Below are 57,671 nucleotides of genomic sequence, written 5' to 3' on the forward strand. Positions count from 1 at the left end.
TCGGCATGGGGATCACCTTTGGGCCGCTGCCGACCGCCCTGCTCGCCCTGCCTTTTGGGATTGGTGCGACGATCCTTTTGCTGCTGGGCACCGATTGGGCGGTCTACAAGTTCTATCGCGAACAAAAGGCCTCGCCCGTGATCCTTGTGATCGTGTCGATGGGCGTGATGTTCGTGATGAACGGCATCGTGCGCTTTATCATCGGCGTGCGGGATATCCGCTTTGCCGATGGTGAACGGTTCATCATCACCGCCCGAGACTTCAAGGAAATGACGGGACTGAACGAGGGGCTCGCGATCAAGACGACACAAGCGATCACTGTCGTTGTCGCCTTTATTGTGATGGCGCTGCTGTTCTGGTTCCTGAACAAGACGCGCACCGGCAAGTCGATGCGTGCGTTTTCAGACAACGAAGATCTGGCGCTCTTGTCAGGGATCAACCCGGATTGGGTGGTCAAGGTCACGTGGATGATCGTCGCGGCCCTGGCGACAACCGCCGGTGTCCTTTACGGTCTGGACAAGTCCTTTAAAGCCTTTACCTACTTCCAGTTGTTGTTGCCGATCTTTGCAGCCGCCATTGTTGGCGGTCTGGGCAACCCAATTGGTGCAATCGCGGGCGGTTTTGTCATTGCCTTCAGCGAAGTCACGATCACCTACGCATGGAAAAAAGTACTTGTCTATCTCATGCCGGACAACCTAGAGCCTGATGGCCTCGTCCAGCTTCTGTCAACCGACTACAAATTCGCTGTCAGCTTTGCGATTCTGATCATCGTATTGCTGTTTAAGCCGACAGGTCTGTTCAAGGGGCAATCCGTATGACCAATAACGTCAAAGATACCGCCCTCTTCGGGCTTGTTGCGGTCCTGCTGATTGGCACTGGCATGATCCAGGGCTGGAATTCGGCGTTGCTGATCCTCAACATGGGCCTGATCTCGGCCATTATGGCCTTGGGGGTCAATTTGCAGTGGGGCTTTGCAGGGCTGTTCAATATCGGCGTCATGGGTTTTGTGGCTCTGGGTGGTCTGGCGGCCGTGTTGGTATCCACCGATCCCGTTCCCGAAGCATGGCAAGCCGGTGGGCTGCGCATCATGGCAGGCTTGGTTCTGGGCGCCCTGACCGTCGTCGCCGCTGTTCAGGCACAAAAGCGGCTGGAAGGACGCACCAAGACAATCGCGACACTCGTGATCCTTGTCGGTGGTTTCTTCCTCTACCGCGCGGTATTTGATCCCGGCAAAGTCGCGGTCGAAGCAGTGAACCCTGCTTCCACGGGCAACCTTGGGGGGCTTAGTCTGCCCATCCTGCTCAGTTGGCCTGTCGGTGGCCTACTGGCCGCCGGTGCCGCTTGGGTGATCGGCAAGACGGCCCTTGGGTTGCGCTCGGATTATCTGGCTATTGCGACGCTCGGTATTGCAGAAATCATTATCGCGGTCCTCAAGAACGAAGACTGGCTGGCACGCGGTGTCAAAAACGTCATCGGCCTCGACCGGCCGGTGCCATATGAAATTGACCTTCAGCAAGACCCCGGTTTTGTTGAACGCGCAGCAAGCCTTGGGCTGGATCCGGTCACAGCCTCGACGCTTTACACAAAACTCGGCTATGCGGTGCTTTTCACAATTGTTCTTCTGATCATCCTCTGGCTGGCACAGAAGGCACTCAACAGTCCGTGGGGCCGCATGATGCGCGCGATCCGTGACAATGAGGTCGCAGCCGAGGCGATGGGCAAGGACGTCAAAGGGCGTCATTTGCAAATCTTTATTCTTGGCTCCGCCGTCTGCGGTGTCGCGGGCGCGATGATGACAACGCTGGACGGGCAATTGACCCCCGGCACCTATCAGCCGTTGCGCTTTACCTTCCTTGTCTGGGTCATGGTCATCGTCGGCGGGTCCGGCAATAACTTTGGCGCCGTTCTGGGCGGCATGCTGATCTGGTGGCTTTGGGTGCAGGTGGAACCGCTGGGGCTTGGTCTGATGAATATTCTGAGCATGGGGCTTGAGGACGGCAGCGCTCTGAAAGATCGCATGATCGAGTCAGCGGCACATATGCGCCTGCTGACGATGGGCATGGTTCTATTGTTGGTGCTGCGGTTCAGCCCACGTGGACTGATCCCCGAACGATAAGGCGTGTTGCGCTCGGGCCAAGGCACTGGCACGAGATCCATTTGCCTCGAACTGAGCAGTTTTGGACCGAAACCCACGCCAAAGCGCACGCGTCAACAGAGCCGCGCTTGTCCTTGCCGTCTGCCCTGCTAAAACGGGGCAGATCCAAAACCCTGAGGACCCTATGGCGCTGATCTTTCGCTGGCTTATTCGGCTTGCCTCTGGCTTGATCGTCTTCTGCGTGGCCGCAATTGCGCTTGCCTACTACTTTGCCTCACGATCGCTGCCTGACTACAATGCCAACAGCGCGGTCGCGGGCATCAGTGCCCCTGTCGAGATCGTGCGGGACAATGCCAACGTGCCGCATATCTTTGGGAAAACCAACGACGACGTGTATTTTGCCCTAGGCTATGCCCATGCCCAGGACCGCCTTTGGCAGATGACAATGTTGCGGCGCACAGCGCAAGGGCGGCTCTCAGAACTCTTTGGCGAACGCACGGTGGGCATCGACGAATTAATGCGGCGATTGGACATCTACACCCTGTCCGTGGCATCGGTAAACGCGCAAACAGACGAGACCAAGAGATACCTCAATGCCTATGCACGCGGCGTCAACGCGTGGCTGGCACAAGTGAACACAGGTGCGCTGGGACGGGGTGCCCCCGAGATGTGGCTCTTCAATCATGCCATGGCCCCTTGGCAACCTGCGGACTCTATCGCAATCCTCAAACTGATGGCGCTTGATCTGACAAGCAACCTTGAGAACGAAGTCTTACGCGCGCGCGCATCTCTGTTGCTGGACAATGAGCGTTTGATGGACATCCTGCCCGATGATCCCGGCAGCGGGGTCGCGGCCCTGCCCGAATATGCGAGTCTTGTGCCGGGCGTGCCCGATTACACCGCCAACATGCGCCTCGCTTACGATCCATTGTCACCGGTGAAACCGGCCCCACTGGCCGGTGCATCAAACGCGTGGGCCGCAAGTGCGACACGCTCTGCAACGGGATCCACCCTTCTGGCCAACGATCCGCACCTGGGGCTGACCGCCCCCTCCATCTGGTATCTGGCGCGTCTGGAGCTGGACCACGGTGGCATCATCGGCGGTACCATTCCGGGGATGCCCGTCGTGCTGACCGGGCGCAGTGACACTGTTGGCTGGGGGCTAACCAGCGCCTATGTCGATGATCAGGACGTGATGATCGAAGAGATCAATGCCAACAACACAGAAGAATACCGCAGCCCAAACGGCTGGGTCCGGTTCCGCACACGTGACAGCATTATTAACGTCAAAGATGCTGCAGCAGTGACATTGCGATTGCGTTGGACTGCGAACGGGCCCGTATTGCCGCGCGGACAATATGACCTTGGTACGATTACACCAACCGGACATGTCACAGCACTTGCATGGACCGCTCTTTCTGATCGCGATACATCAATGTCCGCCGCAATCGACATCACCCATAGCAACAGCGTCGAAGAAGCGATCACCGCCGGTGAAGACTTCATCGCGCCCGCGCTGAACCTGACGTTGGCTGACCGTAACCGTATCGCCATGAAGACGATCGGTGCGCTGCCGGCACGTGACCCCGATCATCAAAGTCAGGGACGCTTGCCTGCCTTCGGCTACCTTCCGGAAAACCGCTGGCAGGGCCGTTTCCCCTACGCCGACAACCCAGAGTTCCTAGATCCGCCCGGTGGCATTATCGGCAACACCAACAACAAGACGGTGGACCGCCCCTTCCCCCGGCACGTCACATATAATTGGGGGGATACACAGCGCATCAATCGGTGGCGGCGGCTGATGCAAGCGCGCGAAGTGCATACGCGCGACAGCTTTATCGAAGCCCAGCAGGATACCGTCAGCTTTGCAGCCCGAACCCTATCAACCCTGATGGGGGCGGATTTGTGGTTCACTGGCGATGCTGCACCGGATGGCACCCCCGAACGTCGCCGTCAGATTGCTCTGGACTTGCTGTCAGCATGGAACGGCGAGATGAACGAACATTTGCCAGAGCCGCTGATCTATTCGGCTTGGGTGCGAGCGTTTCAACAACGGCTGATCCGGGATGAGTTGGGTCCATTGGCCAGTGAATTTACGCATGTCGATCCGATATTCATCGAGCGTGTCTTCCGAGACATCGACGGCGCTGGTGTTTGGTGTGACGTCATACAATCCGCCCCAACTGAAACTTGCACAATTATCGCGCGGCAGGCTCTTGACGATGCGCTGGTCTGGATTTCTGAAAACTACGGCGAAGCCATCGAAGCCGTACGATGGGGTGATGCGCATATCGCGACACATGATCACCCGGTTCTGGGCAAGACCCCGCTGCTGGAATGGGTGGTCAACATCCGGCAGTCCACCAGCGGCGGAGACCATACACTACAACGGGCCAAAACCTCCGGTATCGACCCCGACCCGTTCCACAATGTACATGCAGCCGGTTTTCGCGGCGTTTATGACTTTGCGGATCCTGACAGCTCGGTGTTCATCACGTCCACCGGGCAGTCGGGCCATCCACTGTCCAGACACTATGATAATCTCGGCGAGCTTTGGCGTCGTGGTGAGTATATTCCAATGTCGCTGGATCCTGACCTCGCACGGGCCGCAGCGGTCGGCCAAACCGTTCTGACGCCATCTGCTGACTGACACGGGCAAGTCGGATCACGGCGCAGTTTACCGCTGACAGACCGATGTGACCAACAAAAGCGTCGACAGCAAATCACAGCACACGCTATGCTTGTTTTACCATTGAAACAGCTAAATTTTCTGGCGATCAGTGATATCCTAATCAACGAACGGACGAGTGACGTGCTTCATTTCCTACGCGGTACCGATTTGTTCCTCTACCCGGATCTCGCGTGTTCAATGTTCAAAGACCGCAAAACGCAGTTTGTGGACAGACTGCGCTGGCAACTTGACGTCGACACGCAGGGACTGGAACGCGATCAGTATGATGCACAAAATCCTCTGTATGTTGTCATTGCAGACCAAGACGGGCTGCACGCGGCATCACTCCGTCTGATACCAACAACGCAAGCAACGATGATCAACGACTTCTTTTCGTCGGCACTTGATGACGGTCCAATAAGGAAGCCCGATACGTGGGAATGCACAAGGTTTTGCATTTCTCCAAAGGCATCCAATTCACTCTCCATCGACCTGTTGGCTGCAACGTCCCGCCTCATGATGGCACTTCATATCCAACATCTGATCGCCGTCTTTGACAGATACATGCGCGTGCAGTACCGCCGTGACGGCGTGTCACCGGAAATTCTGGGGCAAATGCAATCACGCGAAGGCAGGATTTTTGCCGGACGGTGGACGTTCAACGACGCAAAGTCGCAATGCTTAATGCAAGCGGCACAGCTGACCGAAGGTGCCGTACAAGAGGCGCTGATCAAGGCTCCGCTTTTCCAGCCAAGGGCGAAACTCCGCGCCTAAACTCTGCAATTGGAATCAACCTTTAGCAGCCTGCCTTTGTCTGGCCTCAAATTGTGCCCAGACATGCATGCGTCCCTTTTGACGCGCATCCGCAAGCCACATCTTTTTGCGCGCGTCAGGGACTTCAAGGGCGCGGTAAACCCCACCAGAGTACTTTGCCCAGTCAATCGCCAGCCCCTGTTTGACCATCTCGGCAGATAGATCACGCCCGTCAGGCAAGAAGCATTTTGCGACGGTGCGTCCATGAATGTACTGTTCGACAATCTCCGCACGGACTTTTTGACCCTTACACAGTGCGACCAACGCCCACTTGGCCTTCTTGCCGTAAGGGTGGTTGAACTCCGGTGCATCAACGCCGAACAGTCGAATTTCCAGCTTCTTGATCACGATAGAGTCGCCATCGATGACGCATGCAGGGCCTTGGATGACGCTCCGTGAAGGGGGCACCGATGGTGCCAACTGACCTACCGTGCGGCGTTCGACATTGATGGGTCTAAGCGGCTGATCTTCCGATGGCCCCGGTGGGTCTTCGTCTTTGCCTCTGAGAAGGTATGCAACAAAAAGAACTGCTGCCAAAAAGAATAAGAAAGAAATGGCTTCCATGAAATTCGCCCTATCCGTGCGCTATTTTCACGAATACAATTTAAAAGCGAAATGGCGAATTTTTGTCATAAATCGGCTTTTATAACCGCGCGAACCGCTCTTTCTGCAATGTTGTCCAAAACACTGTCAGGTCGTACCCAGTGTCGGTCTGCTGTTCATCAGTGACGATACCCGCATCAAAGAGCCATGCGCGTTTGCGTCCATCCGCGAAATCGAGTGTTAGTCGTTCTTCGGTCCTTGGGTCTTTCAGCTTATCAGGGACCGCGGCCAAAAGCGGCTCCATCCCCTCGCCTGTGATTGCCGAGACTGCAAACAAATCGTCCATACGCGCGGCTTGGGTCAGTATGGCATCGCGCTCGTCATCCGTCAGCAGATCGGTCTTGTTCCAGACCTCAATGATCGGGGCCTCTTCGGCTACGCCAAGGCTTTGCAGGATCGCATGCACATCCGCCGCCTGTTCCTCGGTCTGTGGGTGGCTGATGTCGCGGACGTGCACGATCAGGTCGGCGTCTAAAACCTCCTCCAAGGTCGCACGGAAGGCAGCGACTAATTCGGTCGGCAGATCGCTGATGAAACCCACCGTGTCGGACATGATCACTTCATCCCCTGTGGGCAGAACGATTTTGCGCATCGTCGGATCAAGCGTGGCAAACAGCATATCTTTGGCAATGACCTCTGCCCCGGTCAGGCGATTGAACAGCGTGGATTTACCTGCGTTTGTGTACCCCACCAAAGCGACAATCGGAAACGGCACCTTGGCGCGGGACGCGCGGTGCAATTCGCGGGTTTTGACGACCTTGGCAAGTTGCTTGCGCAACCTGTTCAACTGCTCATCAATCGCGCGTCGGTCCGCCTCAATCTGCGTCTCACCCGGACCACCGACAAAGCCAAGACCGCCGCGCTGGCGTTCAAGGTGGGTCCATGCGCGCACCAATCGGGTGCGTTGATACGACAGTGCCGCCATCTCAACCTGCAACACACCTTCCGAGGTCCGCGCGCGGTCACTGAAAATTTCCAAAATCAGCCCAGTGCGGTCCAGAAGCTTTACGCCCCATTCTTTCTCAAGGTTGCGCTGTTGCACCGGGGTTACGGGACCATCGATCAAGACCAGCTCAACTTCGGCATCGTGAAAGACATGTTTGAGTTCTTCAATCTTGCCCTTGCCGAACAGCTTTCCGGGATGGATCCGCGGCAGGCGCACGACATCTGCGCCAACAACCTCAAGGTCCGGCAAAGCGGCGGCCAAAGACACGCCTTCTTCCAACGCAGGCTCAGCCGCGCGACGGCTTTGGTCACTTTTCAGATCAGGGTGCAGCACCCAAGCCCGCGTGATGGGGCGATCGTGTTCAAGCAATACTACTCTTCGCCTTCATAAAGGCTGATGGGTTGCGCAGGCATGATTGTTGAAATCGCGCTTTTGTACACAAGCTGCGATTGGCCATCACGGCGCAAAAGCACGCAAAAGCTGTCAAACCAGGTGATCACACCTTGGAGTTTTACACCATTTACAAGGAAAATCGTCACCGGAACTTTTGTCTTACGGACATGATTGAGAAATGCATCTTGCAAATTTGCTTTATCGGCGGCCATTGCGACACCCTTTTTCTTGTTCTTACGGCCGCAGTCCGGCCCCCCAGAGTTATTGGGAAACAGTATGTCGTGGGTGCACAGGACTTTCCACCCCAAAAACACAATTCAAATGAGGCGCTTAGCGCTGCCAGATTTCAGGATTGAAAAGCGCAATAATTGCCAGCGTTTCAAGCCGTCCGAGCACCATCGCGAAAGCCAAAATCACCTTTGCAGCATCCGGAAGACCCGAGAAGGCGATCGGGACCTCCGCAGCAACGGCCGCAAGTGGTCCTGTTGTCGACAAGGCGGAGACCGTGAGCACCATAGATGTTTCGAACTGAACACCCGTGAGTGACAACATAAGCATGACTGCAGCAATGCTGAGCGCAAACAACATAAAGAAGACCCAAGAGATATAGGCGCCCTGTTTGCGGATACGCCGTGCGTCTTTACCCCCACCGCCAATAGATGACGGGTGCAGCAGCCTCTCTTGTTCGCGTTCACCATGGCGATAAAGCGCATAGATCCGTAGAAGCTTTACGCCACCGGCAGTTGTTGCAACGCCACCCCCAATCAATGCCATTCCAATCAGGAACAGGCCCGGCGTGGTCAGCCCCGACCATTCCGCTGCACCATCCCAAAAATGCGACTCAAAACCGGTGGTCGTCAGAAATGATGTTACCGTAAATAGCGCGCCCCAAAGGGCGGCGGCACTTTCTTGTAGATTCGCTGGCTCTGCGCCATCCGCGGCCCCGATGAAATGTCGCAAGAACAGGGTCATCGTAACAGTCCCGATCAAGACCAGTGCCGTGATAAATTCAGGATCTCGGCGCAGCCCTTGGTCGCGCTCTCCGATCAAGCCACGGCTGAATGTCAGTCGCGATAGTGCTAATATAAAGAAGCACAGGATCAGCACCTCGCCCCAAAACCGTGATGCAGCAAAATACAAACCGCCAATCGGCGAAATACCCGACGTCGACAATGTCGACATTGCATGTATCAGCGCGATGTAGGGAAACTCGCCCGCGATCACCAAACCGACCCAGAGCAAGACGGTCAAACTCACGTAGATAGGTGTCAAGGTCAGCGTGTAGCGGACCAGTCTTTCCGACGGATCAGCAATATGCGCAATTTGTGAAAAGCGGCCAGAGGCCCCTCTTCCTGCCGCACCGGTGGCGCGCACCTCAAATCCCCCCAAATTCATCGGGGCAAAGATTGAAACCGCCGTGACCCAGACCAAGAGACCGCCCATCCATCCAACCAACCCACGCCACAAATGTTGCGACGGGGTCAGGCGGCCGGCTGTGTCATAGACTGTCGCGCCTGTTGTCGTGAAACTGGATACCATTTCAAACCATGCATCAAGGAAGGTCGTGTTCCCCACCGCTTCATAGAACGGAATGGCAAACATAAGAGGCAGAGCGCTGAACGCGGCCAGCAAACCAACCAACTGGCTGCGCGCGACACTACGCGGTTCATAGCCTGCCGTTGCCAATGCAATCATCAAAGTCAGAATGGAAAAAAGGATCGCGCCGTAGAAAAAGACGCGCATAGTGTTAAAATCTTCCATGATGGCTGCGTGCATCGCAGGCACGGTCATGGAAATCGCGCCCAGACCCATCAGGATCACAAAGAATGGCAGGCGGACGATCCAACCCATCAGAAGAAGTCTATCGAAACCTGCAACAAGCGTTCGACTTCGGGCACGTCGTCTGTCATCGCAAAGATTGCGATCACGTTGCCTTCCTCGATGCGGGTCTCGCCAGTCGGTCGAACCACCTTGTTCTGCTTCATCACTGCACCGATCAATGTGCCCTCGGGAAAGTCGATATCCTTGACCTTTTGTCCTGCGATGGGTGAGGTTCCCAAGACCTGTGCCTCGATCACCTCCGCCTCCGCATCTCCGATCGAATAGACGCCGCGCACACGGCCGTGCCGGATATGGCGCAGGATCGAACTCACCGTTGTCGCGCGCGGGTTGATATATGCATCAATATCAAGCGGGCCCATCAAGGGGATCAAAGTAGGGTCATTGACCAGTGAAATCGCCATCGGGCAGCCCATTTCCTTGGCGCGCACAGCCGCAAGCAGATTTGTCTTATCATCGTCTGTCACAGCCAGAACCGCGTCAGCGGTGGCGATGTTTGCCTCTTCCAACAGGGCGCTATCAAGGCCGTCACCATGCAGCACAATCGTCCGGTCCAACGCATCAGCAGCCCGTTCCGCGCACTCGCGGTTATTCTCGATCATTTTGACGCGGACACGTTCAGTCCGGGCTTCCAAAGCCAACGCAACGCCCAGACCCACATTACCGCCGCCGATGATCACAATGCGTTCTTGTTTTGACTGCGTTTTTCCGAAGATTTCCAAAGTCCGGGTCATATCTTCGTTGTCGGTGAAAATATAACACTCATCGTGGGGGAAAATCTGATCACCGGCCGAAGGCACAAAGAGCGCGCCCTCGCGCCGGATGCCAACAACAACCGCGCGCAAGGTTGAAAAAAGATCAGTCAACTGGCGCAGCGGCGTATTAATGACAGGGCAGTCTTCGTCAATCGTGATACCCAGAAGTTGCGCGCGCCCTTCCAAAAAGCTCTCTGTGTCGAAAGCAGCCGGTGCAGCAAGACGTTGGAGCGCCGCCTCCGCAACCTCGCGTTCAGGCGAGATTACCACATCAATCGGCAAGTGATTGCGCCTATAAAGATCGGCATAAGCCGGGTCCAGATAGTTTTGTGCCCGCAAACGTGCGATCTTGCGCTGCACTGAAAACACGGAATGTGCCACCTGACAGGTCACCATATTCACTTCATCTGAATGGGTCGCCGCGATCACCATATCTGCATCTGTGGCACCGGCCCGGTCCAACACATCCGGGTAGCTCGCAAACCCCGCGATGCCCTGAACATCCAGTGTATCTGTCGCGCGGCGCACCAGTTCGGGATTATTGTCAACAACCGTCACGTCGTTGTTTTCGCCGGACAAATGGCGTGCGATTTGCCAGCCGACCTGCCCCGCGCCGCAGATAATAACCTTCATTCGGCGTCATCCTCAACATAGGCGACACGTCCACCTGCCTTATTGGTTGTCACCACCCCCAAGGACTTTAGCTTGCGGTGCAGCGCAGACCGTTCCATGCCAACAAAAGATGCCGTCCTGCTGATATTGCCACCAAAACGGTTGATCTGCGTGAGCAAATATTCGCGTTCAAACAGCTCGCGCGCTTCACGCAGTGGCAAGGTGGCAAGCCCGCCAGCCAGCACAATGCGGCCTTCTTCGCCGCCCCCGTCTTCACCGGTTGGCAGCTCTTTGGCAGTAATGTCACCGCTACTTTCGCCAAGAATAAGAACACGTTCCATGACGTTCTTCAACTGTCGCACATTCCCTGGCCACAGCATGGTCTGAAGGAGCGCGCGCGCATCTTCAGCAAGCTTTCGCAGAGGCAAGCCCTGAACCTTGTTGCAAGCCTCAATAAAGCTTTCCGCCAAAAGCGGGATATCTTCGCGACGTTCTTCCAACGATGGCACGGCAATCGGAACCACGTTCAGTCGATGAAAAAGCTCCTCGCGGAACGTACCTGCATCAATGGCTGCGGGCAGATCCCGGTTCGTGCTGGAAATAACCCGTAGATCAACTTGGATCTTGTCGCCACCGCCAACGCGCTGAAAACGCTGTTCGACCAAAACCCGCAGTATTTTGGATTGGGTACCAAGCGGCATGTCGGCGATCTCATCAAAGTAGACCACGCCGCCGTTCGCCTCCTCCAACAGGCCGGGCTCAACGCCGCGCCCGCTGTCTTCACGCCCAAACAGCACCTCTTCCATGCGCTCGGGTTCAATGGATGCCGAATTGACGGTAACAAACGGCGCAGAGGCCCGATTGGAGTTGGCATGGATGTACCGCGCTGCAATCTCTTTGCCAGCACCTGCCGGGCCGGTCAGCATCACCCGGCCGTTCGATTTCGTCACCTTGTCCAGCTGCGACTTCAGGGTGCGGAACGCGGCGCTATCGCCCAGCATGTCGGCGCTGTGCGTCTCGCCGCGCTTTAACTCAACATTTTCGCGGCGCAATCGCGATGTTTCCATCGCCCGCCGAATGACCACCAGCAATTGGTCAATGTTGAAGGGCTTTTCGATAAAGTCGTAGGCACCCTGTTTGATCGCGGCAACGGCGATCTCGATATTGCCGTGCCCCGAAATGATGACGATGGGGACGTCCGGATGATCACGCTTGACCGACTTCAGGATATCGATCCCGTCCATATTGCTGTCTTTCAGCCAGATATCGAGGATCATCAGCGCAGGCTGCTCTGCTGCAATCTGCGCCATACACTCGTCCGACGTGCCGGCAAGACGCGTTGTGAACCCCTCGTCTATCAGGATTTCCGAGATCAGCTCACGAATATCGCGTTCATCATCTGTGATCAGAATATCGCCCATAACCTACCTCATGCTGGAATTTTGGGTGCCCGCGCGGCTTGTGTCGCTGCGGGCAGTTGAATGATTGCGCAGGCCCCGGCGTGGTCGTGGCCTGCAAATGGGGCGGCATCGGTCAGGATAAGCGTGCCGCCATGTTCTTCGATGATTTTCTTAACGATGGGCAGGCCAAGGCCCGTCCCTTCGCCACGTGTCGTCACATAAGGCTCAAAGAGCCTTGCACGGTCTTCTGGCAAACCGATACCATTGTCCGAGATTTTGATCGTTACATTGTCCTTGTCGTAGGACATCCGCAGTTGAATTTCAGGGCGATAGCCCTCTGGTGCATTGCGTTTGATGTAGGTCTCAGTCGCTTCCCCAGCGTTTTTCAACAGATTGGTCAACGCCTGCCCTATCATGGTGTCGTCCATATCAACAAGCACAGCCTCTTCCGGGATGCTTGCCGCAAAGTGCACTTCTGGCTGACCCACGATTTGCAACGACAAAGCATCATGCACAAGCTGGGTCAGGTCATTCAGGTGCAGTTCCGGCTCTGGCATGCGCGCGAACTTTGAAAACTCATCAACAATACGCCGCAAGTCATTGGTTTGACGGACAATAACGTCTGTCATCTGTTCAAGCTTATCAGAGTCATGCCCCACTTGGCTGTGAAACTTTCGCTTGATCCGCTCTGCCGACAGCTGGATCGGGGTCAGCGGGTTCTTGATCTCATGTGCAATCCGGCGGGCCACGTCACCCCATGCGGCCATGCGTTGGGCACTGACCAGATCGGTCACGTCATCAAAGGCCACAACGTAACCTTCAAGTGTGCCATCAACGTTGCGACGCTGCGCCATGCGAACCAGCAAACTTTCTTGCTGTCCCTTTCGGATCAGGTTGATTTGCTCTTGCACGCTTTCATTGTCAGACTCGCACACCTGATCAAACAGATCGGCAAATTCAGGGATCGCAACCGACAATGCCGTTTCCTCGGGGCTGGAGCCCACGGACAGTAGCCGCCTTGCGGACGGGTTCACAAAGGTCACGCGCCCGCCGGCATCAAGCCCAACCACGCCCGACGTGACCGATGTCAGCACAGAGTCAAACAAGCGCCCCCGCCGTTCGGTTGTCTTGTTGGTTTCAATCAACTGATCCCGCTGGCCCTTCAACCGGCTGGTCATCTGGTTGAAATAATGACCCAGTTGCGAAATCTCATCGTCACCATCGTCCTCAATCACGCGGACATCCAGGTCACCAGAACCAACCCGTTGCGACGCCGACACCAGCCGACCAACAGGGCGCGACAAGCGTTCGGCGAACCACAGACCGCCCCAGATCGCGCCAAGGATCAAAATGATCGCAAAACCCAGATAAAGCAGGCCGAACTGAAACAGCAGCTGTCCACGCTCGTTTTGCAATTCTTCATATTGAGCGACCGTTTCGGTCGTATCATCCAGCAGTGACAAAACATTGCCGTCGACCGGGCGCGTGACATAAAGAAAGCGATCCCGGAAGGCAGGCAGCGGGATCAATGCCCGAAATTCGTTGTTTGCAAAATCCTGAATGATCGCAAGGCCTGTTTCTTCTGCACGCAAAAAGTCAGTGGGCGAAGGGCGTTCGTATCCAAACTCGTAAGACCGGGATCCCCGCGCTGTGATGTTGCCCAATCCATCAATGACAAATGCCTCTGTCAGACCACGTTCAATCCGGGACTGTGCGCTGCCCAAGGCCCGTCGCACCTCTCCGTCATCCATGAACAGGTTTGCTTGCCGTTCTCTGTTCAAAAATGCTGCAAGCCCACGCCCGTCACGGGTCAGTTCCTGGCGGTGCTCTTCCTCATAGGCTTGGGCGGTCGTCAGCGACGTCCGCAAGACGTTGCCAACAGGCTCTGAAAACAGGCCATCAAGGGCGATTGAGATCAGCGTTACCGAAAAGATGGCAACCAAAACAATCGGCACCAGTGCCGAGAGCGCGAAAACCCCAGTAAGACGCATACTCAGCAGTGAACCCGCCGATTTCGCCTGTCGGGCCGACACCATGCGCGCCACTTGCCGCATCACCAGTGCGGCAACAACCAGCACATAGATCAAGTCCAGCAGCAGCACCAAACGCAACAGCGTCGAGGACGCGCCACGATCCATCGGGCCAACAACGATATAGGTCAGAACGGCCAAAACCGGGGCCGCGACAACCAGACCTGAGGTTAGCGCATTCTGAACATGCCGCTGGCGAAACCAGCGGTTCAGTCGTGTCATATTCAGGCCCATGAGGGTACGCCGCACGCGCAATGCCCTGTGATTGAGGTGGGGTCGCCCCCACGATACCGCTATTTGCTGTGGTCTTTCTGCTACGCTGACGTAGGCATGCCACGGTTATGTTGCGGTTTTACATCAACTTACGGCGCCGTGTCACGCGGATATCGAGGTCCGTGATCTTCTTGCGCAGGGTATTGCGGTTTATTCCAAGTAAATCAGCGCATTTCGCCTGATTTCCGCCGGTCGCATCAAGCGCTATTTCGATCAGAGGACCCTCTACTTCCTTCAAGATTCGGTTATAAAGCCCGGGCGGCGGCAGTACGCCACCATGCAGATCAAAGTAACGACGCAGATGTTTACCCACGCTGGCGCTTAGTTTTTCGCCCTCGCCACCCGACCGCAATGGTTCAATGGCGGGCTGATTGCCCAACACCATTTCCACCTCTGGCCGCGTGATTTCTTCTTCCGCGGCCGTGAACACCAGACGGCGCACCGCGTTTTCCAACTGCCGCACATTGCCTGGCCAGCTATAGGCCCGCACGAGGTCAAGCGCCGCATCGCCAAACCGGCGCAATGGCGCGCCATCCCGTTCCGCCCGCGCAAGGAAATGCGCGGCCAGCAATGGGATATCATCGACGCGCTCTCTCAACGAGGGGACGTCAACGGTCACCCCGCCCAAACGATAGAACAAATCTTCGCGGAAGTGCCCATCTTCCATGCGCGCCATCAGATCAGACTGCGAGGTCGCCATGATCCGCGGGGCATTGTCGCCCAAGGTATCAAGCATCCGCACAATGCGCGCCTGCGCGTCCTGCGACAAGTCGCTGACCTCATCAAACAGGATCGACCCACCCTTGGCCCGGCTCAGCACAGAGGACGGTCCATCCATCCCCTCCAGATCGGTCGCGGACACCACTACAAAAGGCAAACTGCGCCGATCAGAAAAATCATGTACGGCACGCGCGATCAACGACTTACCCGTGCCACTTTCCCCAGTAATCAGAACCGGCAATTGGGTATTCATCACCCGCGCAACCAGCCGATACAACGACTGCATGACCGGGGTACGCCCGACAAGAGGCAGGTCACCGCCCTGCTCTGTCGCGTTAATATCAGGCACGCGGTTCACCGGTGCACGGCGCTTGACCTCCAACGCGCGGGCGGCACGTTTCATCAAGTCGGGCAGATCAAAGGGCTTGGGCAAATAGTCATAGGCGTCGGCCTCAGCCGCTTGGATCGCGGTCATGATCGTGTTTTGCGCGGAAATCACAATGACTGGCAAGCCGGGACGCGCTGCTGAAATTGTCGGAAGTTGCTCCAATCCGTTACCGTCGGGCATCACAACGTCCGAGATCACGAGATCACCTTTGCCCTCATCAACCCACCGCATCAGCGTGACAAGAGAAGAGGTCGCATGCACTTTGCACCCGGCACGCGTCAGCGCCTGGGTTAAAACCGTCCGGATTGTGCGATCATCATCGGCAACAAGTACTGTTCCGTCCATCAGTCTTCTCCTGTTTCATAGTCTTTGGGCACCACAGGCAGCGATATCCGAAAAACAGTGCGTCCCGGCACACTGTCCACCGATATCCAACCACCGGCATCGCCAATCAGTTTCGACACCAGCGCCAAGCCCAGCCCAGTCCCGTTTTCCTTGCCGGATACGAATGGCTCAAAGATGTCATCAGCAATTTCGGTCGGCAGACCGGGCCCATCATCGATCACCTCAACCTGCAATGGCAGGCGCGCCTGAGATCCATCGGACCGGTGCACCCGCAATGAGGTATCATAGAATGTATGCAGCCTGATCGTACCCGCTTCGCCGCAGGCCTCTGACGCATTCTTGAGAAGGTTCAGGAACACCTGCAATAGCTGATCACCATCGGCCAGTGTTTGCGGCAGCGAAGGATCGTAGTCCTCCACGAACAGCATATGCGCACCAAAGCCAACGGCAGCAGATTGTCGTGCACGGTCAAGCACATCGTGAATGTTCACCGGCTTCAGTTGCGGTGGCCGCAGATTCCCAAACTGCTCAACCTGCTCAAGCAGCTTCACGATGCGGCGACTTTCCTCGACGATCAGATCGGTCATTTCCTGATCCTCCGGCGAAAGCCCCATCGACAGAAGCTGCGCAGCACCGGTGATGCCTGCGAGCGGGTTCTTGATCTCGTGCGCCAACATCTCAGCCATGCCAATCGCAGACTTTGCGGCCTTACCAGAGGAATGGTTTTGATTGATGCGGCTTGCAATCTCTCGCGGGCTGATCATCACGATCATTGTACCCTCGGACCCCTGCAAGGGTGCAAACTGTATGTTGCACATCATGGGCGCGCGTTCGCCGCTGCCAACATCAACGTCATTGACAAAAAGCGATGATCCGTTCTGTCGCGCGCGCGCGAACGGCGCTTCGAGCGGCGCATCGATCATCACTTTTTCCCAAAGCTTCTCGCCAGTGAGCGCCTTGGCTGAGGTATTCAGAAAGCTTTCCGCGGCCGGGTTGCTGTACATCACAACATCATTGGCATCGACCATGATGGCCGGCACAGGCAGCGAAAGCCACAGCGCGGTGTCCCAGATCATGCGGCCACCTGCAGCGTCAAAGCATCTGGCAAGTCGCGCAGAACATCTGCGGGGTTGGCATGCGTCAGGATCGCCTTGCGCAATGCAGCCCCAGTGCCCGCATCGTCCATATACCAGCCCAAATGTTTGCGCGCCACCTTCCGGCCAAGCTCTGCCCCATAAAACGACAGCATCGCTTCATAGTGTTTGCAGGCCATATCGACCAGATCATCGCCATATGGAACACTCGGTTCCGCTGTCCCGTGCAACGTCGCTGACACCTGCGCCAGCAGCCACGGACGGCCCTGCGCACCGCGTCCAATCATAACACCATCGGCACCGGACAGGCGTAGCGCCTCTTTGGCCGTCGCGGCATCAACAATGTCGCCGTTTGCGATAACCGGAATAGTTACCTCATCCTTGATCGCCCGGATCGCTGCCCAGTCAGCAGAGCCTTTGTAAAACTGACACCTTGTGCGGCCATGGATCGTGACAAGCTTGATCCCCGCCTCTTCCGCCCGTTTTGCGACATCAGTAGCATTCAGACTGTCATCATCCCAGCCGAGGCGCGTCTTGAGCGTGACGGGCACATCGACTGCTTCCACAACCGCCTCGATCAAGCTGAGCGCGTGATCGGGCGTGCGCAACAAGGCCGAGCCAGAATAGCCGTTAGTCACCTTTTTGGCCGGGCAGCCCATATTAATGTCGATGATCGCGGCACCGTTCGCCTCGGCCATCCGGGCGGCTTCGGCCATCCAATAGGCTTCGCGACCGGCAATCTGGACCGCAGTGCCGGCCTGATCATATCCCAACTCCGCCCGTTCGCGCACACCCGGCTTGGCCTGCACCATTTCCTGACTGGCCACCATTTCGCTCACGACCCATCCCGCACCAAAGGATGCAACCAGCTGACGGAACGGCAAATCAGTAATGCCAGCCAATGGCGCAAGCGCCACCGGTGGCGTCAGAGCCACATCGTCAAGAATTAAGGAATCGGGGTGTGTCAAAGGGGCAATTCGTTCGTTGAAGGTTTACGTCTTGAGCAAGTTCTAGGGTGCTCATGCCTGTGCCTCAACGAAACTTGCCGGATTTTCTCCCGATTAATTGGCAACTGCCCAAAAATTAGGCGAAAAGATCGAAAAACTGGTGAATTGCGTCGCGGCCGCCTGCACCCTAAACGTAAGGCAAGCAAGAACGGGTCCAAGATGACGATAGCAGCAATCATCGTGGCCGCCGGGCGCGGCACACGCGCTGGTGGTCCTTTGCCAAAGCAATGGCAAACGCTAGGCGATCGCAGCGTCGCAGCACATGCTATGGAGCAGTTCGCCAAACACCCACGCGTCTCAGAGCTGGTACTGGTCGTGCATGAAGGCGACATCAAAGGCGATCTATGGCCACGAGAGCCAACAGCAACCGTTGTCGTGGGCGGTGCGACACGCGCCGCATCTGTACGTGCCGGACTAGAGGCTGTTGATGCGCGCACAGACAAGGTTCTAATCCATGACGCTGCCCGGCCTTTGGTCAGCAACGCCATGATTGATCGGGTCATTGCGGCGCTGGACACCCATAGTGGCGCCGCCCCTGCTCTGGCCGTGACCGACACGCTGTGGTACGGCAGCAATGAAGCGGTCACCGGAGTGCAGGACAGAGCTGGGCTCTTTCGTGCACAGACACCGCAAGGGTTCCTTTTGGCACCTCTCCTTGCCGCGCATGCAGCCAGCACGGGGCAAGAGACCGATGACGTCGCCATTGCAAGAGCCGCAGGGCTGGACGTGGCGATCGTACCGGGCGATGAAGATAATATCAAAATCACCACGCCCGCAGACTTTGAACGGGTCGAAAAGCACATGAGGCAAGCAATGGATATTCGGGTCGGGAATGGCTATGACGTGCATCGCTTTGGACCAGGCGATCACGTCTGGCTGTGTGGCGTTCAAATCCCGCATACCCGCAGCCTTCAAGGCCATTCTGATGCCGATGTGGGCATGCATGCGGTCACAGACGCGATCTACGGGGCGCTGGGCAAAGGTGATATTGGCGTGCACTTCCCGCCGAGCGATCCACAATGGAAAGGGGCCGCGAGCCATATTTTCCTGGAACATGCTGTGGCGCTGGCCGCATCGGAAGGCTACAAGATCGGTAATGTCGATTGCACCTTGGTGTGTGAACACCCAAAGATTGGCCCGCATCAAGACGCGATGAAAGCCGTGCTGTCGGCCTATATGGGGCTGGAGAGCGACCGGGTCAGCGTCAAGGCAACCACATCGGAAAAGCTCGGCTTCACCGGGCGTGAGGAAGGGATCGCCGCCCTTGCCACAGCGACCCTGATCAAATCATGACCCACCTGATCGCAACATTCTTCTACGTAGGTCATATCCGCCCAGCCCCCGGCACATGGGGATCACTGGCCGCGCTGCCCACGGGCTGGGCCATCTACACGCTCTTCGGCCCACTTGGCCTTATTGCAGGGATCATCCTATCTTATGCGCTCGGCCTCTGGGCCACAGCCGTGGAGACACGGGGCAAAGACAACCATGATCCTTCCGAGATTGTGATTGATGAGGTCTGCGGCCAATGGATCGCCCTGCTGCCCCTGGCATTCGGCGCGGCGCGGCAGGACGTTGATATCCTTGCCCTTTGGCCGGGCTGGATCGCGGCTTTCGCGCTATTTCGATTGTTCGACATCACCAAATGGGGGCCCGTTGGGTGGGCCGACCGTATGCACGGCCCAACCGGTGTGATGCTGGACGATGTCATCGCCGGCATCTTCGCGGCGCTTGGTGTTGGCCTCCTTGCGGCACTCTATCATATCGTACTGGTATGAACGCCGCTCCTCTTTTGATGGCCGCGTCTGAAAAAGGCGTGATGCTGGCAACAGCAGAGAGCTGCACAGGCGGGCTGGTCAGTGCTGCGATCACCGAAGTGCCCGGCAGCTCAGCAATATTCGATCGTGGCTTTGTCACCTACACCAACGCCGCCAAAATCGACATGCTCGACGTGCAAAAGGCAACGCTGGCGGCGCATGGTGCCGTATCAGAGCAGGTCGCCGCCGAAATGGCGCTGGGCGCTTGCACCCGCTCAAACGCCGATATCGCCGTATCGGTTACCGGTATCGCGGGGCCCGGAGGATCGGAACATAAGCCCGAGGGACGGGTCTGCTTTGGTATCGCGACGGCGGGACAAGCAGAAACACAAACGATTGAGTTTGGCGCTTTAGGGCGGGACAATGTGCGCAGCGCAGCACGCGATCACGCGTTAGGCCTGCTGCGACAAGCTGTCGACTCATTGCCGCGCAAACACTAGGCGTGGCCCCAATTTGATGCCCAATTATTAATCACTCCGCATATTGCATCTTATTTCATCGGCAAAAAAGCGCACTGCACATTTATCCAGCAATGCGAATCCGCCCTAAGGCCCCGGACAAAGACCTATTAGGAGGGGACAATGAACGGAGCGGATACAGCGTGGATTATCGTGGCCACGGCGCTTGTACTATTTATGACACTGCCAGGACTGGCGCTGTTTTACGGCGGGCTGGTGCGGGCACGAAATGTGCTCAGCGTGTTCATGCATTGCTATGCCATCGCCTGTCTGATGAGCATTCTTTGGTTTGCCTTTGGCTATTCCATCGCCTTCGGGTCTGGCACCAGCGGGTTCTGGGGCGGATTGGACAAGATGTTCTTGTCCGGCATCACTGCTGACACATTGTCCGGCACGCTGCCCGAGGTTCTGTTCTTTGCGTTTCAAATGACTTTTGCGATCATCACCCCTGCCCTGATCGTCGGCGCATACGTCGAACGGATCGGCTTTGGCTTTGTCGTGCTGTTTTCATCGCTGTGGATGCTGTTGTGCTACGCACCTGTTGTTCACTGGGTTTGGGGCGGCGGGATGTTGGCCGATGGCGGCATCTTTGGCGACACCGGCGTACGTGACTTTGCTGGCGGTATTGTGGTGCACGAAACAGCCGGTATCGCAGCGTTGCTGCTTGCGATCTTCCTTGGATCACGGCGCGATGCATCAAAACCACCGCATAATCCCGGCATGGTCATGATCGGCGCGGCGATGCTCTGGGTCGGTTGGTTTGGCTTCAACGGCGGCTCACAACTGGCAGCTGATGGCGGTGCTGCGATGGCGATTACGGTCACGCATATCTCTGCGGCGGCCGCATCGCTGACTTGGGCGCTGTGGGAACGGATCAAGTTCGGCAAGGCGTCGCTGGTGGGCATGGTAACCGGTACGATTGCCGGTCTCGCGTCGATCACGCCAGCCTCGGGCTTTGTGGGTCCGGTTGAAGCGTTGATCATTGGTTCAGTGGCAGGCGTTTTATGTCAGGAAGCCGTCAACCTTATCCGTAACACTTTCAAGATCGACGACACGCTGGATGTTTTCGCCGTACACGGCATCGGCGGTATCTTCGGCACGATCATGATCGCGGTCTTCGGGGCTGGCGCGTGGGCGGCGCAGCTTGGCGGTCTGGTGATTGTGGGGGGATACACGATTGTTGTCACTGTCGTATTGATCTTTGTCTGCAAGGCCATAACCCCGCTACGCGTTGATGACGAAGCCGAGACCACGGGGCTTGATCTGGCCGTTCACGGTGAACGGGCTTACGAGTTCAACAGCTAAGCGAAATCATGAAACCCAAAAGGCCTGCTCTGAAAGAGCGGGCCTTTTTTAGCTATAAAGTTCGTTCGCACGCCGTTCGAATGAACGGACCACACGCTGCATTGCTTCGTTAAAGAACATGCCCGCCGCGCCTTGTAACAACCGGCTGCGGAACTCGAAATCGACGGCGAAGGACACTTCGCAGCCGCCCTCGACATCCTTAAAATTCCATTGGCTTTCCAAATGGCGGATCGGACCATCAAGGTATTCGGTGTCGATCTTCATTTCGTCCTGCCACAGCAACACGCGGCTGCCAAATTTTTCGCGGAACACTTTGAAAGAAATTACCAAATCAGCAAGCATTTCCAGATGGTCGCCCCTCTCTGTGACGCTGCGCACGCGCGCGGCAGCGGTCCAGGGCAGAAATTTGGGATAGTTGGCCACATCAGCGACAAGATCATACATTTGCTGTGCCGTGTAAGGCAGGAACTTCGTTTCTGAATGACTTGGCATGCGGGCTCTTTCGCGGGTGACTTTGGCACTGGATGTCGTATTCTCTGCGTTGAAAATCAACCCATTTCCCCACACTGAGGCCCCTATGCCGCACCAAAACTACGTGATTGACGAGATGATCAGCGCCAAAGCGATTGCCGCGCGGATCGAAGATCTGGCGCGCGACATCCGAACAGAGTTTGCTGACACAGACAAGCTCGTCGTTGTGGGGCTCTTGCGGGGATCTTTTGTTTTTATCGCCGACCTTGTGCGCGAATTGGACTTACCTGTTGAGGTCGACTTCTTAGAGGCATCATCCTATGGGGACGGCATGGAAAGTACGCGCGAAGTCCGCATTCTCAAAGACTTGCGCGGCCAAATTGAAGGGCGTGACGTCCTGATCGTCGAAGATATCGTTGATACCGGTCATACGCTATCGCATGTCACAACGTTTCTGGCGTCCCGCAAACCCGCGCGCATGAAGACCATCGCCTTGCTGGACAAACCTGCCCGGCGCGAAGTTGATCTCAAGGCGGATTGGACCGGTTTTGAAATTCCTGACGAATTTGTCGTCGGCTACGGCATCGACTTTGCGCAAAGAAACCGGAACCTGCCTTTCATCGGCAAGGTACGGTTCACAAAAGAAGCATGAATCCCCGTTGGCTTTTACGTGCGAAACGTTGGGCTCAACATCCACCATCGCCTGCAAAGATAAAATTCTTCGCGATTGTCATCCTGATATGTCTTCTACTTTTCGCGATCGAACGCACCTGGGGCTGGCCTGCGTGGCTGACCCCTCATGACATGCGCCGCATGCGCTGATCCAAAATTATTCACAAGACAAACACCTGCGTACTTGTTTACGCTAGGGCAAGATCCCTGAAACCAAATGGAGGTCCCTATGCCCGTAACCCTACGACACGGCATCACCGCCGCACTTGCAGTCAGTATCGCAAGTGCCGCTTTTGCTGCCGGACATCTGACCCAGGAACAGCAACGCGCCATTGATGCACGCCAAGCCCACATGGGTCTGCTTGCGTTCAATATCGGCCCTTTGGGCGGCATGGCCCAAGGCGATATCCCCTATGATGCCGAAGTGGCAGCCGCTGCGGCTGCAAGTCTTGCCGCTCTCGCGACCATTGATCAGACGCGCTATTGGGTGGAAGGCACAGACGCCAGCGTCGAAGGCAACCGCGCCAAAGCCGAGATCTGGACCGATGCTGCCGGTTATGCGGCTGAGCAGGAAAAATTTGTGACCACGACGGCGGCTTTGGCCGCAGTTGCAGGTGATGGGTTAGACGCGATGCGGGCCGCCTTTGGCCCCATGGGTGGGTCCTGCGGTTCCTGTCACGAGGCATACCGCACGCCCCGCAACTGATCGCGCCCGTGTTTTGGCGCTCAATCGGGCTTGTGGCCCTTGCGGCACTTGGTATTGGGTGGTTTTTGACGCGCCCAATGCCGTTGCCAGCGGACGCATTGGATGGGCTGACCGGCGATCCTGATCGTGGACAGATTGCATTCGCCGCGGCTGGCTGTGCCTCGTGCCACATCAGCGAAGACGGGCCAGCGGATGTGCTGAGCGGCGGTCAGGTCTTTGTCAGTGACTTTGGCAGCTTTGTTGCGCCCAATATCTCATCCGATCCGGTGCATGGCGTCGGGGACTGGACTGATCTGGAACTGGCCAGCGCGATCATGCGCGGTGTGGGTCGGGATGGTACCCACCTTTATCCTGCCTTTCCCTACACCAGCTATAACAAGGCTGACACACAGGACATCGTCGATTTGATCGCCTATATGCGCACCCTGCCCGCGTCAGATCGGCCCAACGCGCCGCATGATCTGGGCTTTCCTTTCAATCAACGCGCAGCACTTGGCCCGTGGAAGGCCCTGTTTGTGGATGATCAATGGGTGTTGGCAGATGCGGCGACACCCGCATTAGAACGCGGGCGCTATCTGGTCGAGGCGCTTGGCCACTGCGCCGAATGTCATACCCCGCGCGGCGTGCTTGGTGGATTGGACAACGCCCTTTGGATGGCAGGTGCGCCGCATCCGTCAGGCGAAGGGCGCATACCGAATATCACCCCGGCAGAGCTGGGCTGGTCAGAGGGCGAAATCGCTGCATACCTGCAAAGCGGCTTCACGCCAGAATTCGACAGCGCTGGTGGCGAGATGGCGGCCGTGATCAGAAACACCAGTCAATTGACCGATGCAGACCGCGCCGCAATCGCCGCCTATCTAAAAGCGATCCCGCCCGTGGCAAACTAATCAGGCAAGGCCTAGTTTGGCCTGCCGCGCAGCACCCAACCGGGCAAAATCATCACCTGCATGATAGGATGACCGCGTCAGCGGTGTCGCCGACACCATCAGGAAGCCTTTGTTGTAGGCCGCTTTTTCATAGGTGGCGAATTCGTCTGGTGTCACGAAACGGTCCACCTTGTGGTGCTTTGGCGTGGGTTGCAGATACTGGCCGATCGTCAGGAAATCGATGTCAGCGGCGCGCATGTCTTCCATGACCTGCGTGACCGCTTGTTTGTCTTCGCCCAAGCCGACCATGATACCCGATTTGGTGAACATCGTTGGGTCCAGCTCTTTCACCCGCTGCAACAGACGCAAGGAATGAAAATAACGGGCACCGGGGCGGACTTGCGGGTACAGCCCCGGTACGGTTTCTAGATTGTGGTTAAAGACGTCGGGGCGTGCTTCAACAACAACCTCTAACACTTTGGGATCACACCGAATAAAGTCTGGTGTCAGAATTTCAATCGTGGTGCCGGGCGATTGCCGTCGCACAGCACGGATGGTTTGCGCGAAATGCTCCGCCCCGCCGTCCTCGACATCATCGCGATCGACCGACGTGATGACCACATGGTTCAATCCCAGTTTCTTGACGGCATCGGCCACACGGCCCGGCTCAAACACGTCCAAAGCCTCTGGCGGCTTACCTGTGGCGATGTTGCAGAATGTACAGGCCCGCGTGCAAACCTCGCCCATGATCATCATGGTGGCGTGACCTTGCGACCAGCATTCGCCGACATTGGGACATCCCGCCTCTTCACAGACCGTAACCAGCTTGTTGTCGCGCATGATGTCGCGGGTCTTCTTGTATCCTTCGGACACAGGTGCTTTCACACGGATCCAATCAGGCTTTTTCGGCTGCGGCGCATCCGGGCGACGCTGCTTTTCAGGGTGGCGCTGCGCAGGGATTTTCAGATCGCGTGTGGGCATTTCAGGCTCCGAACTTGTTAGAGGTTACCTAACGTCGCGACTGAAAAATGTCCAATGTTCACAGTGCCGCGCATGACGGCACTGCATAACTTGCATGGCAGCAGGTTTCACCCGATCATCGGACCATAGCGTCCTTGTGTTTCTTCATAGTGGCGTTTGAGACGCTGCAAGGCGATGCGCAATACGATCTTACCGGATCGCGCAGACCAGCCCATTTTCTTTTCTGTTTGTTCCAACCCTTCGAGAAAACAACAGCAGCGCAACACTACGTCACCCAGACCGGGACCCAATTCGGCCAGTGCATCCTTGATACGACCATGCGCAGCCACGGCACCCTTGGGCCCTTGTGCAACCTCAGCTGGCGCCTCACCGGTCATAAAGCCGTCCCAGCTTTCGTTTCCGCCCATACCAACCTCAACCAGCTCATAATCCTCGCGCAAACGCTCTCCGACAGCGACTAGATCGCGCGGGAGGAATGGTTTTCCGTCACGGTCCTTGCGTCGCGCCAACCCCACAAGCGGGCTTTCGGTTGGATATGCGCGACTTTGTGGTCTGGCATCACCTTCGATTGCAGCGATGTCCCATCCGGCATCGCCGTCCGGATCAGTTGCACGTTCTGTAAATCCACTGGCGCGATTTTCATCTTCCGCAGTTAATCGGCGCAAGGCAGCACGGCCAAGGTTGGTAACGAAGTATCGTGCAATGCGCCCGTCCGGCTCTGGACAGGTAATCCAGTCTTTCAGGGCCATCGCCTGCGCAATCTCACGCTCTACAATAGCGGTCCGCACTTGTTCGCCCTCGCGGGTGACGCGGACCACGACAGCCGTTTCCATCTCGCGGGCGACGGCCAGCACCGCACCCTGTTCGCACAACCGACGCAATATGCGTTTTGCCTCTTGATCTATCCGGCTCTGCGTCAGGCCGATTGGTTGGTGAATATCACTCTTTACGCACTGCATATTCATGGTCTTCATCTTCCCCTTTTTCAAAATTTCACGCGCAGAAACCTGCGCCGATAACGCGCGCAATGCCGCATCAATCAGCGGATCGTCGCGTCGTCCTTCAAAGCGGCGTACCTGCCGCAAAACCGTTGACGGGTGACAGTCGCTGGCGCGCGCAAGTGCGCGGATCGAGAGGCCAGTTTCTGTGTGAACAAGGTAATGGCGGGCCGCATCCGGAACCCAACGTGGGAGATCAGGCGAAGCAGTCCGCCCTTGTGGTGCTGTCATAATCACTCATCCTTTTGTCGAAATAACCGACGCAACAGACAGAACTCACATCCCCCACGACATGACAAAATACCACCTGTGCGTGCATGGTTACTTATTTGTTAACGGCGCAATTTGCCCGTCAACCCTTCTTTCCAAAAGATAAACAAGTCTAACCGGAGCGTTCTTATCTCATGGCTATTCCGCAACACCCGTGTAGGTTGTGTCATGTTGTGCGGACTCTCACCTCTGTAATGGAAGATTGACACATGCTTGACTTACACACGCGAATTTCCACCTTGAAGCGTCCGCCGCTGCTGGCACGTGCCGCACGTTTTGGTGTCGACGACTATCGGCGCCATATACACCTACGTCGTATCCTTCAGACCGACAAACTGCCGCAACATGGTCAGGCAATCATGCAGTTGCTTGATATTGATGGAGAAATGAACGCGCTGCGACTAACCCATTCAGCGCATTATCGTCCGGCCCGCCATGTCGAGGTGTTGATCGCGCTTCTGGGCGAGGCACATTTGTTACGCGCGACCGCCCCAAAACTCGTCTAGGTGAACGCGTCCGGCATGCTCGCCTTCTTTTGTGCAACATAGGCCCGCAGCTTTGCTTCGACCTCTGGGTCAAGCTTTGGCTGCTGGTACGTGTCCAAAAGCTTGGTCACGCGCGCCGTCGCCAATGTTTGCGTATCACGCGCGCCCTCTTCGTCCCATGTCTCGAAGGGTTTGTAGTCAAACAGATCTGACCGCCAGAACGCCGTTTTGAAGTTGGCCTGCGTATGTTCGCAACCCAGATAGTGACCGCCCGGACCAACCTCTTCGATAGCGCCCATCGCTTGTCCATTCTCGGACATATCCACGCCTTGGGCAAAGTGGTGCAGGGTGCCCAGCATATCGGCATCCATCACGAACTTCTCAAAGGACGCAACCAGACCGCCCTCAAGCCAACCGCAACTATGCAACATGAAATTGACACCGGACAGCAAGCCCATATTCAGAGAATTGGCCGTCTCATAAGCCGCCTGCGCGTCCGGCAATTTCGATCCGCAGAATGACCCCGCAGAGCGGTAGGGCAAACCAAGACGGCGCGCCAGCTGCCCTGCCCCATATGTGATATGCGAGGCTTCGGGCGTGCCAAATGTTGGTGCGCCAGAGTTCATGTCGATGGACGTCACAAAGGTTCCCATGACGACCGGCGACCCGGGACGGATAATCTGGCTGTAAGCTACGCCCGCCAAAACTTCTGCCAAAACCTGAGTCAGTGTTCCAGCGACGGAAACAGGTGCCATCGCCCCACCCACGATAAACGGACTGATGATCGACGCCTGATTATTTTTCGCAAAGACCTCGAGGGCCCCCATCATGATGCTGTCAAACGTCAAAGGTGAATTGATATTGATCAAGGAGGTCATCACCGTATGATCCTGAACGAACTCTTTACCGAACAGAATTTCGCACATCTCAATGCTGTCCTGGGCGCGACTGGGTTCAGTCACGGAGCCCATGAAGGGCTTGTCACTATAGACCATATGGGCCAGCAACATATCAAGGTGGCGCTTGTTCACCGCCACATCTGTGGGTTCGCAGACCGTGCCGCCGGAATGATGCAGCCACTTGGACATATAGCCCAGCTTCACAAATTTTTTGAAGTCATCCATCGTCGCATAACGACGGCCACCTTCGGCGTCGCGTACGAAGGGCGGGCCATAGACCGGTGCCAGCACAAGGTTCTTGCCGCCGACAACAACATTGCGATCCGGGTTGCGGGCATGCTGCGTATATTCAGAGGGCGCAGTCGCACACAGCTTGCGGGCCAGTCCACGCGGTATGCGCACGCGTTCGCCGTCAACCTCGGCACCGGCGGCCTTCCAACGCTCCAACGCGTCGGGGTTATCAACAAAATTCACACCAATTTCGGCCAGCACGGTTTCGGCATTCGCCTCGATTACGCTCAGCGCCTCTTCGGTCAGCACCTCATAATTCGGGATGTTCCGCTCAATATATTTGGCGGTTTCGACGCTCACTGCGGTCCGCTCTGCCCGACGGGCCGCACCACCACCGCCACGGGCTCTGCGTCCTGATCTTACTGGTGCATCTGACATTGTGAATCCCTTACCGTGGCTGAGGTCTTGGCCTTTTCATACAACTCCACCCCCTGCCACCTTGCCAAATTTGCGGCCCCTCAGACGCGAAAGCGACATGCCCCCTCAGAACACCCGAAAGCTGGCGACAAATGGCAGATGATCTGACACTTCATCCTTGAACCGCTCGCGCCCCATATCCATCGTCCAATGCATCGGAAACAGGCGCAATGACCCGCGCACATAATCGGTGGCATAGGTCCGTGATACAGCAAATCCATCGAGCAGATTGGCCCGGCCTTTTTCAAGGATATGACTGAACCGATCCTGCAAGTCCCATGAGGACACAAAATCCATCAGATCATCACCACCCAAATAGTGGAAATTGCTGACGTCCTGCCCTGGGATCATGTTGAAATCGCCCATCAGTAGCATGGTCTTGCGCATCGTGCCGGGGGTTTGACGCAAATCGGTCAGATACTTGCCGATCACCTTGCATTGCGTATCGCGCAACTTTTGCTGCGGCGGATTACGGCCGGACTTCAGATGGACACCCACAACATGGGCCGAGAACTTGCCCATCCTCACATCTATTGTGATCGCGCGACGGCCCGTATCATAGTCACCTTCGGACCCCTCAATCAGCCTTGCGTTGCGAACCTCGACGCCTTTCTTATGCAAGAACCCGATGTGGAGCTCGCCGGGCTGCGCAATGATGGTGGTGTCATAGTGGACCCCGTAGCTGCCAATCTCAGCCGCCAGCCTGTCGATATAGCTTACCGGGTTGACTTCAACCAAGGTCACAAGCTCCGCGTCCAACAATGCAAGCCCTTCTGCTTGTCGTTTCATGCGGTCGGCACTGATGCCACCAAAACCCGCGAGGTTCCAAACGGCCACACGCGCGAGCGTATGCTCAAATATCTGCATCGTCATCTCCGGTTTCTGTGGCGTCTGCTTAGCACAGGTCATTGTAAATTTGCGCGTCTGAATATCGCTGGACCCTCTTGCGCAAATGTGGTCCTGCCATTACCCACACGGCATGGAAAACAGCACCCACGAACGCCTTCTGATCATTGATTTTGGCAGCCAGGTCACACAGTTGATCGCCCGCCGCCTGCGCGAACTCAGCGTCTATTGCGAAATTCACCCCTATCAAAACGTCACCGACGATTTTCTGACCGAATTTGCACCCAAGGCGGTCATTCTTTCCGGCGGGCCGGACAGTGTCACGCGACCGGGATCGCCCCGCGCACCCCAGTCTGTCTTTGATCTTGGCGTGCCGGTGCTGGGCATCTGCTACGGCCAACAAACGATGATGGAACAGCTTGGCGGCAAAGTGGTCACCGGCGAAGGAACGGCAGAGTTTGGGCGCGCCTATGTCACGCCCGAAGGCAAGCTGGCGTTACTCGACGGATGGTTTGCCGCCAACAGGGAACAGGTCTGGATGAGCCATGGCGACCATGTCTCTGAAATTGCTCCGGGTTTTGCCGTTTACGGAACGTCGCCCAATGCCCCGTTCGCGATTACCGCGGATGTTGCGCGCAACTTCTATGCAGTGCAATTTCACCCCGAGGTGCACCACACCCCCAACGGCGCCAAGCTCTATGAAAACTTCGTGCGCCTCGCAGGTTTTTCTGGTGATTGGACAATGGGCGCCTATCGCGAACAGGCCATTGCTGCCATCAAGGAACAGGTCGGTGACGCGCATGTGATTTGCGCGCTGTCGGGCGGCGTGGATTCATCCGTTGCCGCAGCCCTTTTGCACGAGGCGATCGGCGATCAGTTGACATGCGTGTTCGTAGACCACGGCCTGTTGCGCTTGAACGAAGCCGCCGAAGTCGTTGGCATGTTCCGCGATCACATGAACCTCAAAGTGATCCACGCAGACGAAAGTGAACTGTTCTTGGGCGAGTTAGAGGGCCAGTCGGACCCAGAAACCAAACGCAAAATTATCGGCAAGCTGTTCATCGACGTGTTCCAGAAATACGCCAATGAGATTGAGGGTGCAGCCTTCCTTGCCCAAGGTACACTCTATCCTGATGTCATTGAAAGTGTGAGCTTTTCTGGCGGCCCCTCTGTCACCATCAAATCACACCATAACGTCGGCGGCCTGCCTGAAAAGATGGGCTTGAAGCTGGTAGAACCACTACGCGAACTGTTTAAGGACGAGGTCCGCGCGTTGGGTGTGGAACTTGGCCTGCCCAAATCCTTTATCGGGCGGCACCCGTTCCCCGGTCCTGGCCTCGCCATTCGTTGCCCCGGAGAGATCACGCGTGAGAAGCTGGAAATTCTGCGCAAGGCCGACGCGGTCTACATCGACCAAATCCGCAAACACGGGCTCTATGATGATATCTGGCAGGCGTTCTGCGCTATCCTGCCGGTCCGGACCGTGGGGGTCATGGGCGACGGGCGCACTTATGATTTTGCCTGCGCATTGCGGGCCGTGACGTCCGTTGATGGGATGACAGCGGACTACTACCCGTTTACCCATGAATTTCTCGGCGAAACAGCCACCCGGATCATTAATGAAGTCCAAGGCATCAATCGCGTGACATATGACATTACCAGCAAGCCCCCCGGCACAATCGAATGGGAATGAATGCGCGAGCAATTCTTAAGATAACGCATGGTAAAGTTAACCATTTGTAAATGAATTCTCCCCTAGGTTGCACGAATGTAATCTTTGCGAGTTGAGTGTCATGCAGCCTTCCCTCTCCCGTATCCAAACACCCCGCCTGCGCGCGGGCCTTGCGTCCAGCAAACCATTGCGCGCCCTGGCGCTGCCTTTGTTACGGCTGTGCGACTGGTCGATCAGAATCAAGAACCCCTATGCGGGGGTCAGCTTCCACCTCCTCAGCTTTACCCACAAAGGATATTGGTTCTACGGTCGGTCGCGCGAGGCGGCGACGATGCAACGGTTCAGGCAGCTTGTGCAACCCGGCGACACCGTGTTCGAAGTCGGCGGCCATATCGGATTCATCGCGCAATTCTTCGCAAAGCTGACCGGTCGCACCGGTGCGGTTCATGTGTTTGAACCGGGCACCCAAAACAAACCGTTCCTGCGCCAGAACATCACGCCATTCGACCATTGCGTGCATATTGATGCGGCCGTCAGCGACCATGACGGCAAGGCCCAATTTTATGAAGAAAACCTCGGCGGCTTTATGAATTCACTTGACCAAGGTTTTGCCAAGGGCAGTGATCTTGCCATGTCTCAACGTGCCGCAATGCATATTGAGGCCCGTCAAGTACGTACTGTTACACTTGATCGCTACGCCATATGCCACGGATGCTCCCCCGATTTCATCAAGATTGATGTCGAGGGCGCAGAATTGGCGGTGCTGCGCGGTGCCATCAAGACGCTTGCCCATGTGAGGGCCGTCATGGTTGAGGTCGCGCGCGACAAGGAAGACGTTTTTGCGCTGCTGACAGATGCGGGCTTTCACCTCAGCGACGAAAACGGCACCCCGCTGACGACACCGGATGCGTTGCAGGGGAATGTCTTCGCCCTAAGGGATAAGCGCCTCTAGCAACAGATCGGTGGTGAACTCACCGGGGCCGCAAGCGGCCAGATCACCAGCCACCCCAATCGCGAACCATTCTGCGCGCGCGGTCAACTGCACGCTGATCTGCGGGCCAAGTCGCAGCGGATCACGACCCCAGTGAATGTCCGCCAACGGATCTTGGGCAAACAGTGCTGTCAACGCGCCGGGATCAAGACCCGCGCGCGCGACCAAAAATCCTGCAATGCAATCAACCTGCCGTTCCACCAGCCCGCGCAACATTGCCTCTTCTGATCTGCGGCTACGGATCTGGGACAGGGCGAAATCTGCAACACCATGTTGCACCTGCGCAGCATGGCCATAGGCATGTGCGACCAGATATGCGGCCTGCGGCGTGTCCCAGACATCGCTAGCCACAAAAACCCGATTGCGTGTCGTGCAAAAGGTCACGAAGGGGTTCACATTCGCATCGGCACCGCACTGCGCCGCTATTTCGTCAACCCGCTGAACATCAGGCATGCGCGCAAAAGCAGACATCGCGGCCTGCGAAACATCTGTCACAGGGTCCGCAGCTGCTGTTGATACATTCAGAACCAAGATTGCAAACCACCGCATCGCGCATCTCCCCAATGTTGCACGCCCACCATACCCCGATAAGGGTTGCAAAGGACAGCATTGCAGTGACAACTGCCCACATGAACACTACCCTGCAAGCTGCACTCTGGATGATTGGCGCGATCACGTCATTTACGTTGATGGCCGTTGCCGGTCGGACGGTTAGTGTTGAGCTTGATACATTTGAAATCATGCTTTTCCGCAGTCTGACGGGGATTGCCATCGTCGTGTGTGTTGCGGGTTATGCGGGCACACTCAAAAGCATCGGTCGCAGCAAACTTGGCCTGCACGCGACGCGCAACATTTGCCATTTCGCGGGGCAGAACCTTTGGTTTTTTGCAATCACCATGATCCCCTTGGCACAAGTCTTTGCGCTGGAGTTTACGACACCGATTTGGGTCATCCTGCTGTCACCGCTTTTGTTGCAAGAGCGGCTGACGGCGATCGGGCTCTTTTGCGCAGCATTGGGTTTTGTGGGGATCTTGATGGTCGCCCGCCCTGACCTATCCAACATCAACATCGGCCTGATCGCCGGGGCAAGCTGCGCAATCTTCTTCGCGCTGACCGCAATCTTCACCCGAAAGCTGACCCAGACAGAATCGATCACCACAATACTCTTCTACCTGACCGTCATACAGGCGGTTTTTGGTCTGATTTGCGCAGGTGTCGACGGCGATATCGCACTGCCATCATCAACAACTTTGCCGTGGGTCATCCTGATCGGATGTGCAGGTCTGCTCGCGCATTTTTGCCTGACCAAAGCGCTCAGCATCGCGCCGGCCAATATTGTGATGCCGATCGACTTTATCCGCCTGCCAACAATCGCAGTTGTCGGGGCGGTGATTTACAATGAGCCGGTGGAAATCTGGATCTTTGTTGGTGCCATCCTGATCTTTACCGCAAATTATGTTAACATGGTTTATGCGACCCGTGGCTAAGGAACGCCTGTGCTGCGACAGATCAAGAAATGGTGGCAGGTATTATTGTAATTTTGTGACGCAGCGGCGCAGGATTTGAAATGACGCGGCGTCATTAATTGACGTAAACCTTGGGCAGTCCATAGGGTGGTCCGCACATATTTTATTCATGACAGGGATGAGGACATGAAAAACGTAATCACAACAGGGGCAGCCCTGCTGCTGACGACCAGCCTTGCACACGCGGTTGGTCTTGATCGGTCTGGTCAACCCGTAGGCATTATCTTCGAAGAAGGCAGCTACGCAGAGCTGAGCTTTGGCTACGTCATGCCTGAGTTGAGCGGAGACTCAATCACAACGGCTACAACCCCAATTGACAATGTTGCGGAAAGCTATGGCCAGCTTGGTCTGGGATACAAGCGCGACATCGACAACCAATGGTCTTTCGCCCTGATCCTTGATGAGCCCTACGGCGCAGACATTGACTATCCGTCAGATACAGCCGCCCCACTGCAGCCAACAGCTGCAGAATTGAACTCAATCGCGCTGACAGCTCTCGCCCGCTACAAGTTTGACGACAACTTCAGCGCACATGGCGGTCTGCGTGCTCAGCGTATCAACGCTGATATCACCCTGCCCGGTGCCGGAACTACTGTCGAATTGGAAGACAGCGTCGCTTACGGTTACGCCATTGGTGGTGCTTACGAACGGCCTGAGATCGCACTGCGCATTGCGCTGACATATTTCTCGGAAATCGAGCATGAGTTTGACGCCATCGTTGGCGGAGCAGTCGAAAGCGAAACCGAAGTAACGACCCCACAGGCTGTCAATCTGGACTTCCAAACGGGCATTGCCGCCGATACACTTTTGTTCGGTTCCGTTCGTTGGGCCGAGTACTCAACAGTCATCGTGCAGCCAACACCGCTGCCAGCTTCAATCACCGAGATTGAAGACGGCTATACATACACCTTGGGCGTTGGTCGGCGATTCAGCGACGTGTTCTCAGCTTCGGTAAGTGCGACGCTTGATACCGAAGGCGAAGACGATCTTGTTTCTCCCTTGTCTCCGTCGAACGGCAGCTACTCGATTGGCCTAGGCGGTCAATACAAAGTTGATGACAACATCACCGTATCTGGCGGCATTCGTTATGTTGTGATTGGCGACGCCCGTCCTGAATTGGACGTTCCTGCAGTCGATACACCCTATGCGAAATTTGAAGACAACACCGCTGTCGCGATTGGCTTCAAAGTGGGCTACAGCTTCTGAAGCTGGTCCACACCTTTGAATAACAAAGCCCCGCCCGACCCGGCGGGGCTTTTTCTTTGCCCAAGGGCATGATCCGGGTTGCGTGATCCTTCACAAAACGATCATCTCGCCTCATGACACCGGTCCAGAAAACAATATCGCCCCGCGCATGGGCCGAACTCCTGATCCTCTCGCTGATCTGGGGCGCATCCTTCCTGTCGATCCGCATCGCTCTGGATGAAATCGGCCCTCTGACGGCAGTGGCGCATCGCACCGGATGGGCGATGCTCATTTTGTGGGCCTATGTTCTGATCCGCCGACTGGAGCAACCGCAAGGCTTGCGGATCTGGGCTGCATTCCTTGTCATGGGCCTGCTGAACAACGTTATCCCCTTCAGCCTGATGGCATGGGGACAGTTGCATATTGAAACTGGCCTGACCTCGATCCTCAATGCCTCGACGGCTATTTTTGGCGTCGTTGCAGCGGCGGTTTTTCTTGCAGACGAACGACTGACGGCGCGCAAAGCCATCGGCGTCACCATCGGCTTTCTCGGTGTTTCAACCGCAATTGGTCTGGCTGCGTTCAAGGATTTTGATATTCGCTCACTCGGCCAACTGGCGGTGATTGGCGGCACGATGAGCTACGCGCTGGCCGGTGTTTGGGCACGCAAAACACTGGGACACCTCACACCACAAGTTGCGGCGGCAGGCATGTTGACCGGGTCCAGCATGATCTCCATTCCTGCCGCGTGGTTGATCGAGGGGCCCATCACCTTGTCTCTCCAGCCGCAAACATGGGTCGCCATCGGATATTACGCCATCTTCGCCACAGCGATCGCCTATATGCTCTACTACCGGGTTCTGGCGATGGCAGGCAGCGGCAACCTGATGCTGTGCACACTGCTTGTGGCCCCGGTGGCCATCGTCTTGGGTGCTATGGTGCTGGGCGAAGCTTTGCCACTGCGCGCATATGCCGGATTTGCCATTCTGGCACTTGGGCTATTGATCCTTGACGGACGGCTGGTGCAGGCGATCAAGAACCGCACGGGCGGCACGTAGACCGGGCGGCTCTCCACCCTGCCCCAATCGTTCCATGGTGAGTGCCATTGCAGCATGCTGCTCACCCGGAGCGTGAAGTACCCCAAGCACCGCATCTGCGATCGGTCCGGGCTGACACGCCTCTCCGATGAATTCAGGCACAACGCGCGTTTTGCTGACAAGGTTCACCAAAGTCACCGTATCCACCATCAACATCCGGCTGATAATCAAGCGGCTAAGCCACGCCATGTCGTACGCGATCACCATTGGCGTCCCGCTTGCCGCCAGTTCCAGCGACACGGTGCCAGAGGCCGCAAGTGCGACATCGGCCCGTTTGAACCAGGCCGCCTTATCCGGCGATCCGGGCGACAAGACCGTGACCGATATATTCCAATCCGCAACACGGGCCTTTACAAGTTCGTGCACGCCGCGCGTCGTCGGGATCACAAATCGCGCATCTGGAACGGCGTTGGCGATCTTTTCAACCGCCGCACCAAACCGGTCCGCCAGCCGCGATACCTCACCCTTGCGGCTGCCCGGCAGCACCAGCACAACCGTGCCCCGCCCCAGCGCCGCGGCCTCTGCGTCGGTTGCAACAGGTTCTGCCACCACCGGATGGCCAACGAAGTCGCAGGCCATGCCAGTCGCCTGCATCAAAGGTGGCTCAAACGGAAAAAGCGCCAGCACATGATCAATGTGGCGCGCCATCTTTTCGGCCCGCTTGGGGCGCCAGGCCCAGACGGTTGGGGCCACGTAGTGGACTGTGCGAATGGCGCTACCTGCCTTGACCAACCGCGCCACGCGCAGGCAAAAATCAGGGCTATCAATCGTGATAAGGACGTCGGGGGCCGTTTCCAGCACCGCATCGGCCATTTCGCGAATACGCGCCTTCAGTGCCCGGTATTTCGGCAGGATCTCGGCCAGCCCCATGACGCTCAGCTCTTCCATAGGAAAGCGGCTATGCAACCCTTCGGCTAGCATCAGCGGGCCACCAACACCATCAAACGTCACATCGGGGCGCAGCGCCTTGAGCCCGGCCATCATTGCCGCCCCCAGTTTGTCGCCAGAGGCCTCTCCCGCAATAACAAAAACCCTCATGCGCCCCCCTTTGGGCGCACCCACAGAAACAATCCGGCCTGATCCGCGGCCGCGATGACTGCGGGCAGATCAAGAACCATGACGCCTTGCGCCTCGATCACGATCCCCGCAATGCCCGCAGCGGCAGCGGCATGTACCGTTTGCAAGCCAATGACAGGCAGATCGGCGCGGCGGTCCTGATCAGGTTTTGGTCCCTTGAAAAGAATGGCACCCTTCGCATCGACCGGATCCCCATCCGCGCCGCTTAACCACTCTGCCGCATCCCCAAGAAGCGCGCCAAGACCGTCAACCGCAGCCCACAGCGGATCATCGGCCGACGCAAATCGCGCCATCATCGCATCCGTGCCGGCGATCCCTTCACGGGCCAGCACTCTGCCACCCCGGACCAGACAGGCCTGACCGGTGTCAGCACGCCCCATGTCCGCCAACGCAAGTTCGCCAGTGACCGCGTCCTGTTTGTGGTCAATCGTCACGGGCCTAGCACCATAGACACCGGCCTCAGGCAGCAAATCAGGTGCGATGTCATGGGCCGCCCGTACTTCGAAACCGGCTTCTTCGAATATCGCAATCACCGCACGCAAGGCGCCATCGTCCCCTTGGGCAATCGCCGACATAATGCGCGGGACAAGCCGCTGCGTCGGCTTATCAACCGCAGCGGGATCAATCGCGGGGCGCTTAACCGCACCTGCCATGCAAAGCGTCGTCACACCCCGGGCTTTGAGGTCGTCCAGAAAAGTCCCAAGATGCTCGATCCGAAAAGTGATGTCCGGTGTGATCGCGGGGCGAAACCCGGTCATTGCGCACACAATGGGCCTTTCCGGCAAACGCGCCAGTAACGCAGGTGGCAGATCACCAGTGCCAGCAATCAAGGCCAGCATCAGCCTGGCGTCAGAAAATTGCGGTCCGTATCGCCAAGGATAAACGCAACCATCTGCTGAACATAAGGGCTGTCGCTTTCATCTGCCAGACGATGCGCACGATCTTGGAACGTCCCCTCACCATCCTTCAGCATTTGAAACGCCGCCCGCATCGCGGTGATGTCCGCACGATCCACGCCCTTACGCTTCAGCCCGACGAGGTTAAGCCCATCAAGCGCGCCACGCGGCCCCTGGACCAACCCATGTGGCACCACGTCCTTTGTCACCATGGTTACAGCACCAATAATGGCGCCTTGGCCAATGCGCACAAACTGATGGACGCCGCAAAGGCCACCGATGATCACATCATCCTCTATGATACAATGTCCCGCAACGGCAGAAGAATTGACCACAATCACCCGATCACCGATTTGCGCGTCATGCGCAATGTGGCAGCCGGCCATGAATAGCCCATCATCACCGATGCGCGTCTCACCCCCACCATTCGCCGTGCCGGTATTCATGGTGACATGTTCGCGGATGCGATTGCGCACGCCAATCCGTAAGCGTGACTTTTCGCCATCAAACTTGAGGTCTTGCGGGATTTCGCCAATTACCGCAAATGGAAAAATCACCGTGTCTTCACCAATATGCGTATCGCCATCGACAACAACATGACTCTTTAACTCTACCCGGTCACCCAAGACCACGTTCGCACCGATCACACAGAATGGCCCGATGATGCAATCCGCACCAATCTGCGCACCATCGGCGATCACGGCAGAGGGATGGATCGACATCAGCCCTGCATATCCATCATTGCGGTAAACTCGGCCTCAGCGGCCATCTCACCGTCGACAGTCGCGACACCTTTGAAGCGCCAGACCTTACCGCCGGGTTTGCCACGGGTCGTTTCGACATGCATCTCCAGCACATCGCCGGGCACTACCTTTCGGCGGAATTTGCAGCCATCAATGGCCATGAAATAGACCAGCAGATTGCCTTCAGTCAGCCCAAGTGACGCCCCAACCATCACCGCTGTGGTCTGCGCCATGGCTTCAACGATCGTGACACCGGGCATGATCGGATTGCCCGGAAAGTGCCCTTGGAAATGGGGCTCATTCATCGTGACGTTTTTGATGCCGACGGCTGACGTTGTACCGTTGATGCTATGGACCTTATCGACCAGCAAAAAGGGGTAACGATGCGGCAGGATCTTCTGGATCAGTTGGATATCTGCTGTGGTAACGGCGTCGGTCATTCCGGGTGGCTCCTTCTTCAAACTGGTGGCGCCACTTGGCCGCCTGACTTTATCACTAACAAGGCGGTCGCAGACCGGCAAGCATCAGCTATTCAGCACCCTTGCCCAATTCAGCGTCTATTCGCACGATTGCATCATCTGTGATTTCGGCGGCGCGCACCGACAATACGATATTGCGCTCTTCCATCACCATGACGGCACCCCGTTCCAACATCATACTGGCAATGATCCCCTGCACGCGCTGTTCAAACCGGGAACGTGCCGCGGCCGCCGCAACCTGAAGATCGACATTCTTGGCATCGCGCACACGGCGGACCTCTTGCACTTTCGTGTCGAACGCGTCGGCCTCGGCCCTGAATTCTTCGGGCGTCATTTCCGGACGGCGGATGGTCAGGCTGCGCTCTTCGTTGGTCAGCGATTCGACAATCCGGTCATTCTCGGCCTGTAGTTCCGCTGCCTGCGCCGCCAGTTCCTCTGACAGCCTGCGTCCATAGAGCGTTTCAACAAACAGCCGTTCCAGATCAACAATCAGGATCGGGGGCCCGGATTGCTGGGCTGACACGGGAAGCGCCAGAACCAGCCAAATCAGAAAGGCCCTCAAAACCGCCATTTAGAAACTCGTTGAGATGGTCACATCAAAGTTGCGTGTTTCGTCACGATCCTGAACGTCCAGAGGTTCCGTGAAGTTAAAGCGCAAAGGGCCAATCGGCGTTGTCCAAAAGATCGACAGACCCGCAACGGAACGACCGATGGCATCGTCTGAAACAACGTCTTGCCCAAAGGTCTCTCCCACATCCCAGACCGAACCGTAGTCGATAAAGGCACCGCCGGTGATGCCATACTCACTCGGCAAACCCAGCGGGAACTCTGACTCAAGTCGTAGCACCGCAAAAGAATTGCCCCCCAATGCGTCGTCAGTCAGATCATCACGTGGGCCAATGCCACCCGGCTCAAACCCGCGCATCAGACGGCTGCCAAGGAAAAAGCGGTCGGTCACGCGGCTGCTCCCGTTTTGGTAACTCAGATTGCCGGCCTCGAAAGTGGCGCGCAATGTCACTTCTTCGTTCAATACACGGGTTTCTGCACCAGCAAGTGCTGTGGTTTTGATAAATTGCGTGTCGCCAAACCCAAACTCCTGACCAAAGCGTAAAACGACACCTGCATTCGGGTTCAAGCCTGTGCGCCGGTTATCAAATGTATAGGAATACCCAAGCGCATTCGTCCAAACAGCGCCTTCTTCGGCTTCGTTCTGGATGATGACACTGGCGTTGCTGGACACGTCTGAAATCTCGGTGAACTCCAGCGCATAAAATAGTGCAAGGCGCCCGGTTTCGCTCACAGGAAATGCCAGTGTTGGGCTGACCCGCAAGGTCTCGGTGTCATAAAGCGCGTTTTCGTTGTTGGTTGTTCTATAAGAAAGATCGACAGAACCACGCAGTTCGCGGCCCAGCAACTGCGGCTCAGTAAAGCCGAAGCTGAATCGGCGGTTTGACTCGGCGGTGGAAATATCAAAGTCAAGGCGCTGGCCACGCCCCTGGAAATTGCTTTGACGATACGACGCGAGCAATGACGCACCGGTATCCGTGTTGAAGTTTGCACCAAACGTCAGCGTTCCGGTTGGCCCTTCGGTGACATCAACATCAACAATGGCCTGGCTTGGTGAAGACCCCTCGCGCGTGTCAACCGACACACCTTGGAAAAAACCAAGGCCGCGGATACGGCGTGCGCTTTCCTGGATTTCGCGGGGATTCAGCGGGTCGCCCTCAACGGTACGGAACTGATTGCGAATAACGCGGTCAAGGGTCGTGCCATTCCCTTCGATATCGATACGCTCGATAAACACGCGTTCGCCCGATACCAGCGCATAGTTCACATCTACCGTCAGATCACGTGCGTTGCGGGTGATCCGTGGCTCCACTTCAACAAAACTCAGGCCGCGTTGGACGGCTAGCCGTTCCATCCGGTTGACGTCGGAATCAATTGGAACAGGCGAATAGGTGGCACCGGCACGTACACGCGCGCTGTCTTGAAAATCCGCCGCATTCACGCCGTTGATTTCACTCGACACCGTCACGTTACCGAAGGCAAAGCGTTGCCCCTCGCGGATATTATATGTGACCAGATAGGCATCACGTTCGCGGGTCAAAGAGACGTCGACGTTCTGGATAACAAAATCGAGATATCCGCGCGACCGATAGAAATCGGTCAGCGCTTCACGATCCTGAAGGACACGTTCAGGCGAATAGGTGTCACGGCCAACAATCAATCGGAAAATACCCGCTTGTTTGGTTTCAAGAACGCGGCGCAGACGGCCTTCGGAATAGGTCCGATTACCAACAAATGAGATACGTTCGATCTCTGTGACGGCGGATTCGACAACCTCAAACACCAGATCAACACGGTTGTCTGACTGTGGGATAATGCGCGGCGTTACCGTCGCATTGATGCGGCCTTGTTGGGCATAGGCCTGCGTAATCGCTGCCGTGTCCGCCTCTGCCTGTGCGGGCGTAAAGACACGACGGGGTTGCGATTGTACAAGCTGCAACAGCTGCGCGTCGCGCAAACGGCTGTTCCCTTCGATATTGATACGGTTAATGGTCGGATATTCGACAACGCGGATCAGCAAGCGGCTACCCTGCGGCACCAGATCAACGCTTTCAAACAATCCAGATGCGCGAATATTCTGCCCCGCCGTGTTCAATTCAGCAGTCGATAGCCCTGCGCCGGCTTGAAAGCCACCAAACGTCAGGATCGTGCCATCAGCGACACGCTGGTTTCCCTCGACCTCAAAAGTGCTGAACGCAAAGTTTTGCGCGTTTGCGGCACCTGCCGCCAACACCAAGACAAAAAGCGCCACCCAGACTGATCGCACCGCTGCACCACATTGCGCCAAGACGCGCCCCACACTTGTCATCATTTCGACCGCCCGTGCCAAGTTCCCTGTTGCTTTGGAAGTACCGACAATGATCGGGGATGTCAAAACGACAAGCATGTCATTTTGGCATTTGCCGTGATCGGGTTCTTAGGGGCAAAGAATGGTATCGTTCAGGATAGTGAAGGACATCAACGACAAGACCAGCGCCAGCCCCACAAACATAAAGACTTGAACGGCCCGGTCGCTTGGTTTGCGACGTGAAACAGCTTCGTAAGCATAGAAGACCAGATGCCCACCATCCAACACCGGGATGGGGAAAAGGTTGATCAGGCCAACCGCCGCAGACAGCGCACCGATAAACCAGATAAAACTCTGCGCGCCCTGCTCTGCCATCGACCCGCTGGTTTCAGCGATACCAACCGGACCAGACAAATTACAGGTTGATATCTTGCCAAACAAAATATGCTCCATCGCGGACAGTGACGTCGTCACGGTGTTCCACAACCCGTCAGCACCAAGGCTCACCGCCTCGAACAGCCCCACACTTTCGGTCTTTTCATCGAAAAATATCGTCCCGGTAATCCCGATCAGCCAGCGTGTTTCAAAACCACCTTCCGGGGTCGGCAGATCAACGCGGCGCGGCGCAATCGTTTTCTCAAGCGTGTCGCCGTCACGCCAGATCGTGAAATTAAGATCCACCCCGTCCGCCGCAAAAACAATGTCCTGCACCTGCGAAAAAGCAAAGACCGGCGTGCCGTTGATTGCGGTGATGACATCATTCACCTTGATGTCGGCGTCATCGGCGGCGGACCGCGGGCTCACGCTTAGTACAGCCGCCGGAAAATAATGCGGTCCTTCCACAGTGATCTCATCACCGTCGCGCAACACTGTATAGGTCAACCGCTCCTCAACCGGCACAAGGTCGGCAATTGATCCTGTTCGGTCCGGGTCATCAAAGCGGACGTCTTCAACGGCAACCATAACATCACCTTCGCGCAGTTCCGTCGCGAAACTTGGCGGTAAGGGACGCAATTCACCAAAGGTCAGCGGATCCGCCGTGCGGCCTTGATACATGATCGACCCGGCAAAGATCGCAATGGCAAGGACGAAGTTAAAGACGGGGCCTGCGGCAACGGTTCGCCGTCCTGGCCCACAAAGGGGCACCCAGCATCGTGCGCCGCATATCAACTTCGGCCACTTCGCCATCGCTGCCGACACTGGCGGCATTCGCATCGCCCATGAACTTCACATATCCACCAAGAGGCAATGCTGCGACTTGCCATTTGGTGCCGCGCTTATCTTCGCGACTGTAGATAACGGGTCCGAACCCAAGCGAAAATACGTCAGCATGAATGCCACACCAACGCCCAACGATGTAGTGGCCATATTCGTGGATCGCCACGATCACAGACAGGGCCACAACGAAGGCCACAATCATAAAGGCGAAATTGCCAAACATCGGCACAAATTGCATCAGATCCAAAGCGTCATCCCAATTGGTTAAAGGTCTCGGCGGCATAGATACGCGCCAACCTGTCTGTCTCTAACACAGTATCTAGAGTGATTGATCCATTTTGCAGCCCACCTTGTGAGGACATTTTGTCCAGCGTCATCGAAACGACCCGCGACATATCCAAAAATCCAATGTCACCGGCAATAAACCCATCAAGTGCGCGCTCTTTCGCGGCATTAAAGACAGCACCTGACAATCCACCCTCTTCCATCACGCGCTTCGCAATCCCCAGCGCCGGATAGCGATCAGCATCAGGGGCCTCAAACGTCAGACGACCGATCTTTGCCAGATCCAGCCGCTCAACAGGCAGTGTCTTACGCTCTGGCCAATGCAACGCATACCCTATGGCGTGGCGCATATCGGGTGGACCCACATGCGCCATTAGCGCGCCGTCATTGAACCCGACCATTGCATGGATCAGGCTTTCGCGATGCACCAGCACCTCAATCATGTCAGTCGGGACGTTAAAAAATTCTTTGGTTTCAATCAGCTCCATCGCCTTGTTGAACATAGAGGCACTGTCAATCGTGATCCGCTGCCCCATATCCCAATTTGGATGGTTTGACGCCTCGGCCAATGTGGCGGTCGCCAGCTTTTCAATCGGCCAATCGCGAAAGGCACCGCCGGACGCTGTGATAATGACCCGCTCCACAGCTGCCATATGTTCGCCGACCAGCGCCTGAAACACTGCGGAATGCTCACTATCGACCGGCAGAACGGTGGCACCATGCGCCTTGGCCCGGCCCAACAAAAGCGGCCCTGCTGTGACCAGCGACTCTTTGTTGGCCAGGGCCAAGGTGGTGCCATGCGACAAAGCCTCCAACCCCGGCACCAGCCCTGCCGCACCAACAATCGCGGATAGTGCCCAGTCGATCGGGCGTGCAGCAGCTTCGGCAATGGCGTCGGGACCAGCGGCGACGGCAACATCAGTGCCAGCCAACAAGTCTTTCAATGCGTCATAGCATTCGGGATAGCAGGTCACCGCCACATCAGCGTTCAACGCTTTGGCATCGGCTGCAAGCCTGGCAACATTGCGACCGCCCGTCAGTGCCACAACGTCATAGGCGTCCGCATTACGCGCGACCAGATCAAGCGCACTTTGCCCAACGGACCCCGTCGCCCCAAACACCGTGATCCGTCTCACCAGACGACCCCGGGCACATCCGCAATATCTGCAACAAAAATCAAGAAAAGAGCAGCACCCAAAAGCGCATCAAAGCGATCGAACAATCCGCCATGTCCAGGGATCAGTGTTGAGCTGTCTTTCACACCCATCCGCCGTTTCAGAGCGCTTTCCGCGATATCACCCATCTGACCTGCAAAGCTCAAGACCATCGAAATCACGACAACCCAAAGCCCCGCATTCGTAAAGAGCGTGAAAATAAACCCGACAATAGCGGCACCAATCCAGCCCGCGATTGTGCCGCTCCAAGTCTTCTTGGGGCTGATTTTGGGCCAAAACTTAGGACCACCCAGGGATTTTCCGGCAAAATAGCCAAAGATATCGGTGACAATCACAACCGACATCAACCACAACAACCATGTAAACCCATAGTCGATACGGAAATGCACAAGACCCCAACCAGCAAGCTGAATGCCCAATGCAAAGATAAAGAAGGTTTTGATTTCCTTTTTCAGCTGAGTAACACCGATCAGAGGCACGATCAGAAACAACAACATACCCCAGGGCGCGTTATCAACCAGCTGCCCGGACATAATGGATGCGACCAAAGCCGCAAGCAGCATGCCCTTTGTTGGTTCATCGGGGCGGATCATCATCCACAGTTCCCAGACCATCACAGCAGTGACAAACACCACGAGCATCTGGAACCAAACCCCACCAAGGATCACACCGATCGCGCCGACAAAAACCATTGCCGCGCTCGAGATCAGACGCACTGTCAGATCATCCCATTTGGCGGCAGGTGGTGGCGTGGGGGTATGCATTGTCAGGCTCTGACTGCTCCGAAACGGCGTTCGCGTTTGCCGTAACCCTGCAAGACCTTTGCAAATTCCGCTGAACTGAAATCAGGCCACAGGGTATCAACGAATTCATACTCCGCATAGGCCGACTGCCACAGTAGAAAGTTCGATATCCGGGCTTCACCACTTGTGCGGATGACCAGATCCGGGTCGGGAAGCACATGTGTATCAAGGAACCGTGCCAATGTTTCTGCATCAACATCGTCGTGGGTCAATCGTCCCTGCTCTACCTCGAACGCCAGGCGTTTGGCCGCCCGGGTGACTTCGTCGCGGCCACCGTAGTTCAGTGCGACCGTCAGATGCACACGATCATTGTCTGCCGTGCGCAGCTCAAGCTCGTCCATCAGTGACACCAGCTTGTCATCAAGCCGCACACGATCACCGATAAAACGGACGCACACGCCACTTTCAAAAAGCTCATTGGCTTCGCGCAAAAGATACTTACGAAACAGTGACATCAGACCGGCAACTTCGGTTTGCGTGCGTTTCCAATTCTCGGTCGAGAAGGCAAATATCGTCAGATATTTGACGCCCAGTTCCGGGCAAGCCGACACGATTTCGCGTACCCGGCGCGCGCCTGCATGGTGGCCAAACAAACGCGGGCGACCACGTTTCTGGGCCCAACGGCCATTTCCGTCCATGATAATCGCAACATGGGCGGGGGCGGTCTTGGCGTCTGCATCCTTGGGCATTACGGCCCCCTTTTGGTTCGCAAGTTCTGAATTAAACTTGCATGATCTCGGCTTGTTTGGTCTCAACCGTGTCGTCAACTATTTTGATGTGCGCGTCTGTGATCTCTTGCACAGCGGCCTCCCAGAACTTCTGATCGTCCTCGGACATACCGTCGTTTTTGGCCTTCTTAATCTGATCCATGCCATCGCGGCGCAAATTCCTGATCGAGACGCGGGCACTTTCTGCATACTGACCGGCAACTTTGCCCAACTCGCGGCGGCGCTCCTCATTCAGTTCCGGGATCGGCAGCATGATGATCGTACCATTAAGTTGAGGGTTGATCCCTAACCCACTCTCACGAATGGCTTTTTCGACCTTGCCGACCAACCCCTTATCCCACACGTTGATTGTCACCATCCGCGGTTCCGGCACGTTGACAGTGCCGACCTGGTTGATCGGTGTCATGGACCCATATGCATCGACCATCACAGGCTCCAGCATAGAGCCCGACGCGCGCCCCGTTCGAAGCGACGCGAGTTCGGTGCGCAGGTTGGCGATGGCACCTTCCATGCGGCGGGTCAGATCATTGGTATCAAGTTCAAAATCGTCAGACATATCGTGCGGTGCTCTTCCTCGTCGGGCTTTGCCCGGGTTTTCATCGTTTTATGCCAAAGGGATGCCATTGTATAGTCAGGCAAATCCGACCTTTTTGTGCAGTTTATGCGCATTGGACGTGGCTGTCATCAATGGGTGCCGTCACGCGGGGCTCAGTCCTTGACGATGGTATACGTACCTTCACCGGCCAAAATACCTTGAAAGCCCCCCGGCTCATCAAGGGAAAATACGATGATGGGCAGGTCATTGTCGCGTGCCAGAGCAATGGCGCTGGCGTCCATCACACCAAGGTGTTTTTGCAGAACCTCATCATACGAAACATTCTGATAGCGGACTGCATCGTCATGTTTCGCAGGATCCTTGTCGTAGACGCCGTCAACCTTGGTACCCTTAAAGATCGCCTCGCAATTCATTTCGCTGGCCCGCAATGTTGCCGCAGTATCTGTTGTGAAATACGGGTTGCCAGTGCCCGCCGCAAAAATGCAAACCCGCTTTTTTTCTAAGTGCCGGACGGCGCGCCTGCGAATATAGGGCTCTGCCACTTCGTTCATCGTAATGGCGGAAATGACACGGGTATGAATGCCAAGTTCTTCCAACGCAGACTGCATCGCCAAGGCGTTCATAACGGTCGCAAGCATGCCCATATAATCGGCTGTGGTCCGCTCCATGCCTTGCGCTGATCCCTGCAGACCACGGAAAATGTTACCGCCCCCAATGACCATGCAGATTTCAACGCCAAGATCGTGTACCGACTTCACCTCTTTGGCGACCCGCTGAACCGTCGGCGGGTGCAGACCGAATGAGGTGTCGCCCATCAGCGCCTCTCCCGAGATTTTAAGCATCACACGTCTATATGCCGTCTTCTCAGTATCGCTCATGGCGTCCCCCTGTCGCTTTATGATTGCGGCGCAAAATGTCGCAAAACGAACGGGTATTCAATGGCACTTGCGCGACAAAACGCCCAAGTGCATGTTGACCGCGCATGAAGAGGCCCCATAAGCTACCCCTTATCTCGAGTATCCCAACTTTTCTTGCGTCTTATCAAAACCTTGCCTCACTTCGTTCTGTGACGGCAATGATGACAAAAAGGACAATAAAATGACACGAGCAATTACGAGAATGGTGGCTGGCTTTGCGGTGATTGGTCTTGCGGCCTGCGACGGTCCGTCTGACCCGTTTGAGTTCACCAATAGTTTCGAAACCTTTGCAGAGATTGATGCAGCCTTTTCGGCTCAGACCTCGGCATTGGTTGATAATGACGGCACCCTCGTTGACGCGGGCAATATTTCTACCGCGGCAGACTTTGGCGATACAGCCACAGGAACCGTCGCCTACAACGGAGCGATTATTGCCGGGCAAACCGGCACGACCGATCGGCTGATTGGTCAACTGCAGTTGGATGTAGATTTCGATACCAATACGCTGAAGGGTACCGCCGGCAATTTTATCCACAGTACGGACGGTGCATATCTAGGTTCGCTCAACGGCAACGGTGTGATTGATCGCAATGCCACGGGTCAGGACAACCACTTTGACATGTTGATGTCAGGTGCTTTGTCGAACGGCGGCAATTCGTTTGCGGCTGATGTGGCGCTTGAGGGCAATTTTCTGAATGGAACTGATCCAATCAATTCTGTCGCTGGCGACGCAGACATCAGTCTTGGTGATGGCGCACCAGAGTATGACGAAGGCGGGTTTGCGGCACTACGTTAGTTAGCCGCAGCGTCACACTCAAATGACCCATAGCGTCCCAATTGTTGTCACACCCCAAACACCTGTTCTGATTGCAGGACCAACGGCGTCTGGCAAATCAGCCTTGGCGTTGAAGATCGCGCAAGAGCAAGGCGGCGTGATCATCAACGCTGATGCGCTGCAGGTCTTTGATGGGTGGCGCATCTTGACGGCCTGCCCTGATGATGCGGATCTGCGGGCGGCACCACATCGGCTTTATGGTCACGTTCCCTTTGATGCGGCCTATTCTGTTGGCCATTGGCTGCGCGACGTGCGGCCGTTTCTGAACGACGCGATGCGGCCAATCATTGTCGGTGGTACGGGGCTGAACTTTCATGCGCTGACCCACGGGCTTGCCGAAATCCCGGCAACCCCCGACAATGTGCGTGCCGCAGGAAATGCGCTTTCCCGGCAAGAAATGCTGGATACGCTGGATGGCGAAACAGCAGGTCGGATTGATCCCCAAAACCGTATGCGCGTTCAGCGAGCTTGGGAAGTTCTCCAAGCGACGGGCCAAGGGCTTGCAAAATGGCAAGATGCAACACCGCCGGCACTTTTGCCCGCAAACATGGCCGTAAGCATCACGCTGGATGCACCCACAGAGTGGCTGAACAACCGGATTACCCGGCGCTTTGAGATGATGTTGGAACAGGGTGCGCTTGCCGAAGCCGAAGCAATGCTGCCGCAATGGAACCCGGATCATCAATCGGCAAAAGCCATCGGAGCTCCAGAATTAATCGCGTATCTTAAAGGGCAGACAACGCTGGATCAGGCGCGCGATGCCGCGATTATTTCGTCCCGTCAATATGCCAAGCGCCAGCGCACATGGTTCCGGTCGCGCCACAAGAACTGGCATCATATCGCTGCTGATCGTCCCGACTTATCTGCAACACTACGTTTTGCAGATACGCCAGTGGATTGATCACAAACGAATTTCTGCTCAGACTTGTCAAAAATCAACATTGAGGCAAAGTTGATGAGCATGATGTCACCCGTACCGCCAGCCCTTTCGCTGGCCACTATAAGCCATGGCGGCACCGCTGGACGTTGGCGAACAGAAGCCATGCGCAGCCATGCGACGCCGCGCCTGATCCACATCACAAAGGGTCAAGGGCGCATCACTGTTGCCGGACTGACCAACGGCTACGGCCCGAACAACCTGATCTTCATCCCGTCCCATACCATGTATGGCATGGAGGTTGGTCCGACGGTCTTTGGACAGATGCTGACTGTGCCGGTTGCTGAAGGATGGCCTGACGCGCCGTTTCATTTGCGGCTGTTGGACGTGGACCCGCAAAAGGAACTTGTGACGCTGATCGAATCTATTGAACGCGAGCTTCAGCCCTCGGGTGATTTGCGCGCGGCGAATTGTCACTTGGGTCTCTTGGCCATCTTTGTCGAAAGGCAATTGAAGTTGCGTGACCCTGCTTCCGTAGATGCGCGCCGCAATACCGCGGCTGCAAAGCTGATCGCGCGCTACACTCGCATGATCGCAAAGGACTTCTATGCGGACCGCACTGTGGCAAGCTATGCTGAAGATCTTGGCGTGACGCCGACCCATCTCACGCGGAGTTGCCGCAAGACCTGCGGACGATCGGCCCTGTCTTTGCTGAACGATCGCATCCACTATGAGGCCTGCCAGCTTCTCAGAGACACGCAGACGCCCATTCAGGAAATTGCCCGATCTCTCGGCTTCCAGTCACCCGCTTACTTTACCCGGAGCTTTCAAGAAAAATCAGGCCAAACACCGTCTGAATTTCGACGTTCTGGCGGGTCAACCTCACGAATTTAATGTTACATGAACGCCGCATTGCAGCATCAAAGCGCTTTGAGCGCCACCGCCCAAATGTCGCATTCGGACGGTGAAGATGTCGCAAATGTCATTCGATTTATGAAAGGTCCGGTTGACCTGTGCCCAAAAATTGTGCCGAATGGCGCCCGGGCGGGACACTGACAAATTTCTGTAGGACGAACATGCGTTGGTTCAGTTTCCCGGCAAGAACAAAAAATGTGTCACAGGGAGAAACGAATGACGCACTCTAACAAATCTATCCACCCGGCAGCGTTGATGTATGCTGAGGAAGCCAAGGCAGGCAAAATTGACCGCCGCGAATTCCTTGCACGCTCAACCGCACTTGGTGTGACTGCGGCGACAGCCTATGGGCTGATCGGTGCGGCACAGCCTGCACATGCTGGTGGTCATGCACAGCAGGGCGGCACGATCCGCATGCAAATGGAGGTGCGCGCACTCAAAGATCCACGCACATATGACTGGACGCAGATCGCGTTCTTCTCGCACGGCTGGTTGGAATATCTTGTTGAATACAACAACGATGGTTCCTTTGCGCCCATGCTGCTGTCTAGCTGGGAAGTGAATGATGATGCGACAATCTATACGCTGAACGTCCGTCCGGGCGTGAAATGGAACAATGGTGACGACTTCACCGCCGCAGACGTGGCACGCAATATCGAAGGCTGGTGCGACAAGAACGTCGAAGGCAACTCGATGGCTGGCCGTTTCGCGATCCTCATCGACGAAGCAACGGGCACGGCCGTTGAAGGCGGCATCGAAGTTGTTGACGACCTGACCGTGCGCCTGAACCTGCCGGGTTCCGACATCTCGCTGATTGCGGGCATGGCGGACTATCCTGCAGCGATTGTACCTGCTGACTTTGATCCCGAAAACATGACCGGCAATCCTGTCGGTACCGGCCCATACCTGCCAGAGAGCCTCGAAGTCGGTGTCAAAGGCGTCTTGGTCCGCAACGAAGGTTTTGAGTGGTGGGGCTACGCCGAAGGCAAAGGCGCATTCCTCGATCGAGATCGAATATATCGACTACGGCACCGACCCATCTGCGTGGGTCGCTGCTGCGGCGGCGGACGAAGTTGACATGTTCTACGAAACAGTCGGCGACTTTGTCGAAGTTGTCGAAGGCATCGGCTGGGAACGGTCCGAGATTGCATCGGCTGCAACGATCGTCATTCGTCCAAACCAATTGGCCGAAGTTGATGGGGTACAGCCCTACGCGGACAAGCGGGTGCGTCAGGCCATTGCGATGGCCGTCGATAACGCGGTTTGTCTTGAGCTTGGCTACTCAAACCTTGGTATCGCCGCGCGCAACCAGCACGTCGGTCCCATGCACCCGGCTTGGGCAGATGTCCCCGGCATAGCCTATGATCCAGAGGGCGCGCTTGCCCTGCTGACAGAGGCGGGCATGCAGGACTTTGAGATGGAAATCGTGTCCATCGACGATGATTGGCGCAAGAACACAACTGACGCGGTCGCCGCCCAGTTGCGTGATGCTGGCTTCAACGTGAAGCGGACAATCATTCCCGGCTCGACCTTCTGGAACGACTGGACGAAGTATCCGTTCTCTTCCACGAACTGGAACCACCGCCCGCTGGACACGCAGATCCTGGGTCTGGCCTACCGTTCTGGCGAAGCATGGAACGAAAGCGGCTTTGCGAATGCAGAGTTTGATGCGCTACTGGCCGAAGCCAACTCTTTGGCCAACGCAGACGAGCGTCGCGAAGTGATGGCTAAACTTCAGACGATCATGACGGATGAAGGTGTGACGATCCAGCCATACTGGCGCTCACTCTATCGCCACGCCAAGCCGGGCATCGTAGGTTGGGACATGCATATCGCATACCTGCCGCAGATGTATAAGGTCGCTTTGGCAGCCTAAGGTATCAGGGCCGCCCCGTCACTGGGGCGGCCCTTTTCCCATCAGATGCGGACCACCGGCAAACCGGGGCCGCAATTTTACGTATAGTCAGGCAATGATCTGACGCTGCTCACCAACAGGGGCCTTTATGGGACTGTTTATTCTGCGCCGCCTTGGGGTCATGCTCCTCACGGCGATTTGCCTGACATTTATCGTGTTCTGGCTGACGAACCTTACGCCAAACCTCGAAAAACTTGCCAAAACCCAAGGTAACGCCCGCATGTCGGACGAAGCCGTGGTCAGCTGGCTTGATAACCGCGGTTATAGTCAGGCACTGCCTGTAAAATACGGCCAATGGCTGGGGGTTTTGCCGGGCTATGTCATCGAAGGCACAGACGGAGAGGTCCGCGCCCGCTGCGCAGAACCGGGTGAGCCGATAGAAGATGCCGCGCGCTTTTGTGGTATCCTGCAAGGTGATTGGGGCTTTTCGACAGTCTTCAAAGATGATGTTGGAAGCATTGTGGCAACCCGCCTTGGACTGACAGGCAAACTGATGTTCTGGGTCATGATGGTTATGGTGCCTGGCGCTTTGATCATCGGCGTGCTGGCAGGCATGCGCGAAGGCTCACGGACTGACCGCAGCCTTTCCACAGTCTCTATCGTTTCAACCGCGACGCCGGAATACGTCTCCGGTGTTGTCTTCATCTCGGTCTTCGCGACCGCAACCTTTGGGATGCAATGGTTTAAAGGCACCGCGACCGGGGCAATGGAAGACGCGACGTTCGAAAACTTCTTCCTCCCCGTCATCACCATCGCGCTTTATGGCATGGGCTATATCGCCCGGATGACCCGCGCCTCGATGACCGAGGTCATGACTGCGCAATATATCCGCACCGCCCGCCTGAAAGGTGTCAGCTTTCCCAAGATCGTCCTCAAACACGCGTTGCGCAATGCATTGATCGCGCCTTTCACGGTGATCATGCTGCAATTCCCGTGGCTGCTGAACGGCGTCGTCATCGTCGAGACCCTGTTCAACTACAAGGGCTTTGGCTGGGTGCTGGTGCGGGCCGCCGGCAATAACGACATCGAGCTGTTGCTGGGTGTGTCCATCGTTTCCGTCTTCGTGGTCCTTGTGACACAGCTGATATCCGACATCGGCTATGTGTTCCTGAACCCACGCATTCGCATTTCTTAAAAGGAGGCTGAACCTATGGAAGCTCTCACATGGACAGGCAGCCTCGGCACTATCCTCAACCCCATTTTGCTGGTCTTGATTGGCCTTTTGGTCCTTGCCTTGATCGCGCAGCTGGTGCTTGGCTTTTTCGCCCCACCCCAGACCTTACAAGCCAACCCTGACGGGACAATTGCCGCAGCAACAGGCCCGTTGGCCTTGGTCGAAACAGGCGTAAAATATACATTTCTTGGCGTTCTGTTGGTCGTGATTGCCTATATCGTCGTGCCACAGGTGATGCCGTACGGGTCCGCCGGGATCGTTGGTGAAATATCCAAGCGGTTCCTGCCGGTCTGGGTATCGCTGATCGCGCTCTATACGCTGTCAATTGTCTACAAACGCAAGCTGGGCCTCTACGGCAAGCTCTTTGACAGCACCGTGGGTATGATCGGTTTCGGCCTCGTCATGTTCTGGGTCTTTACGTCCCTTTTTGTCGGTCTCTTCGACATCATTGCGACCCATGACTATCTCTCACAGGTCTCTGGTCTGAAAAACAAAGGCCCCGGGGTTCCAGTGCCCGAAGGCACAGACGGGCTGATCCCACACTACCTGTTGGGCGGCGATAACCTCGCGCGCGATATCTTCAGCCGCGTCGTTCAAGGCTCCGTCTTCGTCATCGCAATTGCGCCTCTGGCGACAATCTTTGCCTTCATGGTGGGGATCACGCTGGGCCTGCCTGCGGGCTTCTACGGCGGCAAGCTGGACACGTTCCTGTCATTCGTCGCGAACCTCATCCTCGCTTTCCCGGTGATCCTGCTGTTTTATTTGTTGGTGACACCTGAGATCGTGCTGACAGGTATCCCATCCTATATGGCCGCGTTCCTTTTCGTCTTCCCGTTGATTTTCTTTGGCGTGCTGCTGAACTCGCGCTACTACACGCAACCGGCCAAACGCACAGCGATCCTTGTGCCGGTCCTTGGCATCCTGGGGTGGCTCTACCTGTCAATCATCAACCAAAAGGGCACCGTCATCGACTTCCTGCCCGCTTGGTTCGACCTGTTTGACATCGACATTCTGGTGGTTTTCGTCTCGGTCGTCTTCGTCAACGCACCCACGGTATTCCGTATCGTGCGCGGCCTGACGCTGGACCTGCGCACGCGCGACTATGTTGCTGCCGCCCAGACACGTGGTGAAGGGGCGTGGTACATCATGCTGTGGGAAATCCTGCCTAACGCACGCGGTCCGCTGATCGTCGATTTCTGCCTGCGGATTGGCTACACCACCATCCTTTTGGGCACCTTGGGGTTCTTTGGTTTGGGTCTTTCGTCAGAAAGCCCTGACTGGGGATCGACCATCAACGAGGGCCGCAAGCTGTTGTTGATCTTCGCACACCCTGCCCTGCCACCGGCCGCTGCACTCCTGAGCTTGGTCTTGGGTCTCAACCTGTTGGCTGATGGCCTGCGTGAAGAAAGCTTGAAGGATTAATCTGATGACGGAACAACCCATCCTTGAGATCGACAAGCTTTCGATTTCCTTCTTCACCCGCCTGCGCGAAATCCCCGCGGTGATGGATTTTTCCGCCACCGTCATGCCGGGCGAGGCTTTGGGCCTTGTCGGCGAGTCAGGTTGCGGCAAATCCACCGTCGCGCTGGGGGTCATGCAAGACCTTGGCGTCAACGGGCGCATCGTCGGCGGGTCCATCAAATTCAAGGGCCGCGACCTGTGCGAGATGACGCCAGAGGAACTGCGCGACATTCGCGGATCTGAAATCGCGATGATCTATCAGGAACCCATGGCCTCCCTGAACCCGGCCATGAAGATCGGCAAACAGCTGATGGAAGTGCCGATGATCCACGAAGGCGTGGGCGAGAAAGAGGCCTATGCGCGGGCATTGGAGGTAGTCACGGACGTGAAACTGCCTGACCCCGAACGGATGCTGCAAAGCTATCCGCATCAGTTGTCCGGCGGTCAACAACAGCGGATCGTGATCGCGATGGCGCTGATGTCGAAACCGTCCTTGCTGATCCTTGATGAACCCACAACTGCACTGGACGTGACGGTTGAAGCTGCCGTCGTGGAACTGGTCAAAGACCTCGGCAAGAAATACGGCACCTCGATGCTGTTTATCAGCCACAACCTTGGGCTCGTCTTGGAAACCTGCGACCGCATCTGCGTGATGTATTCCGGCGAAGCGGTCGAACGGGGCAGCATCGAAGACGTCTTTGACGAAATGCAGCACCCCTACACGCAGGCGCTGTTCCGCTCGATCCCCCTGCCCGGCGCCGACAAAAACGCACGGCCCCTGATCGCCATCCCCGGCAACTTCCCCTTGCCGCATGAGCGACCGCAGGGCTGTAACTTTGGCCCCCGCTGCGATTATTTCGAGGCTGGGCGCTGTGACGCGGGTTTCATCCCGATGGAACCGGTGCCCGGCAATGACCGCCACCAATCGCGCTGTCTGAAGTTCAAGGAAATCGACTGGCAGGCGCCCATTGACGTAGGGCCCCAGACCGAGAAACCAGCCCCCGGTCAGGTCGTTCTGAAAATGGACAACCTCAAGAAATACTACGAGGTCGCGGCCAACGCCCTATTCGGGGGCGGCGACAAGAAGGTCGTGAAAGCCAATGAAACCCTTAGCTTCGAGGCCCGTGAAAGCGAAACGCTGGCGATTGTGGGCGAATCCGGTTGCGGGAAATCGACCTTCGCCAAGGTGTTGATGGGATTAGAGACGGCGACCGAAGGGGAAATCCTGCTGGATAACAAATCCATCGGCAACACGGCCATCGAACAGCGCGACACCAAAACGGTCGCCGACATTCAGATGGTCTTTCAAAACCCCTTTGACACGCTGAACCCCTCTATGACTGTCGGGCGTCAGATCATGCGCGCGCTGGAGATCTTTGGCGTGGGAGCCAATGACACCGAACGACGCGAGCGCATGCTCAACCTGCTTGATCTGGTGAAACTACCGCGCGCCTTTGCCGACCGCATGCCGCGGCAGCTGTCTGGTGGACAAAAGCAACGCGTCGGTATCGCCCGGGCTTTTGCAGGTGATGCGCGGATCGTTGTGGCGGATGAACCTGTCTCAGCGCTCGACGTATCGGTACAGGCGGCGGTGACTGATCTGCTGATGGAAATCCAGCGCGAACATAAGACCACGCTGCTGTTCATCAGCCATGACCTATCCATCGTGCGCTATCTGTCGGACCGGGTTATGGTCATGTATCTGGGCCACGTGGTTGAACTGGGCAGCACCGATCAGGTCTTCTCGCCCCCTACCACCCCTATACCGAGGCACTGCTTTCAGCGGTCCCGATTGCCGACACAAGCGTGAAGAAAAAGCACATCGTGCTAGAGGGTGATATCCCATCGGCGATGAACCCACCCAGCGGTTGCCCGTTCCAGACGCGTTGTAACTGGAAACCAAAAGTGGCTGGCGGCCTGTGTGAAAAGGAAGTGCCGCCAGTGCGGATCCTAGCCGATGGTCATCAAATTAAGTGTCATTTGAGCGACGCCGATCTGGAAGATATGGAGCCCGTCATTCAGATCGCAGCGGAATAGGCTGTCACGGGCTGATCAAATTTCTAGAAATTTGATCAGCCGCCCCAAATCACCTGCACATAGTTTTGTGTTTCCGCAAAGGGCGGGATGCCGCTGTAGCGCGTCACTGCACCCGGTCCGGCATTATATGCGGCAAGCGCGAGTGGCCACGATCCAAAGGTTTCATATTGCGTGCGCAGATAGCGGGCGCCGCCATCAAGGTTTTCTACTGGATCTAACGGATCAACCCCCAGACTTCGCGCCGTCGCAGGCATCAACTGCGCCAAACCCAAAGCCCCCTTGACCGATCGCGCTGTTGGGTTCCAGCCGCTTTCCTGCTGAACAAGCCGCAAAAACAGCCCCGGCGGCACACCATGTTTGGTCGCGGCCTGCTGTGCAAGCGCAAGATAGGGGCCGCGATAACCGCCGATGTAGGCAGGGGTGACAGCGACACCCTCGGCCCGCGGCGGCAAAAAACGATCCGAACTTTGATATTGCTCTGCCGCGCGTCCATCCAAAACCGATGTCTGGCTCTGCAAAAGGCCGGATCGTGACATGGTGGAGACTTGTTCTTGCGCTCCCGCTGGCTGCGCTACAAGCGCCGCGTTCAGGCAAATGATCAGGGTCAATCGGGTCACGTCGGGCGCTTTCGTATTGCAATCCGTCATACTTAGTCCTTTTGTGCAAGATCACCAAGTCCTCCCTCTGGAAACCCGTCGTTAACCTTGTTACGCCATGTGTCGAATGCCCCTATTGTGGCAAAGCAAATCTTGGGAGGAGCCAGAATGGCTGGATCAGTGAACAAAGTTA

At 56.5% G+C, this 57,671-nt stretch carries 51 protein-coding genes and 3 pseudogenes (2 of these 54 cut by a window edge); 25 read left to right on the forward strand and 29 right to left on the reverse strand.

Going from position 1 to position 57,671, the window contains the following annotated elements; genetic code table 11:
- From ACZ1G5_RS00240 to ACZ1G5_RS00255, 4 genes are all read left to right on the forward strand, one after another.
- A protein-coding gene (locus ACZ1G5_RS00240) for a branched-chain amino acid ABC transporter permease (RefSeq protein WP_472730954.1) crosses the window boundary here: on the forward strand, positions 1-818 show its 3' portion. It extends 193 nt beyond the left edge of the window; only the last 818 of its 1,011 coding nucleotides appear in the window; its start codon lies off the left edge, out of view; its stop codon occupies positions 816-818.
- Positions 815-2,116 (forward strand): branched-chain amino acid ABC transporter permease, encoded by a 1,302-nt coding sequence (locus tag ACZ1G5_RS00245; RefSeq protein WP_472730955.1) that lies wholly within the window; start codon positions 815-817, stop codon positions 2,114-2,116. Before ACZ1G5_RS00240 ends, ACZ1G5_RS00245 begins: the two co-directional genes overlap by 4 nt.
- Before the next feature lie 163 nt (positions 2,117-2,279).
- Positions 2,280-4,745, forward strand: a complete 2,466-nt coding sequence (locus tag ACZ1G5_RS00250; RefSeq protein WP_472734237.1) for a penicillin acylase family protein — start codon at positions 2,280-2,282, stop codon at positions 4,743-4,745.
- Positions 4,746-4,847: 102 nt separating this feature from the next.
- Positions 4,848-5,540, forward strand: coding sequence for an acyl-homoserine-lactone synthase (locus ACZ1G5_RS00255; RefSeq protein WP_472730956.1), 693 nt, complete (start codon positions 4,848-4,850; stop codon positions 5,538-5,540).
- 15 nt (positions 5,541-5,555) lie between these two features.
- Here the strand turns inward: ACZ1G5_RS00255 and ACZ1G5_RS00260 are convergent, their stop codons facing one another.
- The 10 genes from ACZ1G5_RS00260 to dusB all read right to left on the reverse strand — a co-directional run bounded on the left by ACZ1G5_RS00260 (position 5,556) and on the right by dusB (position 17,906).
- Positions 5,556-6,143 carry a thermonuclease family protein gene (locus ACZ1G5_RS00260; protein WP_472730957.1) on the reverse strand — a complete coding sequence of 196 codons (588 nt, stop codon included), beginning with the start codon at positions 6,141-6,143 and terminating at the stop codon, positions 5,556-5,558.
- Between the two features lie 79 nt (positions 6,144-6,222).
- The gene (hflX, locus tag ACZ1G5_RS00265) at positions 6,223-7,497 is read right to left on the reverse strand and encodes a GTPase HflX (RefSeq protein ID WP_472730958.1); all 1,275 of its coding nucleotides are present in this window, start codon (positions 7,495-7,497) and stop codon (positions 6,223-6,225) included.
- A gap of 2 nt (positions 7,498-7,499) precedes the next feature.
- Entirely contained in the window at positions 7,500-7,733 is a 234-nt protein-coding gene (gene hfq, locus ACZ1G5_RS00270; RefSeq protein ID WP_007204924.1) for an RNA chaperone Hfq, read from the reverse strand.
- Positions 7,734-7,851: 118 nt separating this feature from the next.
- On the reverse strand, positions 7,852-9,372 hold the full coding sequence (locus tag ACZ1G5_RS00275; RefSeq protein ID WP_472730959.1) for a TrkH family potassium uptake protein: 1,521 nt from the start codon (positions 9,370-9,372) through the stop codon (positions 7,852-7,854).
- A complete protein-coding gene (gene trkA, locus ACZ1G5_RS00280) occupies positions 9,372-10,748 on the reverse strand; it encodes a Trk system potassium transporter TrkA (RefSeq protein ID WP_472730960.1) in 1,377 nt (458 codons plus the stop codon). Before trkA ends, ACZ1G5_RS00275 begins: the two co-directional genes overlap by 1 nt.
- Positions 10,745-12,148 carry a nitrogen assimilation response regulator NtrX gene (ntrX, locus tag ACZ1G5_RS00285; protein WP_472730961.1) on the reverse strand — a complete coding sequence of 468 codons (1,404 nt, stop codon included), beginning with the start codon at positions 12,146-12,148 and terminating at the stop codon, positions 10,745-10,747. The genes trkA and ntrX overlap by 4 nt, the downstream gene beginning before the upstream one ends.
- 8 nt (positions 12,149-12,156) lie before the next feature.
- Positions 12,157-14,379, reverse strand: coding sequence for a sensor histidine kinase (locus ACZ1G5_RS00290; protein WP_472734238.1), 2,223 nt, complete (start codon positions 14,377-14,379; stop codon positions 12,157-12,159).
- A gap of 130 nt (positions 14,380-14,509) precedes the next feature.
- Positions 14,510-15,883 (reverse strand): response regulator, encoded by a 1,374-nt coding sequence (locus ACZ1G5_RS00295; RefSeq protein ID WP_472730962.1) that lies wholly within the window; start codon positions 15,881-15,883, stop codon positions 14,510-14,512.
- The gene (locus ACZ1G5_RS00300) at positions 15,883-16,959 is read right to left on the reverse strand and encodes a two-component system sensor histidine kinase NtrB (protein WP_472730963.1); all 1,077 of its coding nucleotides are present in this window, start codon (positions 16,957-16,959) and stop codon (positions 15,883-15,885) included. Before ACZ1G5_RS00300 ends, ACZ1G5_RS00295 begins: the two co-directional genes overlap by 1 nt.
- Positions 16,956-17,906: a tRNA dihydrouridine synthase DusB gene (dusB, locus tag ACZ1G5_RS00305; RefSeq protein WP_472734239.1), complete on the reverse strand. Its 951-nt coding sequence runs from the start codon at positions 17,904-17,906 to the stop codon at positions 16,956-16,958. Before dusB ends, ACZ1G5_RS00300 begins: the two co-directional genes overlap by 4 nt.
- Before the next feature lie 237 nt (positions 17,907-18,143).
- Here dusB and ACZ1G5_RS00310 point away from each other — a divergent pair, with 237 nt between their 5' ends.
- The 4 genes from ACZ1G5_RS00310 (at position 18,144) to ACZ1G5_RS00325 (ending at position 21,564) form a co-directional block, all read left to right on the forward strand.
- The gene (locus ACZ1G5_RS00310; RefSeq protein ID WP_472730964.1) at positions 18,144-19,277 is read left to right on the forward strand and encodes a bifunctional 2-C-methyl-D-erythritol 4-phosphate cytidylyltransferase/2-C-methyl-D-erythritol 2,4-cyclodiphosphate synthase; all 1,134 of its coding nucleotides are present in this window, start codon (positions 18,144-18,146) and stop codon (positions 19,275-19,277) included.
- Positions 19,274-19,762, forward strand: coding sequence for a phosphatidylglycerophosphatase A family protein (locus ACZ1G5_RS00315; RefSeq protein ID WP_472730965.1), 489 nt, complete (start codon positions 19,274-19,276; stop codon positions 19,760-19,762). Before ACZ1G5_RS00310 ends, ACZ1G5_RS00315 begins: the two co-directional genes overlap by 4 nt.
- Positions 19,759-20,241: a CinA family protein gene (locus tag ACZ1G5_RS00320; protein ID WP_472730966.1), complete on the forward strand. Its 483-nt coding sequence runs from the start codon at positions 19,759-19,761 to the stop codon at positions 20,239-20,241. Before ACZ1G5_RS00315 ends, ACZ1G5_RS00320 begins: the two co-directional genes overlap by 4 nt.
- Positions 20,242-20,382: 141 nt before the next feature.
- Positions 20,383-21,564: an ammonium transporter gene (locus ACZ1G5_RS00325; RefSeq protein ID WP_472730967.1), complete on the forward strand. Its 1,182-nt coding sequence runs from the start codon at positions 20,383-20,385 to the stop codon at positions 21,562-21,564.
- A gap of 48 nt (positions 21,565-21,612) precedes the next feature.
- On the opposite strand, the gene ACZ1G5_RS00330 is transcribed toward ACZ1G5_RS00325, so the two are convergent.
- Complete coding sequence (locus ACZ1G5_RS00330; RefSeq protein WP_472730968.1) at positions 21,613-22,056, reverse strand: type II toxin-antitoxin system RatA family toxin; 444 nt, start codon at positions 22,054-22,056, stop codon at positions 21,613-21,615.
- Positions 22,057-22,141: 85 nt separating this feature from the next.
- Here ACZ1G5_RS00330 and hpt point away from each other — a divergent pair, with 85 nt between their 5' ends.
- The 3 genes from hpt (at position 22,142) to ACZ1G5_RS00345 (ending at position 24,300) form a co-directional block, all read left to right on the forward strand.
- Positions 22,142-22,687, forward strand: coding sequence for a hypoxanthine phosphoribosyltransferase (gene hpt, locus ACZ1G5_RS00335; protein ID WP_472734240.1), 546 nt, complete (start codon positions 22,142-22,144; stop codon positions 22,685-22,687).
- 249 nt (positions 22,688-22,936) lie between these two features.
- Entirely contained in the window at positions 22,937-23,413 is a 477-nt protein-coding gene (locus ACZ1G5_RS00340; protein ID WP_472730969.1) for a c-type cytochrome, read from the forward strand.
- A gap of 8 nt (positions 23,414-23,421) precedes the next feature.
- The gene (locus ACZ1G5_RS00345) at positions 23,422-24,300 is read left to right on the forward strand and encodes a c-type cytochrome (protein ID WP_472730970.1); all 879 of its coding nucleotides are present in this window, start codon (positions 23,422-23,424) and stop codon (positions 24,298-24,300) included.
- Here ACZ1G5_RS00345 and lipA read toward each other — a convergent pair whose 3' ends face one another.
- Positions 24,301-25,260 carry a lipoyl synthase gene (gene lipA / locus ACZ1G5_RS00350; protein ID WP_472730971.1) on the reverse strand — a complete coding sequence of 320 codons (960 nt, stop codon included), beginning with the start codon at positions 25,258-25,260 and terminating at the stop codon, positions 24,301-24,303.
- Between the two features lie 107 nt (positions 25,261-25,367).
- Complete coding sequence (locus ACZ1G5_RS00355; protein ID WP_472730972.1) at positions 25,368-26,489, reverse strand: DUF6456 domain-containing protein; 1,122 nt, start codon at positions 26,487-26,489, stop codon at positions 25,368-25,370.
- A 248-nt stretch (positions 26,490-26,737) separates the two neighbouring features.
- Here ACZ1G5_RS00355 and ACZ1G5_RS00360 point away from each other — a divergent pair, with 248 nt between their 5' ends.
- A complete protein-coding gene (locus tag ACZ1G5_RS00360; protein ID WP_472730973.1) occupies positions 26,738-27,034 on the forward strand; it encodes a DUF6477 family protein in 297 nt (98 codons plus the stop codon).
- On the opposite strand, the gene ACZ1G5_RS00365 is transcribed toward ACZ1G5_RS00360, so the two are convergent.
- A complete protein-coding gene (locus tag ACZ1G5_RS00365) occupies positions 27,031-28,581 on the reverse strand; it encodes a trimethylamine methyltransferase family protein (RefSeq protein WP_472730974.1) in 1,551 nt (516 codons plus the stop codon). The genes ACZ1G5_RS00360 and ACZ1G5_RS00365 overlap by 4 nt on opposite strands.
- A 105-nt stretch (positions 28,582-28,686) precedes the next feature.
- Positions 28,687-29,487, reverse strand: a complete 801-nt coding sequence (locus tag ACZ1G5_RS00370; RefSeq protein ID WP_472730975.1) for an endonuclease/exonuclease/phosphatase family protein — start codon at positions 29,485-29,487, stop codon at positions 28,687-28,689.
- Positions 29,488-29,599: 112 nt separating this feature from the next.
- Here ACZ1G5_RS00370 and guaA point away from each other — a divergent pair, with 112 nt between their 5' ends.
- Complete coding sequence (gene guaA / locus ACZ1G5_RS00375; protein ID WP_472730976.1) at positions 29,600-31,159, forward strand: glutamine-hydrolyzing GMP synthase; 1,560 nt, start codon at positions 29,600-29,602, stop codon at positions 31,157-31,159.
- A 100-nt stretch (positions 31,160-31,259) separates the two neighbouring features.
- Positions 31,260-32,090 carry an FkbM family methyltransferase gene (locus tag ACZ1G5_RS00380; protein ID WP_472730977.1) on the forward strand — a complete coding sequence of 277 codons (831 nt, stop codon included), beginning with the start codon at positions 31,260-31,262 and terminating at the stop codon, positions 32,088-32,090.
- Here ACZ1G5_RS00380 and ACZ1G5_RS00385 read toward each other — a convergent pair.
- Positions 32,070-32,678 carry a hypothetical protein gene (locus tag ACZ1G5_RS00385; protein WP_472730978.1) on the reverse strand — a complete coding sequence of 203 codons (609 nt, stop codon included), beginning with the start codon at positions 32,676-32,678 and terminating at the stop codon, positions 32,070-32,072. The two genes, ACZ1G5_RS00380 and ACZ1G5_RS00385, sit on opposite strands and share 21 nt — an antisense overlap.
- A gap of 80 nt (positions 32,679-32,758) precedes the next feature.
- On the opposite strand from ACZ1G5_RS00385, the gene ACZ1G5_RS00390 reads away from it, so the two are divergent.
- The 3 genes from ACZ1G5_RS00390 (at position 32,759) to ACZ1G5_RS00400 (ending at position 35,898) form a co-directional block, all read left to right on the forward strand.
- Complete coding sequence (locus tag ACZ1G5_RS00390; RefSeq protein WP_472730979.1) at positions 32,759-33,616, forward strand: DMT family transporter; 858 nt, start codon at positions 32,759-32,761, stop codon at positions 33,614-33,616.
- Between the two features lie 165 nt (positions 33,617-33,781).
- The gene (locus ACZ1G5_RS00395) at positions 33,782-34,861 is read left to right on the forward strand and encodes an OmpP1/FadL family transporter (RefSeq protein ID WP_472730980.1); all 1,080 of its coding nucleotides are present in this window, start codon (positions 33,782-33,784) and stop codon (positions 34,859-34,861) included.
- Positions 34,862-34,974: 113 nt separating this feature from the next.
- Positions 34,975-35,898 carry a DMT family transporter gene (locus tag ACZ1G5_RS00400; RefSeq protein WP_472730981.1) on the forward strand — a complete coding sequence of 308 codons (924 nt, stop codon included), beginning with the start codon at positions 34,975-34,977 and terminating at the stop codon, positions 35,896-35,898.
- Here the strand turns inward: ACZ1G5_RS00400 and lpxB are convergent.
- The 12 genes and pseudogenes from lpxB to pyrH form a co-directional block, all read right to left on the reverse strand.
- Entirely contained in the window at positions 35,839-36,975 is a 1,137-nt protein-coding gene (lpxB, locus tag ACZ1G5_RS00405; RefSeq protein ID WP_472730982.1) for a lipid-A-disaccharide synthase, read from the reverse strand. The two genes, ACZ1G5_RS00400 and lpxB, sit on opposite strands and share 60 nt — an antisense overlap.
- Positions 36,972-37,853: an LpxI family protein gene (locus tag ACZ1G5_RS00410; protein WP_472730983.1), complete on the reverse strand. Its 882-nt coding sequence runs from the start codon at positions 37,851-37,853 to the stop codon at positions 36,972-36,974. The genes lpxB and ACZ1G5_RS00410 overlap by 4 nt, the downstream gene beginning before the upstream one ends.
- Positions 37,853-38,635, reverse strand: coding sequence for an acyl-ACP--UDP-N-acetylglucosamine O-acyltransferase (gene lpxA, locus ACZ1G5_RS00415; protein WP_472734241.1), 783 nt, complete (start codon positions 38,633-38,635; stop codon positions 37,853-37,855). Before lpxA ends, ACZ1G5_RS00410 begins: the two co-directional genes overlap by 1 nt.
- Positions 38,632-39,093 (reverse strand): 3-hydroxyacyl-ACP dehydratase FabZ, encoded by a 462-nt coding sequence (gene fabZ, locus ACZ1G5_RS00420; protein ID WP_472730984.1) that lies wholly within the window; start codon positions 39,091-39,093, stop codon positions 38,632-38,634. The genes lpxA and fabZ overlap by 4 nt, the downstream gene beginning before the upstream one ends.
- 88 nt (positions 39,094-39,181) lie before the next feature.
- The gene (locus ACZ1G5_RS00425; RefSeq protein WP_472730985.1) at positions 39,182-39,703 is read right to left on the reverse strand and encodes an OmpH/Skp family outer membrane protein; all 522 of its coding nucleotides are present in this window, start codon (positions 39,701-39,703) and stop codon (positions 39,182-39,184) included.
- A complete protein-coding gene (bamA, locus tag ACZ1G5_RS00430) occupies positions 39,704-42,010 on the reverse strand; it encodes an outer membrane protein assembly factor BamA (protein WP_472734242.1) in 2,307 nt (768 codons plus the stop codon).
- 105 nt (positions 42,011-42,115) lie between these two features.
- Positions 42,116-43,451: pseudogene (gene rseP / locus ACZ1G5_RS00435) on the reverse strand (RIP metalloprotease RseP).
- A gap of 4 nt (positions 43,452-43,455) precedes the next feature.
- Positions 43,456-44,625 (reverse strand): 1-deoxy-D-xylulose-5-phosphate reductoisomerase, encoded by a 1,170-nt coding sequence (dxr, locus tag ACZ1G5_RS00440; RefSeq protein WP_472730986.1) that lies wholly within the window; start codon positions 44,623-44,625, stop codon positions 43,456-43,458.
- The gene (locus ACZ1G5_RS00445) at positions 44,622-45,428 is read right to left on the reverse strand and encodes a phosphatidate cytidylyltransferase (protein WP_472730987.1); all 807 of its coding nucleotides are present in this window, start codon (positions 45,426-45,428) and stop codon (positions 44,622-44,624) included. Before ACZ1G5_RS00445 ends, dxr begins: the two co-directional genes overlap by 4 nt.
- Positions 45,429-45,430: 2 nt before the next feature.
- Positions 45,431-46,234 (reverse strand): isoprenyl transferase, encoded by an 804-nt coding sequence (locus ACZ1G5_RS00450; protein ID WP_472730988.1) that lies wholly within the window; start codon positions 46,232-46,234, stop codon positions 45,431-45,433.
- Positions 46,188-46,751: a ribosome recycling factor gene (gene frr, locus ACZ1G5_RS00455; RefSeq protein WP_472730989.1), complete on the reverse strand. Its 564-nt coding sequence runs from the start codon at positions 46,749-46,751 to the stop codon at positions 46,188-46,190. Before frr ends, ACZ1G5_RS00450 begins: the two co-directional genes overlap by 47 nt.
- Before the next feature lie 152 nt (positions 46,752-46,903).
- Positions 46,904-47,629 (reverse strand): UMP kinase, encoded by a 726-nt coding sequence (gene pyrH / locus ACZ1G5_RS00460; protein ID WP_472730990.1) that lies wholly within the window; start codon positions 47,627-47,629, stop codon positions 46,904-46,906.
- Positions 47,630-47,849: 220 nt separating this feature from the next.
- Between pyrH and ACZ1G5_RS00465 the strand changes: the two genes are divergently transcribed.
- From ACZ1G5_RS00465 to ACZ1G5_RS00495, 7 genes and pseudogenes are all read left to right on the forward strand, one after another.
- Positions 47,850-48,464 (forward strand): hypothetical protein, encoded by a 615-nt coding sequence (locus ACZ1G5_RS00465; RefSeq protein ID WP_472730991.1) that lies wholly within the window; start codon positions 47,850-47,852, stop codon positions 48,462-48,464.
- A 22-nt stretch (positions 48,465-48,486) separates the two neighbouring features.
- A complete protein-coding gene (gene miaA / locus ACZ1G5_RS00470; protein WP_472730992.1) occupies positions 48,487-49,404 on the forward strand; it encodes a tRNA (adenosine(37)-N6)-dimethylallyltransferase MiaA in 918 nt (305 codons plus the stop codon).
- Positions 49,405-49,464: 60 nt separating this feature from the next.
- Positions 49,465-50,274: a helix-turn-helix transcriptional regulator gene (locus tag ACZ1G5_RS00475; protein WP_472730993.1), complete on the forward strand. Its 810-nt coding sequence runs from the start codon at positions 49,465-49,467 to the stop codon at positions 50,272-50,274.
- 237 nt (positions 50,275-50,511) lie between these two features.
- Positions 50,512-52,171, forward strand: a pseudogene (locus ACZ1G5_RS00480) (ABC transporter substrate-binding protein).
- Positions 52,172-52,298: 127 nt separating this feature from the next.
- The gene (locus ACZ1G5_RS00485; protein WP_472730994.1) at positions 52,299-53,345 is read left to right on the forward strand and encodes an ABC transporter permease; all 1,047 of its coding nucleotides are present in this window, start codon (positions 52,299-52,301) and stop codon (positions 53,343-53,345) included.
- Positions 53,346-53,360: 15 nt separating this feature from the next.
- Positions 53,361-54,806, forward strand: a complete 1,446-nt coding sequence (locus ACZ1G5_RS00490) for an ABC transporter permease (RefSeq protein ID WP_472730995.1) — start codon at positions 53,361-53,363, stop codon at positions 54,804-54,806.
- Positions 54,807-54,810: 4 nt separating this feature from the next.
- Positions 54,811-56,882: pseudogene (locus ACZ1G5_RS00495) on the forward strand (dipeptide ABC transporter ATP-binding protein).
- A gap of 35 nt (positions 56,883-56,917) precedes the next feature.
- Here ACZ1G5_RS00495 and ACZ1G5_RS00500 read toward each other — a convergent pair.
- Complete coding sequence (locus ACZ1G5_RS00500; RefSeq protein ID WP_472730996.1) at positions 56,918-57,529, reverse strand: lytic transglycosylase domain-containing protein; 612 nt, start codon at positions 57,527-57,529, stop codon at positions 56,918-56,920.
- A 117-nt stretch (positions 57,530-57,646) separates the two neighbouring features.
- Between ACZ1G5_RS00500 and ssb the strand changes: the two genes are divergently transcribed.
- Positions 57,647-57,671, forward strand: partial view of a single-stranded DNA-binding protein gene (gene ssb, locus ACZ1G5_RS00505; protein ID WP_472730997.1) — the start only. Its footprint extends 500 nt past the window's final position; 25 of the gene's 525 nt are visible here — the first part of the coding sequence; it begins with the start codon at positions 57,647-57,649; its stop codon lies off the right edge, out of view.

Source organism: Yoonia sp. JB2-21, from assembly GCF_055693545.1.

Bases quoted from the DNA above. Each gene is read 5' to 3' on its own strand.
- ACZ1G5_RS00300 (WP_472730963.1), bottom strand. From the start codon at position 16,959: ATGATCTGGGACACCGCGCTGTGGCTTTCGCTGCCTGTGCCGGCCATC.
- ACZ1G5_RS00500 (WP_472730996.1), bottom strand. From the start codon at position 57,529: ATGACGGATTGCAATACGAAAGCGCCCGACGTGACCCGATTGACCCTG.
- ACZ1G5_RS00275 (WP_472730959.1), bottom strand. From the start codon at position 9,372: ATGGGTTGGATCGTCCGCCTGCCATTCTTTGTGATCCTGATGGGTCTG.
- ACZ1G5_RS00365 (WP_472730974.1), bottom strand. From the start codon at position 28,581: ATGTCAGATGCACCAGTAAGATCAGGACGCAGAGCCCGTGGCGGTGGT.
- hpt (WP_472734240.1), top strand. From the start codon at position 22,142: ATGCCGCACCAAAACTACGTGATTGACGAGATGATCAGCGCCAAAGCG.
- bamA (WP_472734242.1), bottom strand. From the start codon at position 42,010: ATGATGACAAGTGTGGGGCGCGTCTTGGCGCAATGTGGTGCAGCGGTG.
- lipA (WP_472730971.1), bottom strand. From the start codon at position 25,260: ATGCCCACACGCGATCTGAAAATCCCTGCGCAGCGCCACCCTGAAAAG.
- ACZ1G5_RS00390 (WP_472730979.1), top strand. From the start codon at position 32,759: ATGAACACTACCCTGCAAGCTGCACTCTGGATGATTGGCGCGATCACG.
- ACZ1G5_RS00355 (WP_472730972.1), bottom strand. From the start codon at position 26,489: ATGACAGCACCACAAGGGCGGACTGCTTCGCCTGATCTCCCACGTTGG.
- miaA (WP_472730992.1), top strand. From the start codon at position 48,487: ATGACCCATAGCGTCCCAATTGTTGTCACACCCCAAACACCTGTTCTG.
- fabZ (WP_472730984.1), bottom strand. From the start codon at position 39,093: ATGACCGACGCCGTTACCACAGCAGATATCCAACTGATCCAGAAGATC.
- ntrX (WP_472730961.1), bottom strand. From the start codon at position 12,148: ATGGGCGATATTCTGATCACAGATGATGAACGCGATATTCGTGAGCTG.
- lpxB (WP_472730982.1), bottom strand. From the start codon at position 36,975: ATGAGGGTTTTTGTTATTGCGGGAGAGGCCTCTGGCGACAAACTGGGG.
- trkA (WP_472730960.1), bottom strand. From the start codon at position 10,748: ATGAAGGTTATTATCTGCGGCGCGGGGCAGGTCGGCTGGCAAATCGCA.
- guaA (WP_472730976.1), top strand. From the start codon at position 29,600: ATGGAAAACAGCACCCACGAACGCCTTCTGATCATTGATTTTGGCAGC.
- ACZ1G5_RS00380 (WP_472730977.1), top strand. From the start codon at position 31,260: ATGCAGCCTTCCCTCTCCCGTATCCAAACACCCCGCCTGCGCGCGGGC.
- ACZ1G5_RS00395 (WP_472730980.1), top strand. From the start codon at position 33,782: ATGAAAAACGTAATCACAACAGGGGCAGCCCTGCTGCTGACGACCAGC.
- ACZ1G5_RS00400 (WP_472730981.1), top strand. From the start codon at position 34,975: ATGACACCGGTCCAGAAAACAATATCGCCCCGCGCATGGGCCGAACTC.
- ACZ1G5_RS00385 (WP_472730978.1), bottom strand. From the start codon at position 32,678: ATGCGGTGGTTTGCAATCTTGGTTCTGAATGTATCAACAGCAGCTGCG.
- ACZ1G5_RS00290 (WP_472734238.1), bottom strand. From the start codon at position 14,379: ATGACACGACTGAACCGCTGGTTTCGCCAGCGGCATGTTCAGAATGCG.
- pyrH (WP_472730990.1), bottom strand. From the start codon at position 47,629: ATGAGCGATACTGAGAAGACGGCATATAGACGTGTGATGCTTAAAATC.
- ACZ1G5_RS00325 (WP_472730967.1), top strand. From the start codon at position 20,383: ATGAACGGAGCGGATACAGCGTGGATTATCGTGGCCACGGCGCTTGTA.
- ACZ1G5_RS00310 (WP_472730964.1), top strand. From the start codon at position 18,144: ATGACGATAGCAGCAATCATCGTGGCCGCCGGGCGCGGCACACGCGCT.
- ACZ1G5_RS00320 (WP_472730966.1), top strand. From the start codon at position 19,759: ATGAACGCCGCTCCTCTTTTGATGGCCGCGTCTGAAAAAGGCGTGATG.
- ACZ1G5_RS00425 (WP_472730985.1), bottom strand. From the start codon at position 39,703: ATGGCGGTTTTGAGGGCCTTTCTGATTTGGCTGGTTCTGGCGCTTCCC.
- ACZ1G5_RS00370 (WP_472730975.1), bottom strand. From the start codon at position 29,487: ATGCAGATATTTGAGCATACGCTCGCGCGTGTGGCCGTTTGGAACCTC.
- ACZ1G5_RS00490 (WP_472730995.1), top strand. From the start codon at position 53,361: ATGGAAGCTCTCACATGGACAGGCAGCCTCGGCACTATCCTCAACCCC.
- ACZ1G5_RS00245 (WP_472730955.1), top strand. From the start codon at position 815: ATGACCAATAACGTCAAAGATACCGCCCTCTTCGGGCTTGTTGCGGTC.
- ACZ1G5_RS00340 (WP_472730969.1), top strand. From the start codon at position 22,937: ATGCCCGTAACCCTACGACACGGCATCACCGCCGCACTTGCAGTCAGT.
- ACZ1G5_RS00330 (WP_472730968.1), bottom strand. From the start codon at position 22,056: ATGCCAAGTCATTCAGAAACGAAGTTCCTGCCTTACACGGCACAGCAA.
- ACZ1G5_RS00250 (WP_472734237.1), top strand. From the start codon at position 2,280: ATGGCGCTGATCTTTCGCTGGCTTATTCGGCTTGCCTCTGGCTTGATC.
- ACZ1G5_RS00445 (WP_472730987.1), bottom strand. From the start codon at position 45,428: ATGCATACCCCCACGCCACCACCTGCCGCCAAATGGGATGATCTGACA.
- ACZ1G5_RS00410 (WP_472730983.1), bottom strand. From the start codon at position 37,853: ATGCTGGCCTTGATTGCTGGCACTGGTGATCTGCCACCTGCGTTACTG.
- hfq (WP_007204924.1), bottom strand. From the start codon at position 7,733: ATGGCCGCCGATAAAGCAAATTTGCAAGATGCATTTCTCAATCATGTC.
- ACZ1G5_RS00295 (WP_472730962.1), bottom strand. From the start codon at position 15,883: ATGGACGGAACAGTACTTGTTGCCGATGATGATCGCACAATCCGGACG.
- ACZ1G5_RS00360 (WP_472730973.1), top strand. From the start codon at position 26,738: ATGCTTGACTTACACACGCGAATTTCCACCTTGAAGCGTCCGCCGCTG.
- ACZ1G5_RS00465 (WP_472730991.1), top strand. From the start codon at position 47,850: ATGACACGAGCAATTACGAGAATGGTGGCTGGCTTTGCGGTGATTGGT.
- ACZ1G5_RS00485 (WP_472730994.1), top strand. From the start codon at position 52,299: ATGGGACTGTTTATTCTGCGCCGCCTTGGGGTCATGCTCCTCACGGCG.
- ACZ1G5_RS00260 (WP_472730957.1), bottom strand. From the start codon at position 6,143: ATGGAAGCCATTTCTTTCTTATTCTTTTTGGCAGCAGTTCTTTTTGTT.
- frr (WP_472730989.1), bottom strand. From the start codon at position 46,751: ATGTCTGACGATTTTGAACTTGATACCAATGATCTGACCCGCCGCATG.
- ACZ1G5_RS00475 (WP_472730993.1), top strand. From the start codon at position 49,465: ATGATGTCACCCGTACCGCCAGCCCTTTCGCTGGCCACTATAAGCCAT.
- ACZ1G5_RS00315 (WP_472730965.1), top strand. From the start codon at position 19,274: ATGACCCACCTGATCGCAACATTCTTCTACGTAGGTCATATCCGCCCA.